A 57,671-nucleotide genomic window follows, 5' to 3' on the forward strand; every position below is an offset into this window, starting at 1 on the left:
GAGGAGGGGTGATCCGATGCACCGGGTCGAACACGTCATGAGCTTCCCCGTCTCGCTCCGGGTCGACGACGAGGACGTTCCGGAGTCGGCCGGCGACGCGGTTTTCGCGTGGCTGCGCGAGGTCGACGCCCGGTTCAGCCCGTTCAGGCCGGACAGCGAGGTGTCCCGCTACGACCGGGGCGAGCTGGAGTCCCACGAGCTCAGCGACGACCTCGTCGAGGTCCTCGACCTGTGCGAGCACTACCGGATCGCGACGGGCGGCGCCTTCGACGCATGGCTGCCCGGCCGCCGCCTCGACCCCTGCGCGGTGGTCAAGGGCTGGTCGGTGCAGCGGGCGGCAGAGCTGCTGAAGGCGGCCGGCGCGAGGCGGTTCGTCCTGAACGCCGGCGGTGACGTGGTCGCCGCCGGCGGGCCCTGGCGGGTCGGCATACGACATCCCGAACACGCCGACAAGCTGTGCACCGTCCTCGAACTCACCGACGGGGCGGTCGCGACCTCCGCGCGCTACGAACGCGGCGACCACATCATCGACGGCCGCACCGGCCTCCCGGCGACCGGGCTGCTCAGCCTGACCGTCGTGGCCGCCACCCTGACGGAGGCGGACTCGGTCGCGACGGCGGCCTTCGCCATGGGCGTGAAGGGCATCGAGTGGGCCGCCTCGCTGCCGGGCTGCGAGGTGTTCGCCGTGGACGCCGGTGGGCATGTGCTGCGGACGGAGGGGTTTGCGGTCGCCGGCAAGACGGCGGCGGTTGCGTGACCGACCGGTAGCCCGGGGGCGGAGCGGGCGGCGGCTGCCCGGCCGCCTCGGAGGCTTTCCGGGCGGCGGGCCTTCCCCGCGCCGCGGCGGCGGACTCGTCCCGCGGGCCCTGCCCGTCGCCCCCGTGAAGGGGCACGACCCGAAGCCCCCGGGTAGGGCGGCGATCGAGCCAGCAGCGTGCACAAGCCCCCTCTGGGGAAACCCGGGGATGGCCAAGCTGGCGGGCGGGCCCTGCTGGGACGGCGCCGTGATCGGCACGGCGACCGCACATCAGGAACTGCCCATGTCCCCCATCGTTCCCTCGCCGCCCGCACCTGGTCCAGCTCGGCTTCGACCGCATCCCGGCGGTGGAGGCCGCAGACGACGTCCAGGCCGCGCGGCTCGCGCCCGAGGTGCGGCGGCAGCCGGGGCATCGTCCGTCAGGCTGTGTCGTCCTGCCGGCGCCGACGGCCCGGAGTGGGGATCTCTGCGCTCACTGCGGCAGGTTGGCCTCGTCCGCCTTGCGGAAGATATCTCCACACGTGGGAGAGGGCACCGACTCGCGGGCAGCGAGGACGGTCAGCGTATGGCGCACTTCCGTGCTCAGCCGAGGGAGCTGGAGACTGGTCTGGCCGCCCTTATAGGCGTACAGGCGGAAGACTTTGACCGCGATTTCGTCGCGGTCGGCGGCGAAGGCGTCTGGGAGCCCGGCGAGTAGTTCGAAGTCTTGCCTGCCGGTCGCCGCGTCGGCCACGGCGCTGAGGGGCAGGGTCTCGAACTCTGATGCGGACAAGGAAGTGTCCACCGCGACAGCGTGGGCGGCCAAGGCCGCGAAGACCTCAATGAGTCGTTCCCCCACCGCCACGTCGATGCCCCAGGAGTGCAGCCGCTCTCGGCGGCGATCCTGACGCCATGGCTCCTGGTCCAGCAGTGGCAGCAGGACGCGCCCCAGGTACGCGCAGCGACGCCACGGCATGTCGTGGTCCGAGGCCATGTTTTCGATCCTCTCTGCAGCAGTTGGAGGGCCTGCACCGTCCGCTGCGAAACCCCCAGAACAGCACTTCGCCGAGGCGTTCGGGGTGCCGGTGGAGCGCACCCCGCTCGTGGTGTGGCGGTCCGAGCGCTTCCAAAAGTGGTACGCCACCCGCTGGGCAGCGCGTTGTCGGCTGCTTGACGTGCGCGTGGAGTGGTACGAGCGGGCCGCGGCCCCGGACGGAGGTCCGGCCTGGCTGCTGACCGTCATCATTCGCGCCGACGACGGGGCCGCCCCGTCCGTGTGCTGTCTGCTGTCTGCTGTCTGCTGTCTGCTGTCTGCTCAGGGGCAGGGCATGCTCATGTAGAGCGCTTGCTCTCCCTCGGATGGGGTGCCGTCGTAGAGGGCGGTGTCCAGCCCGCAGAAGGCGAAGCCCATCCGCCGGTACGCATGGATCGCCGGCACGTTGACGTTGGTGACCTCCAGCCAGAGGTGCCCGGCACCCCGCTCGCGGCCGAACTCCACCGCGAGCCCCATCAGCGCGCGGCCGACCCCCCTGCCCCGGTGCTCCGGAGCGATCTCGATGTCCTCGATGGTCAGCCGACGGTTCCAGCCGGAGTACGAAACGGCGACGAACCCGGCCAGGTCACCGGCGGCCCCGTGGGCGACGAAGGTGCGGCAATCCCCGTCCTCCTCGCACCTGTCCTCCCCGTCGTACTCGTCCTCCGGGAACACTTTGGTCAGGGGCGGGTCCACCACAGCCTCCCGCAGGGCGAACCCGTCGTCGGTCACGGTCACCTGGAAGACCGTGCCGGTGGTGAAGGAGCCGTCCAGGGCCTCGATGGGCTCGGCGTCCTCGGGGACGGCGGTGCGGTACCGGTAAGCGGTGCTGTCAACGGTGGTCACGGCACGACGCTAAGACCGCTCGGACCACGACAGGGCTGCTTTCGGCCGACCACGCCTGCTCGGCCGCCACCAGCAGACCACCGCCCGGCCCTCACTGATCGTCACCGGCCCCGCCGCGGCCGGGAAAACGACCGCCCTCCTCGAAGTCGGGCGCACCTGCCACCTCGCCCACACCCGCAAACACGCCGCCCCGCCCGGACGCACCCACCAACAGGTGCCGGTCGCGTACCTGCTGGTACCGCCCGGCGCCACCGCGAAAACCCTCGCCACCGAATTCGCCCGCTACCTCGGCATCCCCGTCACCACCCGCATGCCCCAGGCCCAGATCACCAGTGCCGTCTGCCACACCTGCACCGCCACCGGCGCCGAAGCCGTCGACCTCCTCAAAGACCTCACCAAACGCATCAAAGCGACCTTCGTCTACACCGGCATCGACGTAGCCGCCACGCCCCTGTTCGCCGGAGTCCGCGGCGCCCAACTCGCCGGCCGCGCCAGCCTCATCACCTACGGCCCCTCTTCGCCCGCCACGGCGCCCGCCGGCCCTTCACCGACCTCATCCGACATGGAAGCCGCCCTCGACCTGAGCCAGCGCACACCCGGCCCACTCCCCGCCACGCCTCCTACCTCCACCAGTGCACCGCCGGCCACATCGGCAGCCTCGCCCGCCTCATCCGCCAAGCCGCCATCACCGCCATCTGCGACGGCACCGCCCCCGCACCCGCCAACCGGCTGGAACCGCATGGGTGACAGCGATAACCCCGGAATCACCACCGCATCCTCCTCCGGTGACCACTACACAGCGCTACCGCCGATTACGGACCGGAGCTGTTGGTGCTGGACAGACCCGCCGCCGAACCGGGGCCGGGTTCGCAGGTGGGCAGGACCGGCGTCGGCACCGGGGCTGCGGGGGGAGAACAGTGGGCCGCGCGATGCGCTGCCGGGAAGCGCTGCCGGGAGGTCGGGACTGGTCAGGGGCGATAGCCTCACAGGGGGCAAATGTCCGGCGGGTTCTTGGCCGGGCCGCAGCAGAACGGATCGCGGATGGCCGACGCGACAGGAATCCCAGGGAGTCTGCCGACGCCCTTCACCAGCTTCGTGGGTCGGCGTACGGAGGTGGCCGGGGTCCGGAGTCTGCTGGGGGCGTCGCGGCTGGTGACGTTGACCGGTGCGGGCGGGGTGGGCAAGACCCGGCTGGCGCTGGAGGTGGCCGCCGGGTCGGGCAGGGCGTTTCCGGGCGGGGTGCGGCTGGTGGATCTGGCGCCGGTGCGCGAGTCGTCGGCGGTGCCGGGCGTGGTGGCGGATGCGCTGGGGGTGGCGGACGTAGGCACCCGGCCGGTTGTGGAGCTGCTGGTTGCGCACCTGTCCGGACGGCGGGTGCTGGTCGTTCTGGACAACTGCGAGCACCTGGTGGACGCGTGCGCGCTGCTGGTGCAGCGGCTGCTGTCCGTCGCGCCCGAGCTGCGGATCCTGGCCACCAGCTGGGAGACGCTCCGTGTGACGGGTGAGCACGTGTTCGCGGTTGCGCCCCTGCCGCAGGCGGACGCGCGTCCGCGATGCGCGGCCGTCGGCAGGTGCGGGCTACCCCGCCGCAGGCGCAGCCGGCCTCAGGCGCGACGACGCGGCGTACGGATCGCAGCATCGCCACCCGAGCCGGTGGAATACGGCGCCGCCGTCGACCGCTGTCTCGCTGCGGCCGATCTCGGCAGCGCCTCCCGCCGCGTCTACCGCAACTCGCTGCACGGGCGGCCTGGCCGCTGGTCGACCGCCGGGCTCCGACCGGTCATGAGCGCACGGGCTCACATCCGCCCGTCGTTCCTCTTGCCCTGCTCAAGGCCGGACCACTACACACCCGGCGACCGGCCTGACAGCGTCAACGCCGTGTCCTGGACCGGCACATAGCCCCTCTGGTGCTTCCACGGCTGCGAGGGTGACTGCCTCTGACCCGGATCGGGCGGATCAGGCCGGTCCCCTGATGTCGCAGCGGCAGGCGCCCTTCCCTGCCCTTCACCCCCAACCAGGGGTTCTCGCCCTGCCACCGGGCCACCGGATCAACGCGTGCGGATCCAGACGGTCTTCTCTCTGGTCCACTGCGCGAAGGCGTCGGTGGACTTCTCCGCGCCACCGAACCCCGACTGCTTCCAGCCGCCGAAGGGGGTGGTGAGGTCGCCCTCGCTGTACGCGTTGACGGAGACCACCCCGGCTTCGATACCCCGGGCGAGCCGGAGCGCGGCGTCGAGGCCGCGGGTCCACACCGAGGCGGCGAGCCCGTATTCGGTGGCGTTCGCCAACCGCACCGCCTCGTCCTCCGAGGTGAAGGTCTGGACGGTGACGACAGGACCGAACAGCTCCTTGGTCAGCACGTCGCTGCCCGCCGGGGCCCGGCTGATCACGGTGGGCGGATAGTAGGCACCGCGCGACGGCAGCCCGTGCGGCAGCCCGCCGGTGTGGAGGTGAGCTCCGGCGGAGCGGGCCGCGTCCACCGCCGCCGCGACCCGGTCGAAGGCAGCACGGCTGATGAGCGGCCCCACCTGGGTGCGTGCATCGGCGGGATCGCCGACGGTGAGGTTCTTCGCGGCGGCCGTGAACCGGTCGAGCACCTCCTCGGCGATGCTGTGGTGGACCAGGACGCGGGAGCCGGCGGTGCAGTTCTGCCCCATGGTCAGGAACGCGGCCTCGATCATGTTGTCGATGAGCTCGTCGCCGTACTCGAGCGCGTCCGCCATCAGGACCTGGGGGCTCTTGCCGCCCATCTCCAGCGAGACCCGCTTGAAGTTGGTCTCCGCCGCGGCGGCCAGGATGCGGCGTCCGGTGGCAGTGGATCCGGTGAACGACAGAGCGCGCACGAGCGGGTTGCGGGCAAGCGCCGTACCGGTGACCGTGCCGTGGCCGGGCAGCACGGTGAGCACGCCGTCCGGCAGGCCTGCCTCGGCCGCCAGTGCGGCCAGGTGCAGGGTGGAGCGCGGGGTGGCCTCGGCGGGCTTGAGCAGCAGGGAGTTGCCCGCGGCGAGCGCGGGCCCGACCTTCCAGGCGGCCATCGCCAGCGGGTAGTTCCAGGGCAGGATCGCGGCTGCCACCCCGACCGGTTCCCGGCTCACCAGGCCCAGGCTCTCGTGACCGGTGGGGGCGACGCGGCCGAAGACCTTGTCAGCCGCCTCCGCGAACCAGCGCATCGACTCGATCGCCCCGGGCACGTCGCCGGTACGGCACTCCGTGATCGGTTTGCCCGCGTCCTCGCAGTCCAGCCGGGCGAGGAATTCGGCGTCGCGCTCCATGAGGCCGGCCAGGCGCAGCAGGACAGCGGCCCGCTCCCGCGGGGACCGGCCGGCCCAGACGCCGCTTGCGAAGACCTTGTGCGCCCGCTCGGCGGCCAGCGCGACGTCCTGCTCGCTCGCGGCCGTTACGGTCGTGATCAGCTCACCCGTCGCGGGGTTGACGACGTCGAGCGTCCCCTCGGTGTCCGTGATGTCCGTCCCGCTCATGCTTCCTCCACCAGTTCCCACCGGTCGCCGCCGACCTTGCGGGCCAGTCCCCTGCGGCGCAGGTCCTCCAGATAGCGGGCCATGCCTCGCTCACCCCGCTTGCGGAACAGCGGGAAGAGCCGGGGCAGTAGATTCGGCGCCAGCATCGCGAACCGCACCAGCCGGGACTCGCCGGGTCTGACGTAGGCCTCCAGGCGGGGCCTGTCCAGCAGGCTCAGGACCGCCCTGACGACATCGGACGGCTGCTGTGGCGCGTCCTGGAACTGCATGGAGTTCCCGCCCTCGACGGCCTCCTGGCGGAGCATCCGCGTGTCGGTCGCCGACGGCAGTACCGAACCGGCCTGGATGCCTTTGCCCCGCAGATCCAGCCCGATGGCGAGCATCGCGCCCCGCAGCCCGAACTTCGAGGCGGTGTAGACGGGGGTCTCGCCCAGCGGGAAGATCCCGCCGAGGGACACGGTCGTGATCACCCTGGGGTCGCCGGAGGCCCGCAGCAGCGGGATGGCGAGCCGGGTGGTGACCAGTGGAGAGAGCAGGTTGAGATCGATCTCCCGCTCGATGCTCTCGACGCTGCGCACGTCGAACCGTTCGGAGCTGGTCATGCCCACGTTGTTCACCAGGACGTCGATACGGCCGTGGGTGGCCGCGACGCCGTCGAGCATCTGCTCCACCGCGAGGCGGTCCAGCAGGTCGCAGCCCAGGCCGGCATGCCCGCTCCCGGGGAGACCGGCAGCGGTCCGCCCCGCCCGCACCTCGTCGATGTCGACCACGACGAGGCGGGCACCGCCTGCGGCGAAGCGGTGGCACAGGGCGCTGCCGATGCCTCCGGCACCGCCGGTCACCAGGATGACCTTGTCACGGAAGTCGTACGTCATGACGCCACCGTCTCCTGTCGCACGGACGTCGCCCGAGGCGGCAGTCCCGCGGTACGCCAGCCCATCCCTCCGGCGACCTTGCCGAGGTACTTCACGAAGGCATCGCTGTGGACGTAGCCGGTGTGGCGTGGCGAGTCGACGAACGTCAGTCCGCCGGAGAGGTCCGGCCGGTCGCTGCGGATCATGCGGGCGAACCGCCCGGCGGTCGGCAGCCCGCCCCGTGTGTCCCGGATGAAGGAGGCGATCAACTGGGCCTGGCTGTCGAAGAGCTGGTAGGCACCGGAGTTGGTCTCCACGAAGCCGACGCCGAACAGGCCCTCGTGCTCGCGGGAGAAGGAGGACAGGTAGAGGTCGGGGTGCTGCTCGTCGCCGAAGTACTTCTGCGCGACGGGAACTTTGTGGACGTATCCCGTGGCAAGCAGGATCAGGTCGAAGTCGTCGCTGGCGCCGTCGGTGAAGTGCACCGTCCGGCCCGCGGTGCGCGCGATGCCGGGCCTGGCCGTGATGTCCCCGTGCTGGAGGTGGTGGATCAGCTGCGAGTTGAGGGCCGGGTGGGTCTCGAACAGCTTGTGGTCGGGCTTTTGCAGACCGAGCCTGCGAGGGTCGCCGTTGAGCACGCGCAGCAAGCCGCCGAACACCTTCTGCTGCAGCCACATCGGCAGGTGGGGTCCGCCCGCGGCGATGGTGTCCACGGGCCGGCCGAACAGGTGCTTGGGGATGAACCAGTAACCACGGCGCATGCTGATCGCCGCATGGTCGGCGGACCGCGCCGCATCGCAGGCGATGTCCAGCCCGGAGTTCCCCGCACCCACCACCAGCACCCGCTTGCCCCGCAGTTCAGCGCTGCTGCGGTAGGTGATCGTGTGGCGGATCTCGCCGGTGAAGTCGCCGGGCAGGTCGGGGACGTTGGGGTGCCACTGCGCGCCCGTACACACGACGACCTGCCGGTGTGTGCCGGCCCGGCCGTCTGCCCGGGTGACCGTCCAGGTGCCGTCCGGGTTCTTGTCCACGCTGCGGACCTCGGTGCCGAACTCGATCCGGTCCCGGAGCCCGTATGCCTCGGCGAACGACGTCAGGTAGGACAGGATCTGCCGGTGCGGCGGGTAGTCGGCGAAGTGCTCCGGCATCGGATAGCCGCCGAAGCCGGAGAGGGTCTTGCTGGAGATGAAGTGGGCCGACTCGTACATCGGGCTGCCCGGGTTGTCGATGTCCCACAGCCCGCCCGGTCCGGTGTGGCGCTCGATGTGCGTGTACGGCAGGTCCCGCTCGGCCAGCGCCCTCGCGACCGCCAGCCCTGCGGGTCCCGCACCGATCACACAGGTGTCGTACCGGTTCTCACTCACCAGTCCGCCTCCTTTCTCGGATGTCTCAGGTATTGCGGGGAACCTATGCACCGGGCGGCCGGCGGGAACTGACCCCTGCGGCCACAGAGGGGACCGCAGCGGCCAGAGACATGCCTCGACATCGAGACCGGGCAGGACGCGGTCCAGCCGGCCAGGAGCGAGCGCAGCCCCCTCGGTCGTGGTGACCGAAGGGCTGCGGGTGCCGTACGGGCCGTGTCGCGGACGGCGTCCAAGTAGGTGTCGAAGGGGAACTGGGCGGCCGTGTCGACGGCCGGCGGGGTGCGATCGCGGCGACCGCAGAGGAGGTGTACAGGCAGCTGACTGCGGATCAGGCGCGCACCACACGGCACCTGCCGGTCCGCATGGTCGAACCGGGGCACGGCACCACCTCCGACGGCGCCCGCTGACCGGGCCGAGCTCCAGAACTACCCGAATCCGGATGTGCGGTCGGTGGTGGATCGGCTCGCCCGGGCGGCCCGCCTGGTCACCACCGACGATGACGGCGTGCAGCTCGCCCACGAGGCACTGGTCACCTGCCGGCCGCGGCTCTCCGAGTGGATCGAGGAGGACCGCGAACGGCTGCGCCACCACCGCCGGCTGACCGAGGCGGCCCACGCCTGGCAGGAGGACGGCGGCGACCACGGCGCCCTGTGCCGGGGTACCGCGCTCACCCATGCCGAGAAACTCTTCCCGGACGGCGACCTGCTGACCGCGACGGAGCAGGCCTTCCTCGCTGCGGCGCTCGGCGCCCGCCCCAGTGACGCGGCGTCTCGCTCTCGGGTTTTGTCACGCCCTGGGGATGTCACCTGACAGACGCTCGACGCCGTGAAACGGCCACCGCCCCCTGACGCAGGACAGGGGTGGTGGCTGCTTTCACGAGCAGGGCGCGAGCCTCCTCTCGGCCGATGCCTGAGTGCCGGCCACCGTCATCCGGAGCAGGGGCAGCGAGGCGATGACGGTGCCGAGCGCCAGGACGAGGCCGAGCACGTCGGCTCCGGCGGCGTCGAGGACGGCTCCGACGGCCAGCGGTCCGATGCCGGTGCCCAGGGCGCCCGCGCCGCTGAGGGAGGCGACCAGACGCCCGGTCGGGTCGATGAGCGCCGCGGCGGCGAGCATCTGCACCAGGACGGCCAGTTGGCAGGCCTGCCAGAGGACGGCCGCGACGGTGAAGAGCACGGGGTCGTGGGTGAGGACCAGGACCGCCATCGCGAGGGCCTGTGCCGTGACGAAGACGGCCATCGACCGCATGCGCCCGAAGCGCCGCGCCGCCGCCGAGCTGGGTGTGGCCCAGGCGACCGTGCACTACACCTTCGGCACGAAGGAAGAGCTGTACCGGGCCGTCATGGAGCAGCTCACCCAGGACCTGGTCGCCCAGGTGGAGCGGGCCGCGCCCACGGACGCGAGCTTCGAGGACACGATCGCCACGCTCGCCGAGGCACTGTGGCACACCGTGCTCGAACAGCCCGCGTCCCATCAGCTCCTGACGGAGCTGTCCATGTTCGCGCTGCGCACGCCCCATCTCCAGGAGGCCCTGCACGCCCACCAGCGTGACATCTCGGCCGTGACGACGAAGCTGATCGGTGAGGCCGCCGAACGCACCGGCCACCGACTCGCCCAACCCGCCGAGACGATCGCGAGGTTCTTCCTCGCGGGCTTCGACGGACTGACGATGCAACACCTCTCACTGCCGGACGAGGAGGCGGAAGAGGCCTGCATGCGGGCTCTGATCGCCGCCGTCCTGGCCATGGCCTGAGGGCGCCCTCGACCGGCGGAAACGTGCAGACAGCAGGTCACCCCGCCGGGTGAGTCGCCCGGCGGGGTGCGTGGATGCTCGATGACGGTTCGGGCGCTCAGCAGGTGGAGTTGGTCTGCGTGAGCAGGCCCATCCGCCAGGGCAGCGAGTTGTAGTCACCACCCGCTTTGGGGTCCACGCCTTGGTAGACGTACTGCAGATGGCAGGGGTCGATGGGGAGGGTCTGGTCGTTGCCGGCGCGGACCATCTCGCCGTGGCTGATGTCCTCGGTCCAGGCGCCGCCGGGGAAGGTGACGTTGCTGCGGCCCGCGAAGGGTTCGTCCCACGTGTCGGCGAGGGGCGTCCAGCCGCCGGTGAGGCTGGTCGAGGTGAAGGAACGGAAGTAGCGCCGGCCCGTGGAGTTGCCGATGGCCTCCTGAAGGAGCAAGTACTGGTTGCTGCCGGCGACCTTGTACACGTTGCTGGCCTCGAACAGGTTGTTCTTGGCGTCCGACATCACCATCTGCGTGTTCCCGAAGCCGTTCGGGAAATTCGCCAGGCTGGTCTCGGCACGGTAGAGGTGGCCGTTGTCGTCGCTGAAGAACAGGTGGCAGTTTGCCGAGTCGCAGATGACCCAGAAGTCGATCCAGGTGCCGTTGCCCTTGTTCTGGGTGACGATCCGCGGCTCCTGGTCGATGAAGGTGCGCGGCGCGGACCACGACTTCGGGTCGGCGGGGTTGGTGCTGGTGGAGTAGGTGGGCGCAGGGGTCTGGTAGACCATGTACCACAGGTTCTGCGGCGCGAAGTAGAACACCTGGGGCGCGGCCCGGTAGCCCGGTCCCATCGGTGACTGGTCCAGGTACGAGTGTGGTGCCGACGCGGCCTGTGACCAGTCACTGAAGCTGAACTGCTCCAACCCGTAACCGTAGTTCGAGCCCACGGCCGAGGCGTAGACCACCCACTGGCCGTTGTTGCGGATCACCGAGAAGTCCTTGATGGCCACGGTGCTGTGCTGGGCGTCCGGCTTCGGACCGGCCAGGACGCCACTGGAGGACCACCGGAACGTCGACGGCAGCGCGCCGCCGCTGCCGCTGCCGACACGGACCAGTTGCCACTGCTGGTTGGCCCCGCCCCAGTCGGTGAACTGCACGACCTTGGCACCGTCCGCGGTCGAGGCGTTGTCCACCTCGACGGCCTTGCCGCTGTTGCGGTTGAGCAGACGGACGTAACCGTCCGACGAGTCCGCCAGCCGGAACTGCTGGTTGGCACCGTTCACGTCGCCCCACTGCGCGATGTCCGCATGATCGGCAGTCGAGTAGTTGAGCACGTCCAGCACCTTGCCGGAATGCTGCGCCTTCAACCGGTAGTAGCCACCACCCGAGTCGACGAACTGGAACCGCTGGTTGGCACCGCCGGTTTGGGGCCACTGCGTGAGACTCGCCCCATCGGCCGTGCTCGCGTTCGCCACGTCAAGTGCCTTGCCACTGCCCCGGTTGACCAGCACATACCACGCGCTCGTATCCACCGTGGCCGCCTGCGCCGTCCCGGCGGCGCCCAACCCGGTCAGGAGCGCTCGCGGACGCCCTGCGCGGCGCCGGGCTGCTGCTCGGCCCGATGACGGCGGAGGGCTCGGCGCAGCGGGCGTAGAAGTCGGCGCGTACGGCGACGAGCACGCGGAGCCGGCTGTCCGGGTCGCGGGCGGCGAGCAGCAGATCGACGAAGCGGGAACGTTCCTGCGGGTCGCGGCAGAGGGTGAAGACCTCCTCGAACTGGTCCACCACCACCCAGCTCCCCGGCTCGTCCGCGGCGGGGCTCAGCAAATGCCCGTATGTCGTCGCCGGGGTGGCTCCCGGGGTGAGGATCCGCAGCACCGCCGGGAGCCCGCGCACCACGATCTCCTCCTGCAGCCGCGGGATCAGCCCCGCCCGCAGCAAGGACGACTTCCCACTCCCCGAGGCGCCGAACAGCACCGCGAACCGGTGATCGCAGACCAGGTGCCCGACTTCGTCGATCATGCGGTCCCGGCCGAAGAACAGGTGCCGGTCGTCGGGCTCGAAACGGGCGAGGCCGCGATACGGCGCCGGCGCGTCCTCCATGTCCTCCACGGGAGCCTGGTTCGCCTCGGCCTCGGCGTCCTTCCAGCGCAGCTCCCACTCGGCCAGGTCGCCCCCGCAGGCGCGCACATAGCCTTGGACCACGGCGAGAGAGGGAAGCCGCTCGCCGGCGGCAGCCAGTGACAGAGCGGTCGCCGAGAAACCCGCCGCCTTCGCCATCGTCCGGTACGAGGGACTCCCGGCGGCCTTTCGCAGCTCACGCAGCTCGTGCGCGAGTCGCTGGACGGGACCGGCCTGTGGGTCCACCGGTCTCTCGGGACGCCCCATGACACGCACCTCCATAAACCTGACGCAGGTGTCATCGTTGACATTCAGGGCGACGATCATACGGATGCCCCGGCAACATCCAGGTTGCCTCCAGGTGGCAGACAGGTGTCCGCGGCCGGACGACCGGCGCCTCGGAGCCCCTGGCCGGAGACTGTGGAGGGCGACCGCGACACCGGCGCCTGGCAGCCCATCGGCGCACGCGGCCCGGCCCATCGGACCAAGACCGTCACCGACCGCGCCACCGGCGCCATGGTCATCCGCTCGGTGGTCGACAAACTCGAAGCCACAGCCGTGATCGCCCCGGCCGCCACCGTCCAGATCCGCCGCAAGGACCGGTCCAAGACCGGACCGACCCGGCGACGGACCACACGCCCCGCGCCCAGACGGCGCTGGGAATCCTCCCCCTCCGGGCCCTCGGGTCGGGCGGGCCGGCGTCCGAAGGGGCACGCTCACACGGACCGGAGACGGCTGCCCCGTGCAGCCCGCCGGCACCAGGGCGTGACGACGATCAGCACACCCTCCCCCAGACTTCGTACGGGGACCCCCGTCCAGCCGGCACCGGCCACGAGGAGCAGCACTCGGCGCAGGCTTCCACCTGCACGCCCACGCCACCCCACCACGGTGGGAAGATCCCACGCCGGACACTACGTCCCGCATCGGATCGCCCAGCTGAATCAGAGACGCTAGACGGGCGTCGACGCCGACGGCACGAACGGTGCCCCGTGTCCCGGCACGATCAGCGCCGGGCCGAGGGCCAGGACCTTCTCCCTGGCCGCCCGCAACTGCTCGCGGTCGGGCGCGAAGGGGTCGTCGGCCGGTCCCTCGGCGGTCCACCACAGATGGGTCAGGACCACCAGGCCCTCGTCGGCCGTGACCAGGGTGCTGACGTCCTCGGCGGTGTGGCCGGGGGTCGTCATGAGCGTGATCGACGGCGACAACCGGTATCCGTCGGCATCGCGGTCCTCCCAGCTGTCGTTCTGGTAGATCGCCATGTGGTCGTGGAAGCGGGGTCGGGGGAACAGGGCCGCGTTCAGCGTGTGGTCCGGGTGGTGATGGCTGAAGATCACGTCGGTGACGTCTTCCGGGTTCAGTCCGTGCTGCGCGAGCGGGTCCAGGATGAGCCGGCGGTCCGCGACCATGCCGGGATCGACGATTGCGACCGTCTCGCCGTCGAGGAGCAGGGTGACGGTGCCGGCCACCCGCTCGTCGGCGTAGCCGGTGGTCAGGACGTGAAAGGCAGCGGTCATGAGGGGCTCCTCGGGTGAGGTGACGGGTGTGGTGCGGGGCCGTACGAGCCGGTCGCCGTTATGCCCCGGCCGTCTCGATGAACTCGCGCACGGCGGTGCGCGGGTCCCCCGAGCGGACCAGTGCCTCGCCGACCAGTACCACGTCGGCTCCCCAACCGCGGTACTCCGCTACGTCCTTCGGGCCCGTCACTCCCGATTCCGCGACCCTGACCGTGCCTTCCGGGATGGCCGCCACGAGGTCGGCGAACACACTGCGATCCACATCCAGCGTGGTCAGGTCCCGCGCGTTGATGCCGAGGAGCTCGGCTCCCGCAGCGACAGCGCGCCGCACTTCGTCGGCCGTGTGCGCCTCCACCAGCGGCGTGAGACCCAGCTCCTTGCACAGCCCCATCAAGTCGGCGAGCTGACCGTCGTCCAGCGACACGACCATGAGAAGCGCAAGATCGGCGCCGTGCGCGCGGGCCTCCCACAGCTGATAGGGGTCGACGATGAAATCCTTGCGCAGGACGGGCACGTCGACCCGGGCACGTACGGCGTCCAGATCGGCGAGAGAGCCGCCGAAGCGCCGGCGCTCGGTGAGCACGCTGATCGCAGCGGCACCGCCGGCCGCGTACTGGGCCGCGAGGAATGCGGGGTCGGGGATGTCTGCCAGCGACCCCTTGCTGGGGCTCTTTCGCTTCACCTCGGCGATGATGGACACCCCGGGCGCCCGGAATCCGGGCAGCGGGTCGAGCGCGGGTGCCGCGTCAGCCGCCCGGGAGCGCAGCTCCGCCAACGGCGTTGCGTGCTTGCGCTCTTCCAAGTCCTCGCGAACTCCCTCAAGGATCCCGTCAAGAACGCTCATCGTCATCTCCCTGTCGAATCGTCTGCAGCTGCGAAGGTCCCCGGGCTTGAGTGAGGCCGTGCATCACCCACGTCCAAGTCGTGCTCAAAGAAGGTTATTCGGATCGATCATGGCGTGCGCACCGGCCCGCCACGGGGCGCGGAAGTTGAACTTCTCGCAGATGGTCCGGAGATATGTGCCGGATACCGCCGCAGGCGGGGCTCAGGCCAGGCCGAACCGCTCGGCGTGCACTTGCCGGTCGGGAACCTCCAGCCTGCACAGGGCGCTGAGCACGGCCGAGGTCATCGCGGGCGCGCCGCAGACGTACACGTCACGTTCGGTCATGTCGGGAACCAGGGCACGCAGACTGTCCGGCTCGAACGGCGGGTTCCCCTTCCCTGTGCGGCCGGTGAGCAGGTGCAGCTGCCCACCGCTTGATCTGTAAGGCGTCAACCGTTGTGGTGCCACGGTCGGCACCGTGGTCGAGCGGACCACTTCCAAACCGTCAGTCACCCGGACGGCGACCGACGCGACGGCGCTCGTTCGTTTCCCTGCCGACCGTCCCGGCCGCCGTCGCTGGGTAGGTTGAGTGATTAAGGCCTTAACCACAAGCCGTCCCAGGGCCGATGCATATCAACTCAGGTATCTGAGTCGAACACCAGCAACAGACATGGGATGTCAACGGGCCGATACCAAGGAGGGAGGGCAGCGAACAGACCCGGAGAGGGTGGCGAACAGACCGCAGGAGCAGTGTTGTTGGGACGAGGCAGCGCAAGGCCCGACCCGTACCACTGATCCTTGATTTGACTGCATTCATGGGATGTTCCAGCCGTGAATCGTGGTATCTATACGGGTGCGCTTGTGAGGTCTGCAGGCTCGGTGTGGTCAACGCTGACCCGAGCTGCTGACACGAACAGCGATCGGCCCCGCTGGCTCAGCAACCACCCGCAGAAGAGGACGCTGTATGAGAAGGTCCTGGGCTTTACCTCTGATCACGCTTGTCGCTGCCGCGCTCGGGGTGACAGCGGCAGGTGTGACCCCTGCCTCCGCCGCCTCGAACACACCCTTGCGGGTCATGCCGTTGGGCGACTCCATCACCTGGGGTGTGGGAAGCAGTACGGGCAACGGCTACCGGGGGCCGTTGTGGAACCAGCTTGCGGCGGACGGCCATCCGCTGGACTTCGTCGGCACGCTGCGGGGCGGTTCGATGTCCGACCCCGACAACGAAGGCCACTCCGGATACAAGATCCACCAGATCGCCGCACTCGCCGACGCCTCGCTGACCCGCTACCGGCCCAACGTCGTGACGCTGCACATCGGCACCAACGACCTCAACGAGAGCTACCAGGTCTCCACCGCCAGCGCCCGGCTGAGGTCGCTGGTCGACCAGGTCACCGCCGCCGCCCCCGACGCAACCGTCCTCGTGGCCTCCCTGGTCGTGTCCACCAGCGGCTCGGAGGAGCAGTACCGTGCCGCGTACAACCAGGCCATCCCCCAGATCGTCAGGGACGAACAGGCCGCGGGCAGGCATGTCGCATACGTCGACATGAGCAGCCTGACCACGGCCGACCTGGCCGACGCCCTGCATCCCAACGACTCGGGCTACCAGAAGATGGCCGACGCCTTCCATCGCGGCACCCAGGCCGCGGACAGCGCCGGGTGGCTGAGGAATCCAGCCCCCGCCCCCGCACGCGTGCAGTCCGGCATCGCCGGCAAGTGCATGGACGTCAACGGCGCGGGCACCGCTGACGGGACCGCCGTCCAGACGTGGAGCTGCCGCGACGGTGCCAACCAGCTCTGGTCCGCCTACACCGACGGCACGCTGCGCTCGATGGGCAAGTGCCTCGACGCCTCCGGCTGGGGCACCGCCAACGGCACCAAGGTGCAGCTCTGGGCCTGCCACGGCGGCGCCAACCAGGTCTGGCAGCCCTACAACGGCGGCTACCGCAACCCCGCCTCCGGCCGCTGCCTGGACGTTCCGGACTCCTCCACGGCCGACGGCACGCAGCTCCAGCTGTGGGACTGCAACGGCGGCTCCAACCAGAAGTGGACCACTCTGACCGCCGGATGACCCCCGCTCCCGGGACCTCAGCCCTTCCGAGCTCCGGTCCGGGAGAACGTCGGCGCCCGCCCGTCACCTCCCCGCTGTCGTCCCGAAGGGGAGCGGTTCGCCCGAGCGCAGGTGTTCCCTCAGCCACTGCTCGGTGTTGCTCACGTGCAGCAGTGCGGCGGCCTGGCTGAGGGTGGCGTCACGGGTGGACAGGGCTTTGAAGATCGCCTCGTGCTCGGCGAGGGTGCGGCCCGCGGCCTTGTCGTCGACCAGACCGCGCCAGATGCGGGCGCGCAGGGTGCGGCCGGAGATCCCTTCCAGGAGGGTGAGGAGGGTCTCGTTGCCCGTGGCCGAGACGACGGCGCGGTGGAAGGCGGCGTCGTGGGCGTTGAGCCGTTCGACATCGTCGCGGGCCTCACGCATGGCGTCCAGGTGCCGTTCCACCTCGGCCAGTTGCTCATCGGAAATCCGCGTGGCGGCAAGCGCCGTGGCCATCGGTTCGAGGAGCCGCCGTACCTCCATGAGGTCCTGCAGGGCGACCGAGTCGCCCTGCAGCAGCTCCACCGCACCGCCGAGCCCCTCCAGGAGCAGACTCGGCTGCAGGCTGGTCACATACGTGCCGTCGCCGCGCCTGACCTCCAGGACGCGCGCCACGGCCAGTGCCTTGACCGCTTCGCGGGCGAGGTTGCGGGACAGGCCCAGCTGCGCGGCCAGGTCCGGCTCCGGTGGGAGCTTCGAACCCGGAGGCAGCGCACCGGTCCGGATCAGCTCACGGATCTGCTCGATGGCCTTGTCCGTCAGAGACACCGCACATCCCTCCCCCACCGTGCCCCGCGAGGACGTCCGACCTGATCAGCCCCTGCGCGCGCAGATCGTCCCAGAGGCCGTCCGGGACGCGCTGATCATGGAGTTCCACGTTTCGTCCGACCTGTTCCGGAGTCCGCATGCCGAGGGTGACGTTGATGATACTGGGATGCGTGTGCGGGAAGGCGATCGCGGCGGCGGGCAGGCTGGTCCCGTGCGCCTCGCAGACCTCGGCGATCGCCCGGGCGCGGACGACCAGAGCCGGCGGGGCGTCCCGATAGTCGTACTTCATGCCCTCGGCGGGCCGGTCGCGGGAGAGCAGTCCCGAGTTGAACACCCCCACCGCCACCACGCTCTTGCCGAGTTCCCGCGCGGCGGGCAGGACGTCGTCCAGCGCCGACTGGTCCAGGAGCGTGTAGCGGCCGGCGAGCATCACCACGTCGGCGGCCGTCTCGCGCAGGAAGCGGGCGAGCATCGCCGACTGGTTCATGCCGACGCCGATCGCTCCGATCACACCCTGGTCCCGCAGTTCGGCGAGCGTGGGCATGGCCTCCTGGGCAGCCTGCCGCCAGTGGTCGTCCGGATCGTGCAGGTAGACGATGTCCAGCCGGTCCAGGCCGGTGCGCTCCAGTGTGTCCTCGATGGAGCGGAGTACGCCGTCGCGGCTGAAGTCCCACTGTCGGCGCAGGTCGTCCCGTACGACGAAGCCCTCGGTGTCGACGCCACGTGGCTCCTCGTTGGGCACCAGCAGCCTGCCCACCTTGGAGGAGATGACGTACTCGTCGCGCGGGCGACCTTGCAGGGCGGCGCCCAGGCGGCGCTCGGAGAGGCCGAGGCCGTAGTGTGGTGCGGTGTCGAAATACCGCAGGCCGGCCTCCCAGGCCGCATCGACGGCGGCGGTCGCGTCGTCGGCCGGGGTGACGCGGTAGAGGTTGCCGATCACAGATGCCCCGAAGCCGAGCTCGGTGAGTGAGACGGACGTGTTCTGGATCTTCCGCTGGTGCAAGACGTGCTCCTGGGATACGGGCGATGGGGCGCCGGTCAGCGTCTGACGTGGGGCGACCCGCCCGCGATGAGCGCCTCGACCTCGGCGAGCGAGGCCATGGAGACGTCTCCGGGCGTGGTCATGGTGAGCGCGCCGTGGGCGGTGCCGTAGGCCAGGGCGCGCTCCAGGCCGGCGTCGTCGAGCAGTCCGTGGATCAGGCCGGCGGCGAAGGCGTCGCCGGAGCCGATGCGGTCCAGGACCTGCAGGCCGGGCATCCGGGGGCCGGGGATGAAGCCGGTTTCGGCGGACCAGGCGGCCGAGGACCAGTCGTTGACGCCGGCCGACGGTACGCCGCGCAGGGTCGTCGCCAGTACTTTCGCCGCGGGCAGCAGACCGGCCACCTCGGCGAGGGCGTCCGCCACTTCGTCGTCCCCGATGCGCGCCTGTCCCGGGTACGTCCCGGCCAGGCCCAGGGCGCCCACCACGACGTCGGCGTGCCGGGCGAGCCGCAGGTCGGCCTCGCGGGCCCGTTCCGGTCCACCGCGGCCGGCCCAGAGGCTCGGGCGGTAATTGGGGTCGTAGGAGACGGTGACGCCGTGGCGGCGGGCCGCGGCCATGGCCTCGTCGGCGACGTCCACCGTGGTGTCGGACAAGCCCGCGAAGATGCCGCCGGTGTGGAACCAGCGCACGTCGGCCGAGAACACCGCGTCCCAGTCCACGTCACCCTTCCGCAGCTGGGAGACGGCGGTGTGCGCGCGGTCGCTGACGCCCAGCGCGCCGCGGATGCCGTAGCCGCGTTCGACGAAGTTGAGGCCGTTGCGGGCGGTGCGGCCGATGCCGTCGTCGGGCACCCAGCGGATCAGCGATGTGTCGACGCCGCCCTGGAGGATCAGGTCCTCGACGAGCCGGCCCACCGCGTTGTCGGCGAGAGCGGTCACGACGGCTGTGCGCAGCCCGAAGCAGCGGCGCAGTCCGCGTACCACGTTGTACTCGCCGCCGCCCTCCCAGACCTGGAAGGAGCGGGCGGTGCGGATCCGTCCCTCACCCGGGTCGAAGCGCAGCATCACCTCACCGAGGGCCACCACGTCGATCACGTCATGCTCCTCTCCACCGCCTCGGCGGTCAGTCGGCGGATCTCCTCGTAGTCGCCCCGCTCCAGGTGGGCGGCGGTGGCCATCCAGCTGCCGCCGACCGCGAGGACCGCCGGGTCGGCGAGGTAGGCGACCAGGCGGGAGGCGTCGATCCCGCCGGTCGGCACGAAGCGCGTCCCGGGGAAGGGCGCCGCGAGCGCCCGCAGCGTCCGCAGGCCGCCGAGCGGCTCGGCGGGGAAGAGCTTGACGGTGTCGAGGCCCGCCTTCAGGGCGCGCATCAGCTCGGTGGCGGTGGCGATACCGGGCACCACGGGCACCCCCAGCTCGCGGCACTTCGCGACGACCTCCTCGTCGAAGCCGGGGGACACCACGAAGCGGGCCCCGGCCGCCACCGCCCGCTCCGCCTGCTCGGGCGTGCGGACCGTGCCGGCGCCGACGGTGAGCCCGCCATGGGCGGCCATCGTCTTGAGCACCTGCTCGGCGTCCGGTGTGCGGAAGGTGACCTCGGCACACCGGGCACCGCCCGCGGTGAGTGCGTCGGCGAGTGGGCCGGCGGTGGCCGTGGACGGCACGGTCAGTACGGGCAGGAGACGGGCCCCGGCCAGTGCGGTGGCCGGGTCGGGGCCACTCATCGGCCGAGCCATCCGCCGTCGACGGGCAGGACGACGCCGTGGATGTAGGCGGCGGCGTTCGAGGCGAGGAACACCGTGGCGCCCGCCAGGTCGTCGGCGTCGCCCCAGCGGCCGGCCGGGATGCGGTCCAGGATCGCTTTGCTGCGCACCGGGTCGTCCTGCAGCGCCTGGGTGTTGTCGGTGGCGATGTAGCCGGGCGCGAGGGCGTTGACGTTCACCCCGCATGGGGCCCACTCGTTGGCCAGCGCCTTGGTCAGACCGGCGATGCCGTGCTTGGCGGCGGTGTAGCCGGGGACGGTGATGCCGCCCTGGAAGCTGAGCAGCGACGCCGTGAAGATGATCTTCCCCTGGCCGCGGGCCACCATCGACGCGCCGACCGCCCGGGTCAGCGCGAACTGTGCGTTGAGGTTGACCTGGAGCACCAACTCCCAGTCCGCATCGGCGTGTTCAGCGGCCGGAGCCCGGCGGATCGTGCCCGCATTGTTGACCAGGATGTCCACCGGGCGCTCGCGTCCGGCGAGGTCCGCGCCCAGGGCTCGTACGGCGGCGGGGTCGGCGAAGTCGGTGCGGATCGCCTCGAAGGAGCGGCCCGCGGCGAGGACGTCCTTCTCGACCGCGCTGCCGGACTCCTCCAGCGAGGCGCTGACCCCGATGACGTCCGCGCCGGCCCCGGCAAGCGCGCGGGCCATGGCCCGGCCGATACCGCGCCGGGCCCCGGTGACGACGGCGAGCTTCCCGGTGAGGTCGAAGACGGTCATGCGGCCACTCCCTCGGTGTTGTCGGTGCAGTCCACGAGGATCTTCATCACGTCACCGCCGCCCTCCAGGGCCTCGAAGGCGGCGGGCGCCTGCGTGAGCGGGACGACCTTGCTGATCAGCCGCTCGGCCGGGATCGTGCCGTCCGCGACCAGAGTCACCGCGCGCTCGAAGTCGCCACGGTCGTACAACCTGGCGCCCACCAGGGTGAGTTCGCGCCAGAAGAAACGGTGCAGGTTCACCTCACGGGGGCGGGGGTGGATGGCGACGAGGCAGAGACGGCCGCGTACGCCCAGCACGTCGACGGCCGTGTCCACGCCGCCCGCCGCGCCGGACACCTCGAAGGCGACATCCGCGCCCGCATCCTGCGTCCACTCGCCGACCAGGGCGCCGATGTCGTCCGCGGCCGGGTCCCAGACGGTCAGCCCCAACTCCTCGGCCAGCAGCCGACGGTGGGCGCTCGGCTCCACCACCCGCACCTCGGCACCCGTGGCCCGTGCGACCAGCGCGATCAGCACACCGACCGGCCCGCCACCGACCACCACGACCTTCTCGCCCTCGGCGACCTTCGCCCGGCCCACGTCGTGCACGGCCACCGCGGTCGGCTCGACGAGCGCGGCCCGGTCCAGGGCGAGGGAGTCCGGCAGCCGGATCAGGGTGGCGGCGGGCACCGTCCAGCGCTGCTGCATTGCGCCCGGGGAGTCGATGCCGATGAAGTCCAGGTGCTGGCAGATGTGCTGATGGCCGCTGAGACAAGCCGGACAGGTGTCGTCCCAGCGCAGCGGCATCACCGTGACCGCGTCACCGGGCCGCCAGCCCTCCACGCCCGGCCCGACCCGCACCACGCGGCCGGACATCTCATGCCCCAGGACGGCCGGCGTCTGGACCCGGGCGTCCATGTCGCCGTGGAAGATGTGCAGATCGGTACCGCAGATCCCCACGTAGGCGGGAGCCAGCTCCACCTCACCCGGACCGGGTGGCACACCGATCACGGCAGCCGTGTCCAGGGAGAGGGCGGAAACGTAACGGACAGCAAGAGTCATCGTGATCCCAGGGTCCCTTCAGCGCGGACGCCGATGGTCAGCAGCAGGTTGGCGTAGGTACGGGTGTCGGCGGTGACGATCGCCAGCGCCAGGTCGGGCGAGCGGGCGGCGTCGTAGAACTCGAAGCGGCCGAACGTGTCGACCGGGAGGGGCGCCAGCATCGAGCGGTACTCGGCGATGGCGGGCGGCTCCGGTTCGCCCTCGGGCGGCACCATGACGTGGGCCGCCTCGACGGGCAGGGCGCGCAGCAGGACGTCGAGCACGGTGGTGACGTCGAGCAGGCCTGGGGACAGGTTGAGGTGGACGGTTCGGGCGCGCTCGCCGGTGGCGGTGCTCGCGGGGTAGTGGCCGTCGGCGAGCAGGACACGGGATCCGTGGCCGGCTCCGGCCAGGGATTCGAGGATCCCGGGGTGGAGCAGTTCCGTCAGGAGCACGGTGTCCCCTCCTTCGTGGGGGCGGGGGTCAGGTGGTAGAAGTCGGTCGCGGTACCGGCGAGCACCGCGTGGATCTCGGTGTCGGAACAGCCGTCCAGGAGTTCCTCGACGGTGGCGGCCCAGCGGTTCCAGCCGCCGGCGAGGAGGCAGACCGGCCAGTCGGAGCCGAACATCAGCCGGTCGGGACCGAAGGCGGAGAGCAGGACGTCCCACACGGGGCGGATGTCGTCGACGGTCCACTTCTCGTGGTCCGCCTCGGTGATCAGCCCCGACACCTTGCAGCGGACCTGGGGATGCCTCGCCAGTTCACGCACCAGCCGAGTCCAGTCGGTGAGGTCCTGCCTGGCGAGCGGCGGCTTGCCGGCGTGGTCCAGGACGAACGGCAGCTCGGGGAGCCGATCCGCGAGACGGATCGCCTGCGGGAGCTGGTGGCTGCGGATCAGCACGTCGTATCCGAGCCCGCGCTCCCCGACCGCTGCCAACCCCCTTTCCACGTCCGGCTGTTGGAGCCAGTGTGGATCGGACTCGCCCTGCACGACGTGGCGCAGGGCCCGCAGGTAACGCCCGTCGGGTCCCGACCGCAGGTCGTCGAGTACGTCGCCGATCGCGGGGGACGTCAGGTCCGCCCAGCCGACCACGGCACCGATCAGCGGGTCGCTGTCGGCCCGGGCGAGGAGGTCGCGGGTCTCGGGCACGGACGCGACGCACTGGACGACCACCGTGCTCGTCAGTCGCCGTCCGGCGATCGGCCGGGTCGCGGCCGATCGCAAGGCGTGCGAACTGAAGTTGCGGCGGATCGGCTCGTGGCCGGGCTCGTCCAGCCAGGGCTGCGGCCGGACGTCCAGGTCCCACACGTGGTGGTGGGCGTCCACGAGGGTCTGGGCTTCAGACACGAGCGGTCCAGACGGGGCCGTCGGGGTAGGCGTACTCCTTGAGGGACTCGGGGTGCATCTGCGCGCTCAGCCCGGGCAGCGTCGGCGCAAGGTAGTGGCCGTCGACGATGCGCACCGGGTCGACGAAGTGCTCGTGCAGGTGGTCGACGTATTCGATGACGCGGTCCTCGGTCGTGCCGGAGACCGCGACGTAGTCGAACATCGACAGGTGCTGCACCATCTCGCACAGGCCCACGCCACCCGCGTGCGGGCAGACCGGCACGCCGAACTTCGCGGCGAGCAGCAGGATCGCGATGTTCTCGTTGACGCCGCCGACCCGTGCGGAGTCGATCTGCACGATGTCCACCGCGCCGGCCTGAAGGAGCTGCTTGAAGACGACGCGGTTGGCGATGTGCTCGCCGGTGGCGACCTTGATGGGGCTGACGGCCTTGCGCACGGCGGCGTGGCCGAGGATGTCGTCCGGTGAGGTGGGCTCCTCGATCCAGTACGGCTGGTAGGGGGCCAGGGAGCGCATCCAGTCGATCGCGGCCTGGACGTCCCATCTCTGGTTGGCGTCCACCGCGATGCGGATGCCGTCGCCGACCGTCTCGCGGGCGGTGCGCATGCGCCGTACGTCGTCCTCCAGGGACGCGCCGACCTTCAGCTTGATCTGGGTGAAGCCGTCGGCGACGGCCTCGCGGGCCAGGCGGGCCAGCTTCTCGTCGGAGTAGCCGAGCCAGCCGGGGGTGGTGGTGTAGGCGGGGAAGCCCTGGTCGAGCAGGCGGCCGATGCGCTGTTCGCGGCCGGGCTCGGCGCGGCGCAGGATCTGAAGTGCCTCCTCGGGGGTGAGGGCGTCGGACAGCCAGCGGAAGTCGACCTGCGCGACCAGGTCCTCGGGTGACATCTCGCCGAGGAAGCGCCACACGGGCTTGCCGGCCCGCTTGGCGGCCAGGTCCCAGGCGGCGTTGACGACCGCGCCGGTGGCCATGTGGATGGCACCCTTCTCCGGGCCCAGCCAGCGCAGTTGCGGGTCGTGAACGAGGGAGCGGGAGAACGTGCCGAGGTCGGCGCAGACTTCGTCGACCGACAGGCCCACCACGTGCGGGGCGAGGGCGGCGATGGCGGCGGCCTGGACGTCGTTGCCGCGGCCGGTGGTGAAGGCCAGGGCGTGGCCCTCCAGGCCGTCGCCGGCGTCGGTGCGCAGGACGACGTAGGCGGCGGAGTAGTCGGGTTCGGGGTTCATCGCGTCCGACCCGTCCAGGTGCTCGGACGTCGGGAACCGCACGTCCAGCACGTCCAGGGCGGTGATACGGGCAGAGGCCGGAGAAGCGGACAGGGCGGATGACATGGCGGCAACTCCTGTGAGGTGCGGGGCGATACGGCCCCTTGCGACGGGATGGGGGTGCGGCGGAGGGCGCCGGGCGGCCTGGACGGCCGCCGGGTTCACTCCTGGACCTTGCCGCCGGTGATGCGCGAGATGGTCAGGGCGACCAGGATGATCAGGCCGTTGAGGGCGCCGATCCACTGGGCGGGGACACCGGCCAGCGTGAGCACGTTCTGAATCATGAAGAGCAGCAGGATGCCGCTGAACGCCCCGAACATGGTGCCCTTGCCGCCGTTCAGGCTGATCCCGCCGATGACGGCAGCGGCGAAGACGGTGAAGATGTAGCCGTTGCCCTGCGCCGAGGCAACCGAAGCGAGGCGTCCGGAGAGCATCAGCCCGGCGAGGGCGGCGAGGACGCTGCCGGTGACGATGACGATCCACAGCACCCGGTCGGTGCAGATGCCGGCCGCCTTCGCTGCGTCGACGTTGCCGCCGATGGCGTACAGCGAGCGGCCGAAGCTGGTCCAGCCGAGCACCACGATCGCAACGGCGAACAGCACCAGGCAGACCCAGATGGACGCGGGCATCCCGAACCATTCGGCGGTGCCGAGGTAGAGCATCGACTCCGGCAGCTGGAAGAAGGTCTGGCCGCCGGAGACGCCGGTGAGGACGCCGCGCAGCACGATCAGCATGCCGAGGGTGACGATGAAGCCGTTGAGGCCGAAGCGGATGATCAGCAGGGCGTTGATCACGCCGACGAGCGCGCCCACGGCCAGGGTGACGGGAACGGACCACGCGCCGGGGAGCAGTCCGAGTCCGTGGCCCGCGCCGACCGGCACGACCAGCCAGGCCGCGACGCCGGGCGCGAGGCCCATGGTGGACTCGAGCGACAGGTCCATCTTCCTGACGATCAGGATCATCGTCTGGGCGAGGACCAGCAGGGCCATCTCGGACATGGTCTGCAGGACGTTGATGAGGTTGTCGGCCTGCAGGAAGACCGGGTTGACGATCTGTCCGACGATCGCGATGACCACGATGGCCGGGACGAGCGCGAGGTCGCGCAGCCGGGCCAGGGGTATCCGGCCGCCGAGCAGCACGGTCCGCTTGGGCGCCGGCTCCGAGCCCTCGGCGGCAGCGGTGTCCGCGCGGACGGTCTCAGGCATCGTTTCAGGCATTCAAGTCCACTCCTTCCATCGCGGCCACGAGGTCGTGGTCGTGCCAGCCGCGGGCGATCTCCGAGGTCACACGGCCCTGGAACATCACCAGGACCCGGTCGCACATGTGCAGGTCGTCGAGTTCGTCGGAGGCGATGAGCACTCCGGTGCCGGTGTCCGCGATCTCCTCGACCTTGTCGAGGAGGAACTCCTTGGAGCGCACGTCCACGCCCGCGGTCGGGTTGATCAGGACCAGCAGCCGGGGGTCGTCGGCGAGGGCGCGGGCCATGACGACCTTCTGCTGGTTGCCTCCGGACAGGGCGGAGACGGGCAGCTCGGGACCGGGAGTCTTGATCGCGAGGTTCTCGATCATGCCCTCGGCGAGCCGGTCCCGGCGGCTGCGGCTGAGGAACCCGCCCTGGCCGAGCCTGCGGGGAACGGACAGGGTGGCGTTGTCCGCGATCGACATCTCGGGAACGAAGCCCTGGTGGTGTCGGTCCTGGGGGACGAACCCGGCGCCTGCGGCGAGCGCGGCGGGCACGCTGCCCGGCCGGGGCCGCCTCCCGGCGATCTCCACCTCGCCCGCCGCTGCCGCCCGAAGCCCTACGACGGTCTCGGCGACCTCGGTACGACCGCTGCCGGCGCCCCCCGCGAGGCCGACGATCTCGCCGGCCGCGATCTCGAAGCTGACGTCGTCGTACGCGTCGCCCCGCAGAGCGCGAACGCTCAGTGCGGCCGTGGCACCGGGGGCGAGGACTCTCGTGCGTTCCTCGCGCCGGTCGGCCGCCGCCTCGCCGGTCATGGCGGCGACGAGGTCGGCGCGGGGAAGGTCCGCGACCGGTGCGGTCACGATGTGCCGGGCGTCGCGGAACACCGTCACCATGTCGCAGATCTCGTAGATCTCCTGGAGGTGGTGGCTGATGAACAGAAAGGTCACGCCCTGGCGTTGCAGGTCGCGGATGCGGTCGAAGAGGCGGTTGATGGCCGCCCCGTCGAGTTGGGCGGTCGGCTCGTCGAGGATGATGAACCGGGCCCCGAAGGACAGCGCGCGGGCGATCTCGACGAACTGCCGCTGCTCGACGCTCAGATCACCGGCCGGGGTCTGCGGGTCGACGTCCACCGACCAGGTCGACAGCAGGTCCTGTGCGCGGCGACGGGTGGCCTGCCAGCTGATGAGCCGGCTCTGTCCGCGGTCGTGCCGGTTCAGGAAGAGGTTCTCGGCGACGGTCAGTGTGGGGATGATCGTCGACTTCTGGTAGACGCAGGCCACGCGTTGCCGCCAGGCGTCACGGTCGCTGGGCCGGGGGGCCGGCTCACCGCCGAAGGTCACCGTTCCCTCGTCGGGGGCCTGAAGGCCGGTGAGGACCGACACCAGGGTCGACTTGCCGGCTCCGTTGCGGCCGACCAGCGCGTGGGTCTCGCCCGGCCGGATGGTGATCCGGGCGCCGTTCAGGGCCACCGTCGGACCGAATCGTTTGACTATGCCCGCCGCCTCGACGACGGGCGGGCCCGAGGGGGACCACCCACCGTCCGCCGGGGCGGGCGCGGGGGTGACTGCTCGCTCCCCGTCGCTCATCTCAACCTCCTTGTCCTCGTGAGCCGTTGCGTTCCTGATGAGGAATCACCGTTGCGTCCCGATGAGAAATCAGAGGAATCAGCCGAGGTTGTTGCCCCACAGCGCCTTGTCGTCGCTCTTGACGCTGGGCACGCCGCCGTAGGTGCCGCCGTCGGCGGTGACGAGCGGGGCGGAGAGCTGGTCCTCGAGCACACCGTCGCGGACCTGGATGATGGTGCTGTCGTGGTCGGTCTTGCCGGGCTTGAACGTCTTCCCGTCGATCGCGGCCTTGACGTAGTACAGGGCGTACTTGGCGTAGAGGTCGGCCGGCTGCGAGACCGTGGCGTCGATCTTGCCCTCGGCGATGGACTTGAGCTCCTCGGGGATGCCGTCGTTGGACACGACGAACACGTGCTTCTTGTCCTTCGGGCCCACCAACAGGCCCTTCTGCTTGAGGACTTGGAGCGTGCCGGACAGCGCGAAGCTGGCCTCCATGTAGACGCCCTTGATGTCCGGGTTGGCCGTCAGATCGGTCTGCAGTTTCTGGGCGGCGACCGCGCCGTCCCAGTTGGTGGCCTCGCCGAACACCTTGATGTCCGGGTAGTTCTTCTTCATGCAGTCGTTGAACGCCTCGGTGCGGTCGCGGCCGTTGATGGAGGAGAGGTCGCCCTCGAGCATGACGACCTTGCCCTTGCCGCCGAGCTTTGTGCCGAGGTACTGGCAGGCCTTCTCGCCGTAGGCGCGGTTGTCGGCGCGCACGACCATGTAGACCTTGCCGGTGTCGGGGCGGGTGTCGACGGTGACGACGGGGATCTTCTTCGCCTCCAGCTGCGCGAGGGTGGGCGCGATGGCGGCGGTGTCCTGCGGGGCCATCGCGAGACCCTTGACGCCCTGACTGATGAACGTCTGTGCGTTGGCGGTGAGTTTGGCGACGTCGTTCTGCGAGTTGGTCGTCTTCAGGTCCAGGCCCAGCTGCTTGCCGTACTGGGGCGTGTACTTGATGTAGGAGTTCCAGAAGTCGGTGTCGGAACGCGGGTAGTCGACGCCGACGAGCGGCGCGCCGCTGGCCCCGGTGCCGGAGCCGCTGCTGCAGGCGCTGAGCAGCGTCAGGGCGGACAGGACGGAGACGGCTGAACAGAGGGCGGTTCTGACTCTCATCGGTGCTTCCTCGCGCCGGTCCCGTAGCGGGAGATGTTTCGCCTCGACGACATCTGCGTATCGCCGTTGCGGAAGAGATGGGATGTTTATAGGCGCGCCCTCGGCGCCCTGTCTACCCCGCGGTCGGATGAGCTCCAAAATGCCAGCTCACGACCGATCGGGGATTCCGGATCGGCACCAAGAAGGCAAGATCCATCCCATCAATCCCCTCGCTCGGCTGATCCGAATCGGCCATGAAGCCCTGACAGACATTCCATGTCTGGTCAGTGGCAAATCGCCTCAGAATGGCATCAAGTAGAGCCAACTCCCTGACCGCCCAGCGCTTTTCATCCCTGCACACCGGTTGACATCCCAGGGAGACATGGCCGACCTTCATGCGTAACAAGCGGCGCCCTGCATTCCCCTGTCCCCTCCTGCACCAGGGATGTCTCCATGTCGAGTTCGATCAACAGACGCCACTTCCTGGCCGGTGCCACCTGCGTCGCCGCGGCGGCCGTTGCCGGAGGTGTGTTCGATGCCGGAACCGCCCGGGCCGCTCCCAGCACGTATACGCCCGACTGGAACTCGGTCGACCAGCACCCGCCGGCCCCGGAGTGGTTCCAGGACGCGAAGTTCGGGATCTACTTCCACTGGGGCGTCTTCAGCGTCCCCGCCTACGACAACGAGTGGTACCCGCGCAACATGTACCAGGCGGGCAGCAACGCCAACCAGCACCACATCGCGGCCTACGGCCAGCCGTCGGCATGGCCGTACCACAACTTCATCAACGGGGCACAGGACCTGGCGGGCAACTTCGTGAAGTTCGCGCCGAAACTGAAGTCGGCGGGCGGGAAGTTCGACCCCGACGAGTGGGTGCAGCTGTTCGTCGACGCCGGCGCCAGGTTCGCCGGCCCGGTCGCCGAGCACCATGACGGCTTCTCCATGTGGGACAGCCAGGTCAACGAGTGGAACTCGGTGAAGAAGGGCCCGGGGCTCGACCTGCTCCGGCTCTTCTCCACGGCCATCCGCGCCAAGGGCCTCAAGCTGCTGGTGGCCATGCACCACGCGTACCACTTCAACGGCTTCTACGAGTTCGTCCCCGCCCAGACGGACCCCAGCCTCAAGAAGCTCTACGGGCAGCTGGGCTCGGCCGCGGAGAACCAGCTCTGGTTCGACAAGCTCAAGGAGGTCATCGACCGTACCCAGCCCGACATCCTGTGGCAGGACTTCAAGCTGGACGCCGTGGACGAGACACAGCGCCTGAACTTCCTGGCGTACTACTACAACCAGGCGGGCAGCTGGGGCAAAGAGGTCGTCGCCACGTACAAGGACGGCATGAACGGCAAGGGCGAGGTCTTCGACTACGAGCGCGGCGGTCCGGGGGACCTGGCCTCCCCGTACTGGCTGACCGACGACAGCATCTCCAGCAGCAGCTGGTGCTACACCCAGGGCATCGGCTACTACACCATCCAGCAGATGCTTCACTCGTTCATCGACCGGGTCAGCAAGAACGGCAACATGCTGCTGAACATCGCGCCGATGGCCGACGGCACCATCCCCCAGGCGCAGAAGGACATCCTGCTCGGTATCGGAGACCACCTGAAGCGCTTCGGCGAGTCGGTGTACTCGACCCGCGCCTGGACGGCGTACGGCGAGGGCCCGACGAAGATGGGCGGCGGTGCGTTCACCACCCCGCACGCCGGCACGCCCCAGGACATCCGCTTCACCCGCAACAAGGCCGAAAACGTCCTGTACGCCACCGTCCTGGGCTGGCCCGGCAGTTCACTGACGATCAAGACCCTCAGCTCGGACCGGATCAACCTCTCGTCGCTGACCTCGGTGAAGCTCCTCGGCACCACCGCCGGCACCTACATCGACCTGCCCACGCCGGCCCAGAACTCCTCCGGCCTCACGGTCATCCTGCCCTCCTCGGCGCCGTACAGCGCGGGCGCCTACGTCCTGAAGCTCACTTTCTCCGGCACGATCCCGGGGCTGCGGCCGCTCACCGGCACCCTCGCCTCCACGGACGTCAACTACAGTGGCAACTCGGCCGTACTCACCGTCGGTGACTACACCACGGCCGACCTCACCTCGGCCGGGCTGGGCGCAGGCAGCATCTCCTCCCTCCGGCCGGCCCCGGGCTACCAGGTGATCGGCTACTCCGGGGACAACTTCAGCGGCACCTCCTGGACGTTCACCGCCGAGAACCCCGACCTGCGGGTCACCGGCAACAACGACCAGATCGCCTCGCTGAGGGTCCAGTTCAACCCGGCGGCATACTTCCGGCTCACCAACGCCACCAATGGACTCGCCCTGGACAGCGGCGGCGGCGTGGCCTCCGGGTCCGACCTCAAGCAGTGGACGTGGAACGGCAGCTCCAACCTGCAGTGGCAGGCTGAAGCGGTCGGCGGCGGCTACTACCGGCTGGTCAACCGGACGAACGGCATGGTCGCCGACGGCTGGGGCGCCACCGACAACGGCTCTGCGGCCCGACAGGCCCCCTGGAACGGCGGTACCAACCAGCAGTGGAAGATCACCCCCCGCGGCGGCGACCTCTATTCGATCGCCAACCGCACCACCGGCCTGGTCCTCGACGGCGGTGGCAACGTCGACTCGGGCTCCGTCACCAAGCAGTGGGCGTACGGCGGCAGCACCAACCTGCTGTGGTCCTTCACGGCCGTCTGATCCCTTTCCCCGCGGACCCCCGCCGCCGCCCGGATTCCGCTCCAAGTCGACCGGGCGGCGGTGGGGCACCACGACGACGGGTCACCACTCCACTCCTCCACACGACCACGCACCGCCGACCGGACACAGGAGTCCCCTTGACGGACAGTGCCATCGACCGCAGACGGTTCCTCACCGCAGCCGCACTGACCGCGGGAGCCGCGGCCCTGCCCGGCGGTCTGCTCTCGGGCAGGGCGGTGGCGGCCGTCCCCCCGCAGATCACACTCCCCGAGCGCGGCATCCACGACACGTCCCCGGCCTCCTCCTGGACCGACGGCTTCCTCACCGGCAACGGCGAATACGGGGCCGTACTGTACGGCGCTCCCGCCCTGGAGAAGGTGGTCTTCAACTATCAGCGACTGGTGCTGCCGAACGGCACCCGTGACGTGAACCCGCCGGTGATCTCCGCCCGTCTGGAAGGCGCACGCGACAAGGCACTCGCGGGTGACTACGCGAGCGCCAACCGGGACTTCGCCGCGGGCTGGTCGCTGCGCTGGACGCAGGCCTACCACCCCGCGTACGAACTGCACATCGACACGCCCGGCATGACCACGGTCAACAACTACGGACGGGTCACCGACTTCCGTACCGGCGAGGTGAGTTCGAGCTGGACGGACCAGTTCGGCACCTGGACCCGGCGGGCGTTCGTCTCCCGGGCCGACAAGGTGATCGTCCATGAGCTGACACCCGCTCCCGGCCGTACCGTCGACACCACGCTCAGCGCCTATACCGCGCTCGCCGGGCTGCCCGGCAGCCTGAGCTTCACCACGCGTGCCACCGTCACCGGCGGCTCCGGCTACCTGAATCTGCGCGGCACCTACCCCTCGGGGCAGGGCGCCTTCGGCTACGAGGGCGTCACCCGCGTCGTCGCCTCGGGCACCGGCGCCACGGTCACCGTCAACGGCTCCACGATCGTGGTGGCCAAGGCGGCCAAGGTGCTGCTGCTGACGAAGCTGGGCCGCTACGAGTCGTCCACGGGCTGGGACTCCGAGCCGCTGCACACGCAACTGGCCTCGCTCGGCACCGACTACGCCGCACTGCTCTCGCGGCACACCGCCCTGCACACCCCTGTCTACGACCGTTCCCGCCTCGACCTGAACGTACCGGCCGCCGACCGGCACCTCTCCGTCACTGAACTGATCGCCCGCCAGAACGCCGACCGCACGGTCATCGACACGGCGCTGCTGGAACGGCTCTACGACTCCGGCCGCTACCTCTTCCTCAGCTCCAGCGGCATCCTGCCACCCCGCCTGACCGGCATCTGGGCCGGATCGTGGGGCGCCGCCTGGGCCGACGACTTCACCACCGACGCCAACGTCAACCTCCAGGTCGCGGGCGGCAACATCCTCGACCTGACCGAGTCCATGCAGGGCTACTTCGACCTGGTCCTGGGCCAGCTGAACGACTGGCGCACCAACGCGAAGAACCTCTACGGAGCCCGCGGCTTCCTCGCCCCCACCCGCACCGACGGCGAGTACGGCCACATGCTCCACTTCAACGGAGGCGACTTCCCCGGCCACTGCTGGACCGGCGGCGCCGACTGGCTGCTCCACCCGCTCCTGGAGTACTACCAGGTCACCGGCGACCAGGCGTTCCTGCGCGACAAGCTCGGCCCCGCGCTGATGGAACTGGCCCTGTTCTACGAGGACTTCCTCACCCGCACCGACGCGGCCGGCAAGGCGGTCTTCGTACCGTCCTTCTCCATGGAGAACGCCCCCCGCAACACCGGCGTGTACCTCTCGATCAACGCCACCGGCGACATCATGGCCGGCAAGCACGCCCTCCAGGCCGCCATCGACGCGGCCAACACCCTCGGCGTCGAACAGGGCGGCGGCCAGGGCGTCGCCCGCTGGACGGCACTGCTGAAGAAGATCCCGGACTACCGCATCAACGGCGACAGCGCACTGGCCGAATGGTCCTGGCCGAGCCTCACCGACAACTACAACCACCGGCATGTGCAGCACCTGTACGGCGCCTGGCCGCTGCATGAGATCAACCCCGAGAACGCACCTTCCCTGGTCCGCCCGGCGCAGCGGGCCCTTGAGCTGCGCGGCGACCAGAACATCTCCGCACACGGCAGCCTGCACCGGGCCCTGGCCTGGGCCCGGCTGAAGGACGGCGGACAGGTCTACGGCAACCTGCGGAAGATCCTCGGCAACAACATGGTCTTCAAGTCGCTGATGACCTCCCACAACCCGAACCTCGACATCTACAACGCCGACGCCGCGAACGCCATCCCCGGCGTGCTGGCCGAGGCCCTGATCTACAGCCGGCCCGGAGTGCTGGAGATCCTCCCCGCGCTGCCCGACCAGCTGGCGAAGGGCACGATCACCGGGGTACGGGCCCGAGGCCGGATCCGGATCCACAGCTTCGCCTGGGACCTGAACGCCCGGGCCGCCACCCTGTCCGTCACCTCCGACGTCAACCAGGACGTCACGCTGATCAGCCGCCGCGGCATGACCTCCGTGGCCACGACCGCGACCGTCACGGCCTCCTCCCTCGGCACCCACGCCAGGAAGGTCTCCCTGACCGCCGGGCAGCGCACCGACATCACCGTCTCCCTGCTCAGCGGCCTCTTCCGGCTCGAAAACCGGCGCAGCGGCAAGGTGCTCGACGTCACCAGCGGCAGTACCGCCGACGGCGCCGGCCTCATCCAGTGGGGCTGGTCCGGCAGCGAGAACCAGCAGTCGCGGCTCCAGCCCGACGCCGACGGCTCCTTCCGCCTCGTCTCCCGCCACAGCGGCAAGGTCGTCGACAGCCCCGGGGGCTCCGGACAGGGTGCCCAGCTCATCCAGTGGCCGGACGGCAACAGCGACAACCAGCACTGGAAGGTGGTCGACGCGGGCGGTGGATACGTCCGGCTCGTCAACGTCCGCAACGGCTTGTGCGCGGACGTGGAGGGCGGATCGGCGGACAACGGCGCCAAGGTGATCCAGTGGCCTGTCGGTGACGGAACCAACCAGCAGTGGCGGCTGGTCGCCCTCTGACCGTCGCCGCTCCACGGTCGGCCCGGCACCGTGTCGGCGGTTCTGAGCACCAGGTCGTGATCACGTGTCAGCTCGGGCCGCAGTGACAGCCCGCCGCCGGGGCCCGCGCACCGGAGGGCCGGAAACACGCTGACGTCCCGGCGGTCGACGAGACCGCCGGCCGGCATCGCCAGGCGGACCTCCGGCCCGCCGTACGCGCTCAGGCGCAGATCCCACAGCGCCTCTCCCCCGGGATGGAGTTCCGCCACCACGACGACCGGCAGGGTGATGCGGAAGTCGCCCTGCTGATCCACGAAACAAGGGGCGTCGATGCGAGGCCCGCCGTTGTCCTGGAGCCGCGCCAGGAAGCGGTAGTGGTACGCCCGCGCGGTCCTTCCGTGGAGCGAGCCCTTCAAGCGGATCGCGTGGCCGTCCACTTCGACCGACACGACCTCGGCGTGCGCAGGCCGGAGCCAGGTGCGCACGGCGAGTCCTCCGCCTTCGGTCGCGTACGGGGTCCCAGTCGAAATTTCGAATGTCATTCGGAAAGTAGAAGCGTCACGAATCCTTGAGCGGTCCCGAACATGTCAACATCATCCGACGTCCGGAATCGACGCGCGGCTACATACGGCCGACCAGGGCTGCGCCGATCTGCGACGTCCGGACAACTGACCTGCGGCAGCCCGACTCCACCTAGACCAGAATGTTTCGATGCCGCTCACGAATCATGCGAGAGGTATTGACGGGATCCACCGACCTCCTATCATCCAGAATGCTCGACAAACCGATCTGCGTTCGACATTACGAACTTGATGGATCGATCCGGTCACTCCGCACCACACAAAGGAAGCAGGGCGCTCCCGCGCAAACGCCAAGCCCGCAACGGCCGGGCCACTCAAGGAGAACGACACTCATGGGTATGTCATGACCTCATCAATGCCTGCCACGTCGCCGGGCGCCGGCCGCCGCCGATCAGCACTCCCTCCTACGACGCGAGGCTGCTCGTCGACAGCGACGACACCCTGTACGTCGCGTACCGGAACACCACGATCAGCGTGGCCCAGCTCTCGCCCGATGGCCGCAACCAGGTGCGCACGCAGCAGGTGTTCACGACACCGTCCAGTGTCGGCACCCTCGCGGGCTCCCGCTTCCACAAGATCAACGGACGGCACCACCTTCACCCGCCTCGGACCCGCCTTCTCCATGGGCAACGACCGGCGGTTCTTCATGGGCTACCGGTTCGCCCTCTTCAACCACGCTACGCAGGCACTCGGCGGCGCGGTCCGCGTCACGCGGTTCGAGCTGTCCACGCCCCGAACGATCGGAGGATCGCACACCCACCCCCCACTCAACCGTACGAGGAGAACCATGAACCCGCTGAAACACCTCGGCCCGCGCCGAGCCTCGCTGTTGGCCCTCCTGGCCGCGGCCGCCCTGGTGACGCCCGGAACCGCGACCGGCGCACCCGAAGCCGTCAAGGCCTCCACTCTGGGCGCCCAAGCGGCCCAGTCCGGAAGGTACTTCGGAACCGCCGTGGCCGCCGGACGGCTCGGCGACGGAGCCTACACCGCCATCCTGGACCGCGAGTTCAACTCGGTCACGCCCGAGAACGAGATGAAGTGGGACACGACGGAGCCGTCCCGCGGGCAGTTCAACTTCGGCCCCGCCGATCAGATCGTCAACCGTGCGACGGCCCGCGGCCAGCGCGTACGCGGCCACACCCTGGTCTGGCACTCCCAACTGCCCGGCTGGGTCAGCTCCATCAGGGACGCGGACACGCTGCGCAGCGTGATGAACAACCACATCACCAGCGTGATGAACCGCTACAAGGGCCGGATCCACTCCTGGGACGTCGTCAACGAGGCCTTCGCCGACGGCGGCAGCGGCCAGCACCGTCCCTCGGTGTTCCAGAACCTGCTGGGCGACGGCTTCATCGAGCAGGCCTTCCGCGCCGCGCGGTCGGCCGACCCGGCGCCCAAGCTCTGCTACAACGACTACAACATCGAGAACTGGAGCGACGCGAAGACTCAGGGCGTCTACCGCATGGTGCGCGACTTCAAGGCGCGCGGCGTGCCCATCGACTGTGTCGGCTTCCAGTCCCACTTCGGCACCGGCGGCCCACCTGCCAGTTTCCAGACAACGCTGTCGAACTTCGCCGCGCTCGGCGTGGACGTCCAGATCACCGAGCTCGACATCGCCCAGGCGTCGCCGACGGCGTACGCGAACACGGTCCGGGCGTGCATGAACGTCGCACGCTGCAAGGGCATCACCGTGTGGGGCATCCGCGACAGCGACTCCTGGCGCAGTGGGGAGAACCCCCTGCTGTTCGACCGGGGCGGCAACAAGAAGCCGGCGTACAACGCGACGCTGTCGGCGCTGGGCGGCACGGCCGCGACACAGAAGGCCACCGCCCTGTCGACCCGGTCCGCCGCCGCTCTGCCCTCCCGCTTCTCCTGGAGTTCCAGCGGCCCGCTGATCGCACCGAAACCGGACGCCACCCACAACATCGCCGGGATCAAGGATCCGACGGTCGTCCACTACAACGGCAAGTACCATGTGTTCGCCAGCGTGGCCGGCTCCTCCGGCTACAACCTGGTGTACCTGAACTTCAGTGACTGGTCCCAGGCCGGCTCGGCCACGCACCACTATCTGGACCGCAGCGCCATCGGCGCCGGCTACCGGGCCGCGCCGCAGGTCTTCTACTACGCGCCGCAACGCCTGTGGTACCTCGTGTACCAGACCGGCAACGCCTCGTACTCCACCAACCCCGACATCAGCAACCCGAACGGGTGGAGCGCCCCGCGGAACTTCTACTCGTCGATGCCCGACATCATCAAGCAGAACCTCGGCAGCGGCTACTGGGTCGACATGTGGGTGATCTGCGACAGCGCCGACTGCTACCTGTTCTCCTCCGACGACAACGGACACCTGTACCGCTCGCAGACGACCGTCGGCCAGTTCCCGGGCGGCTTCACCAACACCGTCATCGCGGCCCAGGACTCCAACAGGTACGCCCTGTTCGAAGCGAGCAACGTGTACAAGGTGCAGGGCACCAACCAGTACCTGCTGCTCGTCGAGGCCATCGGGTCGAACGGCCGACGCTACTTCCGCTCCTGGACCTCAGGCAGCCTCGCCGGCTCCTGGACACCCCTGGCCGCGTCCGAGAGCAACCCGTTCGCACGGGCCGACAACGTCACCTTCCCCTCCGGGTCCTGGACCAGGGACATCAGCCACGGCGAGATGATCCGGGCCGGCTACGACCAGACACTCACCATCCCCTCCTGCCGGCTCCAGTACCTCTACCAGGGCATGAACCCCAACGCGGGCGGCGACTACAACCTCCTCCCGTGGCGGCTCGGCCTCCTCACCCAGACCACTTCGAGCTGCTGACCATGTGGGCTCCGCCGCGCTGTTGAAGCAGGTGGGGACAACGCGCTGCGGGCCGAGGTCGACTGCTTCTGAGGAAGGAGGCGGACCGACCTCGGCCCTGTTGTCTGGTCAGCCGCCGCTGACGGTCAGGTTGTTGGTGTTGAAGTTGAGTCCGCCGGACGACGAGGTGATCTCATAGCCGAACTGCACGTCGCCGATGACCTCGTTGCCGGGCATCCAGCCCTTGGTGTAGGCGATCCAGTTGAGGACCTGCTTGACGTCCACGGTGCCGGAGCTGGAGTTGGACGTCCGCAGGAACGAGAACACCTGGTTCGACCCGTTTGTACCCTTGTAGACGTCCCAGTTGTGGCCGCCGAGCGTGACGTTGGCCTGCCAACTGCCGATCGGGCCGACGGCTCCGGTGTGGTTGACCCAGAGCATGATCTCGTACTGGTGGGCGTTGTCCCAGATGTCGTACGACGTGTTGTACGCGCCGGACGACGGGACACTGACGTTATAGTTGCTGGTGAGCCAGCTGAGGGTGTCGATCGACTTGCTGATCGTCTTCGTCGAGTTGGCGTAGGACTTGATGCCGCCGGTGTTGGGGTGGTCGGCCCAGACGCCCCAGCTGGTCCCGGAGTTGGCCCAGATGCACTGGCCGCCCGCACCGGAGCCCCAGATGTTGTTGAAGAGCCTGTAGCCGTCCAGGCTGGTGTTGGCCCACTGGTCGCAGGAGTTCCAGACGGCGGCCGAAGCGGGGGCGGAGGCGAGGCCGACGGTGGCACCGAGAGCCATCGCCGGCGCGAGCACCGCCATGGTGATCTTGCGTATTCTGCTTTTAACCATGGTGTCCCTTCCATGGGTGGGGGGAAAGTGGGGGTTGCTACCACGCCCCATGCTGAGGACGTGGTCCTCTCCGGCGACGAGAACGACCGGCTCCGCGTCGCCGGAAGAAGTCCTGGTGGGTGCCGGGCACCTCGACGGTCACCGGCTCGCGGCCGTGGTTGAGCACGAACACGGCCTTCCGGGTTGCGCCCCGGTCGCTCTACTTGAGCAGCCCGTCGTGTGGGGTGCCGAGCCACAGGGTGTCGCAGTTCCGTGGGTCGACCAGCAGCCGTTCACCGCATCCACGACCGTCCTCGTTGGCGCTGAACTCCACCGTGTCGGTGCGCTTCCAGCTGGCTCCCCGGTCCTCGGGCGTGGGCGAGCCCTCGCACCGACGGATGGAACAGCAGCGGCGTCAGCGGAACCGGAAAGAACAGAGCGCCTGCTGAGGTGAAACGTGCTCATGTCTCAGCCCTTGATGGCTCCGGTGAGCATGCCCTTCTTGAAGTGCCGTTGGACGAAGGGGGAGGCAACCGCGACGGGGATCAGCGCGAGGACCATGACAGCCATCTGCAGCCCCAGCGAGGAGAGTTGTCCGGTGCGGACCTGCTGCTGGAGGCCGGTCGGCGCCTCGGTGTTCTTCTGGACCAGCTGGATGAGCACGTTCTGCAGCGGCATCATGTTCTGGTCGGAGAGGTAGATGGAGGCGTTGAACCAGGCACTCCAGTAGCCGACCGCGTAGAACAGCGAGATGACGGCCAGCACCGCGCGCGACAGCGGCATGATGATGGTCAGCAGGATGCGCAGGTCACTGGCCCCGTCGATGCGGGCGGACTCGGTGAGTTCGGGTGAGATCCCCATGAAGAAGGCCCGCAGGACGAGGATGTTGAAGACACTGACCGCGCTCGGCAGGACCAGCGACAGATAGGTGTCGGTGAGACCCAGCGTCTGCACCAGAAGGTACGTCGGAATGAGACCCGCCCCGAAGAACATGGTCGCCATCATGGTCATCAGGAAGAACCGATGGCCCAGACTCCCCGGCTGCGACAGGCCGTAGGCCGCCAGCACCGACACCGTCATCGAGAACAGCGTGCCGAAGAGCGTGACCCCGACCGAGACCATGATCGCCCGGCTGACCTGGCCACCGCTGAGCAGTTCGGTGTAGTTGACGAAGGTGACGCCCTGGGGGATCACGACGAGGCCGCCGGCCCGGTCGATCACGGGTTTGGGAGAGAGGCTGGTGACGATCACGATCCACAGCGGACCGAGCACCCCCAGGCAGCACAGCAGGAGGAAGCCGCTCTTGGCGGTGATTCCTGCCTTGCTCGGCGGCTCCTCCCACACGGGGCGGGCGGGAGCCTTCAGGCTGCGGATGAGCTGCGTGTTGAGGCTCACTTCTTGTACACCCCCTGCTCGCCCAGCAGGTGCGCGAACTTGTTCGCGCCCATGACGAGACAGATTCCGATGAGTCCCTTGGCCAGGCCGACCGCGGCCGCGTAGCTGAAGTCGCCGCTCTTGATACCCATGTTCCACACGTACGTGTCGAGGACCTCGCTGGCTCCCGCGCCGACCGCGTCCCGCTGGAGCAGGAACTGCTCGAATCCGACGCTGAGCGCGTCGCCCACCCGCAGGACCAGCAGCAGCGCGACCACCGGGCGCAGCGCGGGCAGCGTCACGTGCCACATGCGGCGCCAGCGCCCCGCGCCGTCCATGGCGGCGGCCTCGTACAGGTCGGTGCTGACGGAGGCCAGCGCAGCGAGGAAGACGATGATTCCCCAGCCGGCGTCCTTCCACACCGCCTCCGCGATGACCAGGTACTTGAAGAGGCTCGAGTTGGTCATCAGGTCGAAGCCGCTCCACCCGTGGTTCTCGAGGGTCTGGGCGATGATGCCGGCGCCGCCGAGGATCTGCTGGAAGACGGTGACCACGAGGACCCAGGAGAAGAAGTGCGGCAGATACATGATCGCCTGCGCCACGGCCCGCACCCGGGGCCGGATCACGCTGTTGATGAGCAGCGCGAGAGCGATCGGGATCGGGAAGAAGAACACCAGTTGGAGCACGAACAGGACGAGGGTGTTCTTCGCGGCGTCCCAGAACAGCGGGTCGTCGAGCATCCGCGAGAACTGCTCGACGCCGACCCACGGACTGTGGAAGACAGCCGTGACACCGTTGCTGGAGACGTACGGGTCGTAGTCCTGGAAGGCGACGACGTTGCCGAGCAGCGGGACGTAGTTGAAGAGCAGAAGCAGCACGATCACGGGCAGCGTCATCAGGATGAGCGCGCGGTCACGGCGCAGCCGGATCCGGAACGGAACCTTGCCGCCCTTGCTCGCCCTGCGTGGCGCCCGCACCTTGGTCCCCGCGGTGGCGACCGCGACCGTCGGTTCCTCGACGGCCGCGGGGGGACGAGTCCCGTCGGGCCTTCTCCCGGCCGTGAGAGACATCAGTTGCCGCTGCCGTTCTTGTCGAGGAGTTCCTTGTACCAGTCGCGCAGCTTGTCGCCGCCGGCGGACCGCCAGGTGGAGATGGCCGCCTGCACGTCGGACAGCTTCTTGTTGCCCCGCACGTAGTCGATCTGCAGTTGCTCGAACTGGCTGGAGAGGCTGGCATAGCGGGTCGGCTCGACGATGTACATGCCGTACGTGGACGTCTTCTTCATGAAGGCGCCCATCCGCTGCTGCCACTCGGCCTGCTTGCGGGCGATGTCGGGGAAGTCGGGGTGGGCGAAGTAGGGAGCCGGGGCCGCCAGCATCCCCCAGGCGTTGATCACCTCGGAGTTGCCCTGGTCGTTCTTGGCGGGGACGCCGTTCTTGACCGTGTAGTGGGTGCCCTCGACGCCGTAGTCGACGAGCATGCGCTCCTTGGTGCCGTACGGCGCGGCCGCGAAGTTGGCGGCGGCCAGCGCGTTCTCGATCGTCGCCTTCGAGGCGCCCTTGCGGATCATCGACCAGATGGTGGCGGGCGCGGAGGCCCACAGCGTCGGGTTGCCGCCGTCGGCGCCGAAGATGTCCATGGCCTCGATCCGGAAGTCCGGGTTGGCATGGGCCTGTTCGGCGGTCTTCATGTACCAGGCGGAGGTGTCGCTGTTGAAGACCAGGATCTGTCCGGCGGTGAAGCGCTGGCCCGCGTCGCCGGTGCGTGCCTTGTCGTCGGGATGGACCACGCCGGCGTCGAAGAGCTTGCGGGTCCACTCCAGGGCTTCGAGGTATTCGGGCCGCTCGATGTTGTACCTCAGCTTGCCGTCGGCATCGATGTTCCAGCCGGGGGCGTTGCCGAAGATGCTCCCCGAGACCCAGCTCATGTCACCGCAGGCGTACACCTTGGCCTTGGCGCTGGTGGCGTCCTTGGCCCAGCTGAGGAACTCGTCGGCCGACTTGGGTACGGAGTAGCCCCTCTTGTCGAAGATGTCCTTGCGGTAGTACGGCATGATGAAGGACGCGGGGGCGGACGGCATCGGAATGCCGCGCAGCGCGCCGCCGAAGATGCTCATGCGCCAGGAGTCGGAGGGGATCGCGGCCAGGTTCGGGTACTTCTTGACCTTGTCGCCCGCCAGGTAGGGGCCGAGGTCCATGAACTTCGCGATGACCGCGTTCGGGAGCTTGTTGCTGACCAGTATCCAGCTCGGCACGACCACCATGTCGGGTATGGAGCTGGAGGCGAGGACGGCGCCGAGCTTCTGGGCGTAGGTGTTTCCGTCCTGGTTCTGCCAGGTGACGTTGGTGCCCGCCGCCGCGTCGACCGCCTTGTAGTACGCGCACCCGCCCTTCGGCGGGGTGCCCCAGAGCGGGGACATGATCGTCAAGGGAGCGCCGGTACCGAGCTTGTTCGGGATCGAGGTTTCGAGAGCCGCGAGGTCGACCTTGCTGGTGTAGCCGACCGACGATCCGTTCTTCGACGGAAGATCCGGCTTGGCGACCGTGCTGGCGACGTATGTCGGGATCAGCTTGTCGGCGGCCTTGCCCGACGTGGCACCCTCTCGCGACCCGCTGTCCGAACCGCCGCAGGCGGTGAGCAGCGGCATCCCACCGGCCACTGCTGCGGTGGCGACCGCAGTGGAGGCGAGGAAGCTTCTCCGGCTGGGTCCTGAGGAGGTGGAGGCGGCGTTCGGCGTCATTGCGTCAACCCTTCATGGCGCACCTGGACACCCGGCGGTGGGCCGTCGGCTGCGGTGTCGTGACTGGAACTGGCTGAGCTGAAAGCAGACATCCCATTACTACGACGGGGTTTACAGTCGAAGCGCTTCGATGTTGCTGTGAGGTTAAGTGAACTCCGATGGACGCACAAGGGTCGGTTCCAAGATTCATCCGAGGTACTGGAGGGGACTCTCCGTATGCCCTGCTTGATGCATTGATGTTGATCTCTTGACACTCCCCCTGATGTCTGACGAGCATCGAAGCGCTTCGAATATCCTGCCGCTCCATCTCAAGGAAACCCCACGTGTCCGTACACACGCCGCACACACCACCACCTTTCCGCGATCCGCAGCTGCCCTTCGCGAAGCGCATCGACGACCTTCTGTCGCGGCTCACGCTCGACGAAAAGATCGGATTCCTGCACCAGTTCGCGCCTGCCGTGGAGCGCCTCGGCATCGCCGCGTTCCGCACCGGCCAGGAGGCTCTGCACGGCGTGGCCTGGATGGGCCCGGCCACCGTCTTCCCGCAGGCCGTCGGCCTCGGCGCAACCTGGAACACCGATCTCGTACGACGGGTCGGCGAGGCCGTCTCCAAGGAGACCCGCGCGATGCGCGCCCGCGACGACCGCGTGGGCCTGAACGTCTGGTCCCCCACGGTCAACCTCCTGCGCCACCCCCTGTGGGGCCGAAACGAGGAGGGCTACTCCGAGGACCCGAAGCTCACCTCGGCCATCGCCACCGCGTACACCCGTGGCCTGCGCGGCGACCATCCGACGTACTGGCGCACCGCGCCCGTCCTCAAGCACTGGCTGGCCCACAACAACGAGACGGGACGTGACGTCATGTCCTCCTCGGTCCGACCGCGTGTGCTGCACGAGTACGACCTGCGCGCCTTCCGAGAGACAGTCGAGGCGGGCGCGACGGCAGGCGTGATGCCGGCGTACAACCTGGTCAACGGCCGCCCCAACCACGTCTCCCCGTACCTGCGCGAGCACCTGCGCACCTGGACGGACGAGGACCTCCTCGTCTGCTCGGACGCGGGCGCGCCCTCCAACCTGGTCGACTCCGAGCACTACTTCGACACCCACGAGGAGGCGACGGCCGCCGCGCTGCTGGCCGGCGTCGACAGCTTCACCGACCACGGCACGGACAGCTCGAAGATCACCGCACGGGTCCGAGGAGCCCTGGAACAGGGCCTGCTGACCGAGTCGGACATCGACACGGCGGTCCGCCGCCAGCTCTCGGTCCGCTTCCGGCTCGGCGAGTTCGACCCGGAGTGCGACCCGCACGCGCTCACCAGGGACTTCGACACCCCCGCCCACCGCGCCCTCGCCCAGGAGGCCGCCGAGCAGGCGGTCGTCCTGCTCAAGAACAGCGCCGGCCTGCTGCCGCTCGCGCCCGGCACCCGGCTCGCCGTGGTCGGCCTGCTCGCGGACGAGTGCAAGCGCGACTGGTACAGCGGCACGCTCATCCACCGCTCGACCCCGCTGGAGGGCCTGAACGAGCGGTTCGGCGCGGAGCGTGTGGAGTTCGCGGAGGGCGTGGACCGGATCCTGCTGAAGACCTCGGCCGGAACCTTCCTGCACGTCCCCGAGGCGGACGCAGCCGACGAGGTGCGCGGCGCCGAGGGCGCCCTCGACCCCGCCCTGCTCGCGGGCCGTACGGACCTGCCCCCGCTCACCACCGACGCGACCGGCACGGAGTTCGCGCTCGTCGACTGGGGCGAGGGCATGCTGACCCTGCGCGCCCCCGACGGCCGCTATCTCTCGGTCGCCGAGGACGGCCGTGTCCGCGCCTCCGCCGACCAGCCCGGAGGCTGGGTCGTCCAGGAGACGTTCCGCCTGGAACCGCACGAGAACGGGCACCTTCTTCGGCACATCGGAACGGGTCACCACATCTCCGTCGCCGCCGACGGCCTCAAGGTTGCCGACGGGAACGGGGAGATCTTCGAGGTCGTCGTCGTCGAAAGCGGCGAGGACGCGGTGAGCAGGGTCGCCTCGCAGGCGGACGTGGTCGTGGTGGTCGCGGGCAACGATCCGCACATCAACGGCCGCGAGACCGAGGACCGTACGACCCTGGCCCTCCCCGCCCAGCAGGAGCGCCTCCTGCGCGCGGCCCGCACGGCCAACCCGAACACGGTGCTGGCGCTCGTGTCGGCGTATCCGTACGCCGTGGATCACACGTCCCTCCCGGCGATGCTCTGGACCTCCCACGGCGGCCAGGCGGCCGGCACCGCCCTGGCCCGCGTCCTCGCCGGCGACGTCTCCCCCGCCGGCCGCCTCCCGCAGACCTGGTACGCCGACGACGCCGACCTGCCCGACCTCCTCGACTACGACGTGATCGGCGGCCGCCAGACGTACCTCTACTTCGAGGGCACGCCTCTCTTCCCGTTCGGCCACGGCCTGTCGTACGCGTCCTTCTCCTACGAAGGCCTCACGACTCGCGTCGAGGACGGGACACTGCACCTGTCCTTCACGGTCGGCAACACCGGTGACGTCACCGCGGACGAGGTCGCCCAGCTCTACACCCGGGCCATGGAGCCGTCGGTGCCACGGCCCCGCAGGGAACTGGCCGCGCACCACCGTGTGACGCTCGCGCCCGGCGAGGTCACGGAGATCGCCTTCCGGGTGCCGATGTCGGCCTTCGCGTTCTGGGACGTGGCGCAGGGACGTCAGCGGGTGGCACCGGGCCGCTACGAGATCCTCGTCGGAGCGTCCAGCGAGGACATCCGCCTGACCCGGGCCGTCCACCTTGACGGCGAGCCGTCCGTCCCCCGGACGGTCATGGTGGACGGCCTGGACGCGGCGGACTTCGACGACCAGAGCGACACCGAGATCGTGGACCGCACGAAGACGTCGGGTGATTCCGTCGCCCCTGTGGCCGGCCGGAGGGGCGAGCTGCTGTTCCGCGACTGTGACTTCGGAAAGGGGGCTGCCGGGATCACGGTGGAGGCTGCGGGTGAGGGCATGGCCGAACTCTCGCTGGGTGACGGTCCGGTACTGGCAGTGCTCACGCTCTCCCCGGGTACGGCCGGGCCCCACGACTACGCCACGGTGAGCGCCCCCGTCGTCGTGGCGGCCGGTGTGCACGACGTCCGCCTCGGACTGCGTGGCCCGGTGCGGCTCGCGCGCATCGCCTTCTCCGACTGAGGTCCGCATCGACTCCATGTGCACGGGAGTCGCCGCACAGGAGTCCGGCGCCGGAAGGCTTCGGTGCCGGACTCGGCTTCTTCGGGCCTGCGTTCGACATGGTCCTCGTCGCCCAGACCGTTCGGGCGCAGGGACCACCGGCTCTCCAGCGCACACCATCGCGATGTCGGCATCGGGCTCCAGGCCGACGCGCGCATCCCGTGACGACGCCTGCCGGGGTGTGCCGGACACCGGCGCCGGGCTCGTGGTCGGCCTGCCGGCCTGTTTCCGGTGCCGCGCTGGCGTGATGCCGCCGCTCCTCCGCCGCGGACCCCGGTGCAGTGGCGAGGACGCGGACGTCCCAGGCGCCGAGCGCACGGGCGTGCCGGCCGGTGCCACGCTGCCGTTCAAGGCCCGTCGGTCAGGTCCACCGGCGCCTGGGCGGTGGCCGGATGCCGGCTCCAGTTGTGGACGACATGGAAGTGCCGGCCGTCGGGGGCGGTGCCGGTGACGGAGTCATGGACTTGCCGTTCTTGTGGACCGGGGGTCCACGTAGCCGACGGCGGCGGTCTCGCCCCCTGGCCGCGGTCCCGCCGTGGGGGCCAGGGCGGTTCTCTCGTTGCGCTGGATGGGAGACGGCACTGCGGCCCGGCCGCTGTCTTGACGGGCGGCCGGGCGGGCGGGACCTCGTCGAGCGGCGCGCCGCCCGCTCGCGGACGAGTTGGCCCCGTGCTTCGAGGCGCGCCGGCCCCGACCAGTGCCCCGTGAGGTACGGCACGGAGCCGGGCCCACTTCGGCGGAAGCGCTTCGGCTGCTGTCGAGCGGGGGCGCGAAGGTCCCAGTCCAACTCGCTCCGGTACCTGGCACCCCCGAACGCACCAGCCGGAGCGCCGTGGAGCGGAGGCCGATCTAGGCTGGGAGCAGCCGCTGGAAACCAGCCCTGACGGGCACGCCTGTCCGGACGGAGGCGTGGCGCGTGGAGATGGCCGGCAAGCAGGACGCGCCCACTGCCGCTGCCGTGGTGGACCCGGACGGCAAGGTGAGCGGCTGGAGCGACGGGGGCCGACTGCTGCTGGGCTGGACGGCGGAGGACACCGTCGGCCGCCCCGTGACCGACCTGCTGGTCGATCCCCCGCCACCCGGCTTCCCCGAGGGCTACGGCGCCGGCCCCGACCCCACGGGTTTCATCGCCCTGCGGCACCGGGACGGTTCCACGGTGGACGCCGTGGTGACGACTCACCCGCTGTTCGGCCCCGACGGGCGGGCACTGGGGCACGCGATGACCGTCCAGCGCTGGGGACGGCGCCCGGTGATCGCCGACCGGGCCTTTGAGCAGTGCCCCTTCGCTCTGGGCGTTTACGACCCTGATCTGCGGTTCCTGTGGATCAACGCCTCCTCGGGCCGGGTGATCGCACACTCCGAGGAGCAAGTGCTCGGTAAGAAGTACCGCGAGGTGCTTCCCGAATTCGACCGCTCGCTGTTTCCGGAAAGGGACGACAAGCCCTACACCGACCAGCTCTCCGAAGTGGCGAGGACGGGCAAGCCCGCGCGTCTCATCACCGTCTTCCGCCCGCACGGCAGTAACTACGCCAACGCCTGGGCCACCAGCATCTGGCCCGTCCGGGATGACGAGGGCAGGGTCCGCGCGGTCGCCAACTGGGGATTCGACATGAGCGCCGAGTACTGGGCCCGGCAGCGCCTGCTCATGCTCAACGAGGCCAGCGGTGGCATCGGCCGGACACTCGACGTGATCGGCACCGCCCAGGAACTGGCCGGCGCCGCCGTTCCGGGATTCGTCGACCTCGTCACCGTGGATCTCTTCGACGAGGTGCTGCGCGGAGAGGAACCACCCTCCGCGTCCGCGTTCACCCCCGGCGAGACGATCGCACTCAGCCGTGCCGCCCAGCACAGTGCGAAGGAGGACACCGATCGGGCTCCCGGGCCCACGACGCCGGTCAGCCACGCTCCCGGTTCCGTCGCCGCCCGCTGCATGGCCACAGGCAGGTCCACGGTTGAGCTCGCCGCTGAGCCCGGCGAGGGCGGCGAATGGGCCTTCGGGCCCGGGCTCGCCGCCGACCCTGCCCACTGGCCACCGGGCAACCCGTTGATCGACGGGTCCATCGCCGCGGACGGGCTGACCGGCCGGATCACCGTGCCGCTCCGGGCGCGCGGCGCGCTGCTCGGGGTCGTCACCTTCTCCCGCCTCGACCGGCCCGAGGCCTTCACCGCCGACGACCTGATCCTCGCCCAGGAGCTGACCGCCAAGGCAGCCGTCGCCATCGACAACGCCCGCCGGTACTCGCGCGAGCGCACGACCGCGCTGACCCTGCAACGCAGCCTGCTGCCGCAGGGGTTGCCGAACCAGGAGGCGGTCGAGGTGTCATTCCGCTACCTGCCCGGCGGGACCGGCGTGGAAGTGGGCGGTGACTGGTTCGACGTCATTCCGCTGTCCGGCGCCCGGGTCGCCCTGGTCGTCGGCGATGTCGTCGGTCACGGCCTGCACGCCTCGGCCAGCATGGGCCGGCTGCGGACGGCGGTCCGCACCCTCGCCGACGTGGACCTGCCGCCGGACGAGCTGCTGACCCACCTGGACGACCTGGTCCTCCACCTCGCCAGCGACCTCCAGTCCACCGGCCACGTCCAGCCGACCGGCGAGTCCGGGGCCACCTGCCTGTACACCGTCTACGACCCTGTCTCCCGACGCTTCACGCTGGCGAGCGCCGGCCATCCCCTGCCGCTGATCATCTCCCCGGACGGCGCAAGGACACCTGTACCCGCACAGCCGGGACCGCCGCTCGGCATCGGTGGGCTGCCGTTCGAGGCCACCGAGCTCGAGCTGCCCGAGGGCAGCCTGCTCGCCCTCTACACCGACGGACTGGTGCAAAGCCGTGAGCGCGACGTCGACCAGGGGATCGCCGAACTGCAGCGGATCCTGAACCACTCGGCCACCTCGCTGGAGGCCCTGTGCGACACGGTGATGGACGCCATGCTCCCCGAACGCCTCACCGACGACGCCGCCCTGTTGCTCGCTCGCACTCACGCGCTGGATCCCCACCACATCGCCGACTGGGACGTCGAACCCGACTTCGCGCAGGTGCCACGCGCCAGGCAGTTCGTCGTCGACCAGGTGGACGCCTGGGGCCTGGGGGAGGCGGCGTTCGTCACCGAGCTGGTCGTCAGCGAGCTGGTCACCAACGCCATCAGATACGGCGAGCCGCCGATCAAGCTGCGGCTGATTCGCGATACCTCCCTGATCTGCGAGGTCTCCGACGCCAGCAACACTGCTCCGCACCTGCGCCGGGCCCGCGCCTTCGACGAGGGCGGCCGGGGCCTGTTGCTCGTCGCCCAGCTCACTCAAGGGTGGGGCACCCGGCACACCACCAACGGCAAGACGATCTGGTGCGCGCAGACCCTCCCCCAGCCTGAGCCGCACTGAGATCCAGGCCCACGGACCGTCGCCGGCCGCGCGGCAGGGCACGGCAACGGCGCTGCATGTCGGTGCGGGAGCCCGCCGCCTCGCGAGGGACCTGTGGTGCTCTTGGGTGGCCGGTGCTGTCACCAGCCTGTCGGCAGACCGGCGATGAACGAGGTGAGCCGGTCGGCGATGAGTCGGTCGTCGTGGGCCGAGTAGTGCCAGTCGCAGCCGAGGAAGTCCAGGCCCGAGTCGTCGAGGAACCAGTAGCGGACCCGGCTGTCGCCCACGTCGTTGCGCGCCTTGACCACCTGCTGGACATGGCCGGCGTACTGGCCGGCGCCCACCGCCACGATGGTCGTGTCGGCCCCGTAGCGCGTGCGCAGCTTCTGGATGAAGTCGCCGTAGGCGCTGCGGTAGGCGGCCGCGAGGCTCTCGGGCGTCCATGGCTCGCCGGGGTTGATGGCGGTCGAGAAGTCGTTGGTGCCGAGGTTGACCACCACGACCTGGGGGCGCCAGGTACCGGGGTTCTGCCAGACGTCGCCGGACACGTTCAGCAAGGCACGGTCGTAGAAGGTCCGGTACGTGACGTCCGTCCGGCCTCCGTTGTAGTTGCGCACCATGCCGAGGCCCGAGTAGCCGTTGATCTGGTAGTCGGCGTTCAGTTGCCGGGCGGTGAGGGCGCCGTAGCTCACATCGGAGTTGGTGTTCCGCTTGAGCTGGTCCGAGGTGCAGGTGCGGGAGGTCGACAGGTTGCCGTAGCCGACCGTGAGGGAGTCGCCGACGAACTCGATCTGGCGGTTGCGGGGGGCCGGTTTGCTCAGTACGGCACCGCCGGGCGCGGCGACGAAGCCCCCGAAGGTGCTGGTGTCTCCTGGGGTGTCGTTGCGCTTGACGAGCCGGACGGTGTGCGTGCTGTTCGACAGGCCGTTGATCCAGTGCGTGGTGTTGCCGGGCGTGACGAGCGTGGCGACGGTGGCTCCGTCGATCTGGACGTCGTAGTCGGCGGCCGAGTCGTTGAGCACAATGCCGACGCCGGTGCCGCTGACGCGGCCCTCGAAGTACACGCCGGGCCAGCTGTACTGCACCGTGTTTCCGGAATCCTTGACCCGCCCCGCGGTGTGCACCTGCGCCAGCACTCCCGTCGCGCGGACCAGTTGCCACTGCTGGTTGGCCCCGCCCCAGTCGGCGTACTGCACGACCTTGGCGCCGTCCGCGGTGGAGGCGTTCTCGACCTCGACGGCCCTGCCGCTGTTGCGGTTGATCAGCCGGACGTAACCGTCCGGGGAATCGGCCAGCCGGAACTGCTGGTTGGTGCCGCCCGCGTCGCTCCACTGCGCGATGTCCGCGTGGTCGGCGGTGGAGTAGTTGAGGACGTCCAGCACCTTGCCGGAGTGCTGCGCCTTGAGCCGGTAGTAGCCGCCGCCCGAGTCGACGAACTGGAACCGCTGGTTGGCGCCATCGGTGCGGGGCCACTGCGTGAGGCTCGCCCCGTCGGCCGTGCTCGCGCCCGCCACGTCGAGCACCTTGCCGCTGCCACGGTTGACCAGCACGTACCACGCGCTCGTGTCCACGGCGGCCGCCTGCGCCGTCCCGGCGGCGCCCAACCCTGCCATCAGCGCCATCATCAGGGCGGTCACCACGGTGAGCGCCCCCGTACGCCTCCCGCATCTCCGCCACGGAACCCTGAATGTCATATACATGCCCTTCATAGGTGTCTCCTTCCCTGAGTCCGTCAGCCCGCTCCCCTCGGGGCGTCCCCGAGGCAGGGCCCGGCCGAGCCGAGATCCGATCCATTGACCGGCACTGGCGTTGCAGATCACCTGCGAGCGGCGGGCGTCATCGGCGGTCGCGGCCGATCACGCGTCCATCGAGAGGCATGGGGATGGCCACCAGGAGTCTCTGTCGCGTACACCCGAGGTGGCGATGGTGGCGTGCTTTCGGACCTGACGTCTCAGGTGCCGAGGCGAGCTGAGGAACGCGCCGGATCCGGCAGTGCGGGCCTTGCCCACGGCGGAGGCGGCGAGGACAGCAGCCAGCAGTATGTGACACACCGTCAGCAACTTGGCGTTGGGCTTCTCTGCGGGATGCGGTGCGGTCCCCCAAGGCAGCGCGACGAGACCGGGCTGGACATGGCCTCACTCCGCCGTCAACTGTCGGTGAGGCCGCCCCAGGCAGGGATCGGGCTCGGCGCCCAGCTCGCGCCGGAAGACGGATCGCGTCTGCTCGAAGGCGTCCGTCACCCGGAAGCGAGCGGAGCGGGCCGTCGGCCCTGCCGTACCGCTCCACCCCCATAGCGGCGCGGTCCGCACTCCACAGGGTCCATGCGGCGGCGGTGAGTTCGCCAGGGCGGGACGGGCCGATGGCGACCGCAGCCCACCCGCGGCCGGCGAGGCGTGCGAACCCGAAACGAATGGTCACGTCCGAGCTTGCCAGAAGCGCGTATCCGCCCTGATGACTGGTCAAGGGAGTGGACACCGGGAGGTTGCGGCGCAGGAGGCGGGCGTACGAGCGCCGGTCGCCGACGGCGTAGCGGGGCGGTTCACCCACCCACAGGCCGTCCGTAAGCGCGTCGAGAGGCACCGCACGCCCGGGCCGGAGCAGGAGCGCGGCGAGGAGCGCGCTCGGCTCGGTACTGCGGAGCAGCCCCGAGTTGGCGTCGCCGCGGATCTCGATCGCTCCCAACCTGCGTATCAGCGTTGCTGCCTGCACGTGCCCTCCCGTCGGTGACGCGCCGCCGGCTCGGAGAAGGCGTCTGGTCACTCTGGGCGCTCCGGACGCGATACTCCCGGCGCACACCATATTGTCGAAGCGCTTCGAATGTAACCGTGCTGCGACACTTCGCATCTCAGGTCCGTCAGCATGAGGGGGGCGGACGATCGGCGAACACGGCCCGCCGCCTCGACCTGCCGACCGACCCGATGATGTTGGTGTCCAGCAAACGCGCGGAGACCTACGACTCCATCCGCACCGGCCTGTTCCTCAGTGCCGCCGCCGTGCAGACGGCGATCCCGATCGGTCTCGGCCTGGCGCTGGCCACGGCGGTCGGGCTGACACTGGGCGCGGTACTGCTGAAGATGACGGACAAGCCGGTGGGCGTCGTCTGGGCGAGCGTGCTGTCGATGACCGGCGTCGGCGCTGCCGTCGTCCTGCTGGTGACCTTGCTCAGCCTGCCGCCGCTGCTGTGGCTGCTGCGGCCGGACGGTCTACGCACGGAGTAGGCCAGAGCCGCACCCGGCCCGCATGGCGAAGGCGGTACGGCGACTGGGTGCGGGGTCCGCGGAGGAGCCGGTGAGGACCTGGCTGCTACGGGCCATCCCCAGCTTGAGCGCGGTACGCTGCTTCAGTAGTTGAATACGGCGTCGCGGTGCAGGAAGACGAGCTCGTCGTCGACCGTACGCATGACCGTGAAGAGGCTCTCGGTGCCTTGCACCGGGCCCCGTTCACCCGACGGTACCTGGTCGAGCAAACTCCCCCCCGCCCCGCCGGAGCAGCTGCTGCTTGACGGGCGTGTCACGGAACAGTTCGAGGCCGGCGTCACCGATCACCGCGCACGGGGCGAGGACGAAGACCTGGCGGCCGTGTCTACCTCGGGCCCGAGGACGTAGGCCGCTTTCCGGTAGACCGAGAAGCTGGGCCAGGCGGCCAGGGTGGGCTTGAGCTTGTGGCGGGCGAACAGCAGCCGGCCTTCGGCGGAGATCAACGCCTGGCCCATGTAGAGGCTGCCGCCGCTGCGCTCGCGGTAGCCGCCGGCGACCGGGCGGCGGTGCAGCCCCATGCGGCCGACAGGTGTCCGTCGGTGCGCGCAGGACCGGATAGGTCAACTCATCGACATCGTACACATGCGTGCCATGCGGACGACGCCCACATACCCGGTGAGTCACCTTGTGAGTCAGCGTGCCTCGGTGACTTACCTCTCGAAGCCGCGATGGTGCCGATGGCCTGTCACTCGTCCTGGCGGCTGCGGTCGTAGGCCGCCCGTGCCTCGCCGATGGCGGGGGCCGTGTGTTCCGCCCAGCGCCGTATCTCCTCCACGACGGGGCACATGGTCCCGCCCAGCGCGCTGAGTTCGTACTCCACGCGGATCGGCACCTCGGGGTAGGCCCGGCGGGTGACGAGCCCGTCCCGCTCCAGATCGCGCAGGGCCCGGGCCAGGACGTGCGGGCTCACTCCGAGGCGGGTCTTCAGGGCGTTGAACCGGGTGGGGCCGTCTTCGAGGGCGTGCACGATGAGCACGGTCCACCGGCTGGCCAGGCGTTCGAGCGCCTCCCGCACGGGGGCGCCCCTGCTATAGGCGTGCGTGTCACTCGGCTCTTCCTGGGTCACCTGAAAGTGACTTGATGACATGAAACTCACTCTCCAACTCAACTTAATAAAACAGTCCGTGTTCGTGGTGACTCGGTACGGTGTCGCGGTCGTGGACGCGCCGCCCGCCTCCCGCGGCACGTTCAAGGAGGGCCATAGCTTCATGACTGACAAGCCGGTGAGTCACTCCCTCTTCAGTCACTCTCCTCTGGATCACGTGGGCGGGGTGACGGACTTCTACGACGCCGTCCGTATCGCCCACGACGCCATCCTGGAAAGAACATGCAGGTGATCGCCTTCAGTGACGCGGCCTCCGATGTCCGAGGTGCCCCTCCTTGCCTGTCGCCGATGCCGGGTACGCACCGGCGCACCCGGCATCGGCGGTCGCGGCTCAGATCGGGAAGTGGGCGCGACCGCGGGTCTGGGCCGTGACCCAGCGGGTGTCGGTGAACGCCTCGACGCCGGCCTGGCCGCCGAAGCGGCCGTAGCCGGAGTCCTTCACCCCGCCGAACGGGGCCTGGGGTTCGTCGGCGATCGACTGGTCGTTGACGTGGACGATTCCGGTACGCAGGCGTGAGGCCACTTCGAGACCTGCGCGCAGGTCCTCGGTGATGACACCGGCGGTCAGCCCGTAGGGGGTGTCGTTGGCCAGGGCGACCGCTTCGTCGGCGCTGTCGACCACGTGCACCACGGTGACCGGGCCGAAGGTCTCGTCGTAGTAGATCTTCATGTCCTTGGTGACACCGGTGAGCACCACCGGGCGGATCAGGGTGTCCGGTCCCTCGGGCCGGCCGGTGCCCGCGGCGAGGGTCGCTCCCCGGGCGAGGGCGTCCTCGACAAGCGCGGTGATGCGCTGTGCCGCACGGGAGTTGACGACGGGCCCGACGGCGGTGGCGGAGTCGGAAGGGTCGCCGCAGTTCAGCTGCGACACCCGGGCGGCGAGCTTCGCGGCGAACTCCTCGGCAAGCGAGCGGTGGACTATGAGCCGGTCCAGACACATGCAGATCTGGCCGGAGTTCATGAAGGAGCCGAAGACGGCCGCGTCGACGGCATACTCGACGTCCGCATCCTCCAGGACCACCAGGGCGTTCTTACCACCGAGTTCGAGGACTGCGGGCTTGAGGTGCTGGGCGGCCTGGACTCCGATGGCCCGGCCCACCTCGGTCGAGCCGGTGAAGTTGACCATGCGCACCCGCGGGTCCGCGATGAGCGCGCCGACCACGTCGGCGGCGTCCGCACGGTCGTTGGTGACGACGTTGAGCACGCCCGCGGGCAGTCCGGCCTCGTGCAGGACGTCGGCGATGAGCAGGCCACAGGCGATCGGGGCGTCCTCGCTGGGCTTCATCACGACGGTGTTGCCGACGGCGAGCGGCAGCGCGACCGCGCGCACTCCGAGGATCACGGGTGCGTTCCAGGGTGAGATGGCGGCGACGACGCCCTTGGGGACACGTGTCTGGGCGGAGATGACTCCGTCGGCGTCGGTCGCGAGCAACTGGCCGGTGGGCCGGCTGACGGCGGCGGCCGCTTCCAGCAGGATGTCGGTGGCGAGCCGGGCGTTGAAGGCCGCCCATGGGGCGGTGCCGCCGACTTCACCAGCCATGATCCGCACGATGTCGTCGCTTCGGTCGGCCATCAGCCGGGCCGCCTCGAGGAAGATCTGCCGACGGGTGGCGGGCTTGGTGGCCGCCCACTGCGCGAAGGCGGCGTCGGCGGCGTCCACCGCCCGGGTCACGTCCTGGACGGTTGCGGCGGCGACCTCGGTGTAGACGCCCCCGGTCCAGGGATCGGTGTCGGGGGTGGTTCGGCCGGAAGAGGCGGGAACCTCGCGGCCGTTGATGATCAGGCCTCGGGTGGCGGACACGGGCTGCTCCGGTTCAGTAGGTCGGACGTCGTGCGGTCAGGCAGTTGGTCGGTTGGCTGGTCGGGCGGGTCGGCTGGGCGAGAGCCGGGCCGCCGGACGCGAAAGAAGTCGGTCGGGTCGTGGCCGGTCGAGCGGAGGGCGTCAGGTCGTGGCCGGCTGGGCGGTGGCCGGGCCGCTGGTACGCAGGGCGCGGTGGGCCAGGCCCGCGAGGAGACCGGCGACGAGGGGCGAGAGCAGGTAGATCCACAGGTGCGCGTACTGGCCGGAGAGCAGTGCGGGGCCGAAGGCGCGGGCCGGGTTGATGTTCGCGCCGGTGACCGTGCCGAGCGAGGCGATGACGAGGCCCACTCCCACCGCGATGACGGCGGGGATCAGTGCGTGCAGCCGGGGGTGGCTCATCACCACGGCGACGGCCGCGAGGATGGCCACGAGTGCGGCGGTCTCGATGAGGAACAGCGCCGTCGTACCGAGTCCGGGGGCCGGGGCGACCACGGCGTAGTGCATCCGGCCGACGGGGGCGCCCCACACCAGACGGGCGAGGGCGGGACCGCTGACGGAGCCGGCCAGCTGGGCGGCGATGTAGGGCAGGACGGCGCGGGCCGGAAAGAGGCCGTCCGCCCAGAGGAAGACGGTGACGGCGGGGTTGAAGTGACCGCCGGAGGCGCGGCCGGTCGGGGCGTACATGAGTGCGGCGAGCAGCAGGGCCACCACGGCTCCGGCCGTGCCGAGCATGAGGTGGGGGTCTTTGATCGCCAGGGGCGAGTCAGGCAGGGCGAGCACACGGACCAGGCTGACCACGCCGAAGAAGAGCACGGTGGTCGACAGGAACTCGTAGCCGGTGTGGCGGGCGAGGTCCACCCGGCTACGGGAGGAAGAACTCATGGCTGTCCTCGGGAGTTGGGGCCGAGCCGGCGGATGCACTCGCGACCAGGCGTCCGTTTTTTCTCTGAGTGAACTTTCGTTCGTTCAGCGTGAGGCTTGAGTGTGCGACGTCTGTGCGGCCCTGTCAACGCTCGGTAGCGTTCTCCTGCGAGAACGATCAGTACGGAGCAGAACGGGAGCGGCGCCGGCGATGGCAGGACGGGCAAGGGCCACCAGCAGCGACACCGAGGAGGCCGCGGCGGGCAGGGAGGCGGAGGGCCCGCTGGCGCGCGGTCTGGCCGTGTTGGAGGCGGTCGCCCGCTCCGCCGAGGCGGTGCGGGCGGCCGACCTGGCCAGGACGACGGGCCTGGCGCGCTCCGCGGTGGACCGGCTGGCCGCGACGGCGGTTCACCTCGGTTACCTGCGCGCCGCGGGCCGTGAGCTGGAAGCGGCCCCGCGGCTGATGGAGTTCGGCAACGCCTATCTGCGCGCCGCGGGCCTGCCCGACGCCGCCCAGCCCCACCTGGACGCCCTGGCCCGCACGCTGGACGAATCCGTGTCACTGATCGCGACGGACGACTGCGACATGCGCATCGTGGCCCGCGCGATCCCCCCGGAGCGGGTGATTCCGCTGGGGTTCCGGGTCGGAGACCTGCTGCCCGCGGACCGCTGCGCCGCCGGCGCCGTCCTCGCCGGCGTCTGGGCACCCGAGCAGCACGCGGCCTGGCGGGCGCACCGCGCCGCCGACCCGCTGGATGACGGCTACCCGGCCCTTCCCCCACGCGCCGCACGCCCCGGCCAGGCGGATGAGGCAGAGTTCGCCGCCTGGATCAGCGAGGCGCACGGGCAGGGCTGGGCCCTCGACGACCAGATCGCCGCCCCGGGTCTGGTCGCCCTGTCCGTTCCCGTCCCCGGACCCGACGGCAGCCCCCGGTACGCGCTGAGCGTGCTCGCCCACACGAGCCGGTGGAGTGCGCAGGCACTACGTGACCACGGTCTGGCTCATCTGACCCGCACGGCACGGGAGATGGGCGACGCTCTCGCTGCCGAGCGGCCCGCGGCGCAGGGGCCCGCGGCGGCGGCGTACACCGACGCCAAGACGGAACTCGGTCCCCTGTTCCTGCAGGCTCTGGCCCGCGGGCTCGCCGTGCTCACCGCGCTCGGCGGCGCACGCGGCGGCCTCACCCTCAACGATGCGGCGCAGGCCGCCGGGCTGTCGTACCAGAGCACCCGCCGCAACCTGCTCACCCTGCTGCGTGTGGGCTACGTCGAACAGTGCGGGCGGCATTACCTCCCCGCCCCGCGCACGCTCGGTCTCGGCTACGCCCCGCTGTCCGGTCTGTGCCTGGCGGACATCGCGCGTCCGCATCTGGCCGCGCTCGCCGGCCGGGTCCAGGAGTCCGCGTCCGTCGCCGTACTCGACGAGGCGGAGGTGCGCTATCTGGCCCGCTCCGCCACCCAGCAGGTCACGAGCGTCGCCATCCACCCGGGTGTCCGGCTGCCTGCCTACGCCACCTCCATGGGGCGTGTCCTGCTGGCGGACCTGCCCCGCGCGGAGCAGGAGCGGCTGCTCGCCCTGCTGCCTCCGCGCCCGCTGACCCCCTTCACCCGGACCTCGCACCGCGAACTCCTCGGCGTCTTCGAGCAGGTGCGGCAGGACGGCTGCGCGCTGGTCGAGCAGGAACTGGAGACGGGTCTTCGCTCCATGGCGGTCCCGCTGCACGATGTGCGAGGCAGGGCCGTCGCCGCCGTCAACC

At 69.9% G+C, this 57,671-nt stretch carries 46 protein-coding genes and 3 pseudogenes (1 of these 49 running past the window's edge); 15 read left to right on the top strand and 34 right to left on the bottom strand.

What is annotated here, in order from left to right:
* Positions 1–16 precede the first annotated feature (16 nt).
* Positions 17–757 carry an FAD:protein FMN transferase gene (locus tag AQI88_RS00005; RefSeq protein ID WP_066989678.1) on the top strand — a complete coding sequence of 247 codons (741 nt, stop codon included), beginning with the start codon at positions 17–19 and terminating at the stop codon, positions 755–757.
* A 472-nt stretch (positions 758–1,229) separates the two neighbouring features.
* Here the strand turns inward: AQI88_RS00005 and AQI88_RS00010 are convergent, their stop codons facing one another.
* The gene (locus AQI88_RS00010) at positions 1,230–1,730 is read right to left on the bottom strand and encodes a hypothetical protein (RefSeq protein WP_066989682.1); all 501 of its coding nucleotides are present in this window, start codon (positions 1,728–1,730) and stop codon (positions 1,230–1,232) included.
* 181 nt (positions 1,731–1,911) lie between these two features.
* Between AQI88_RS00010 and AQI88_RS45695 the strand changes: the two genes are divergently transcribed.
* Complete coding sequence (locus tag AQI88_RS45695; protein WP_159050271.1) at positions 1,912–2,076, top strand: hypothetical protein; 165 nt, start codon at positions 1,912–1,914, stop codon at positions 2,074–2,076.
* Here the strand turns inward: AQI88_RS45695 and AQI88_RS00020 are convergent.
* A complete protein-coding gene (locus AQI88_RS00020; RefSeq protein WP_066989688.1) occupies positions 2,052–2,615 on the bottom strand; it encodes a GNAT family N-acetyltransferase in 564 nt (187 codons plus the stop codon). The two genes, AQI88_RS45695 and AQI88_RS00020, sit on opposite strands and share 25 nt — an antisense overlap.
* Positions 2,616–2,706: 91 nt before the next feature.
* Complete coding sequence (locus AQI88_RS48940) at positions 2,707–3,093, bottom strand: hypothetical protein (protein WP_398697309.1); 387 nt, start codon at positions 3,091–3,093, stop codon at positions 2,707–2,709.
* Between the two features lie 563 nt (positions 3,094–3,656).
* Here AQI88_RS48940 and AQI88_RS00025 point away from each other — a divergent pair.
* Positions 3,657–4,514, top strand: coding sequence for an ATP-binding protein (locus AQI88_RS00025; protein ID WP_159050272.1), 858 nt, complete (start codon positions 3,657–3,659; stop codon positions 4,512–4,514).
* A gap of 149 nt (positions 4,515–4,663) precedes the next feature.
* Here AQI88_RS00025 and AQI88_RS00030 read toward each other — a convergent pair whose 3' ends face one another.
* Genes AQI88_RS00030 through AQI88_RS00040 form a run of 3 tightly spaced genes read right to left on the bottom strand, consistent with a single transcriptional unit; the run spans position 4,664 to position 8,312 of the window.
* The gene (locus AQI88_RS00030) at positions 4,664–6,094 is read right to left on the bottom strand and encodes an aldehyde dehydrogenase family protein (protein WP_066989692.1); all 1,431 of its coding nucleotides are present in this window, start codon (positions 6,092–6,094) and stop codon (positions 4,664–4,666) included.
* Positions 6,091–6,969: an SDR family NAD(P)-dependent oxidoreductase gene (locus AQI88_RS00035; protein WP_066989694.1), complete on the bottom strand. Its 879-nt coding sequence runs from the start codon at positions 6,967–6,969 to the stop codon at positions 6,091–6,093. Before AQI88_RS00035 ends, AQI88_RS00030 begins: the two co-directional genes overlap by 4 nt.
* A complete protein-coding gene (locus AQI88_RS00040; protein WP_208615684.1) occupies positions 6,966–8,312 on the bottom strand; it encodes a flavin-containing monooxygenase in 1,347 nt (448 codons plus the stop codon). Before AQI88_RS00040 ends, AQI88_RS00035 begins: the two co-directional genes overlap by 4 nt.
* A gap of 450 nt (positions 8,313–8,762) precedes the next feature.
* Here AQI88_RS00040 and AQI88_RS44675 point away from each other — a divergent pair, with 450 nt between their 5' ends.
* Positions 8,763–9,122 carry an nSTAND1 domain-containing NTPase gene (locus AQI88_RS44675; protein WP_159050273.1) on the top strand — a complete coding sequence of 120 codons (360 nt, stop codon included), beginning with the start codon at positions 8,763–8,765 and terminating at the stop codon, positions 9,120–9,122.
* Positions 9,123–9,185: 63 nt separating this feature from the next.
* Here the strand turns inward: AQI88_RS44675 and AQI88_RS00050 are convergent, their stop codons facing one another.
* Positions 9,186–9,551 carry a hypothetical protein gene (locus AQI88_RS00050; protein ID WP_244183993.1) on the bottom strand — a complete coding sequence of 122 codons (366 nt, stop codon included), beginning with the start codon at positions 9,549–9,551 and terminating at the stop codon, positions 9,186–9,188.
* A 7-nt stretch (positions 9,552–9,558) separates the two neighbouring features.
* Here AQI88_RS00050 and AQI88_RS00055 point away from each other — a divergent pair, with 7 nt between their 5' ends.
* The gene (locus AQI88_RS00055; RefSeq protein ID WP_244184023.1) at positions 9,559–10,065 is read left to right on the top strand and encodes a TetR/AcrR family transcriptional regulator; all 507 of its coding nucleotides are present in this window, start codon (positions 9,559–9,561) and stop codon (positions 10,063–10,065) included.
* Between the two features lie 97 nt (positions 10,066–10,162).
* Here the strand turns inward: AQI88_RS00055 and AQI88_RS00060 are convergent, their stop codons facing one another.
* From AQI88_RS00060 to AQI88_RS48945, 5 genes and pseudogenes are all read right to left on the bottom strand, one after another.
* Entirely contained in the window at positions 10,163–11,569 is a 1,407-nt protein-coding gene (locus AQI88_RS00060) for a non-reducing end alpha-L-arabinofuranosidase family hydrolase (protein WP_244183994.1), read from the bottom strand.
* 103 nt (positions 11,570–11,672) lie between these two features.
* Positions 11,673–12,425 (bottom strand): annotated as a pseudogene (locus AQI88_RS00065) (nSTAND1 domain-containing NTPase); the annotation flags it as partial.
* Positions 12,426–13,108: 683 nt separating this feature from the next.
* Positions 13,109–13,672 (bottom strand): MBL fold metallo-hydrolase, encoded by a 564-nt coding sequence (locus AQI88_RS00070; protein ID WP_066989710.1) that lies wholly within the window; start codon positions 13,670–13,672, stop codon positions 13,109–13,111.
* 58 nt (positions 13,673–13,730) lie between these two features.
* Positions 13,731–14,516 carry an indole-3-glycerol phosphate synthase TrpC gene (gene trpC / locus AQI88_RS00075; protein ID WP_066989712.1) on the bottom strand — a complete coding sequence of 262 codons (786 nt, stop codon included), beginning with the start codon at positions 14,514–14,516 and terminating at the stop codon, positions 13,731–13,733.
* A gap of 201 nt (positions 14,517–14,717) precedes the next feature.
* The gene (locus AQI88_RS48945) at positions 14,718–14,840 is read right to left on the bottom strand and encodes a hypothetical protein (protein ID WP_398697304.1); all 123 of its coding nucleotides are present in this window, start codon (positions 14,838–14,840) and stop codon (positions 14,718–14,720) included.
* A 619-nt stretch (positions 14,841–15,459) separates the two neighbouring features.
* Here AQI88_RS48945 and AQI88_RS00080 point away from each other — a divergent pair.
* Complete coding sequence (locus AQI88_RS00080; RefSeq protein WP_066989714.1) at positions 15,460–16,566, top strand: ricin-type beta-trefoil lectin domain protein; 1,107 nt, start codon at positions 15,460–15,462, stop codon at positions 16,564–16,566.
* Between the two features lie 63 nt (positions 16,567–16,629).
* Here the strand turns inward: AQI88_RS00080 and AQI88_RS00085 are convergent, their stop codons facing one another.
* The 12 genes from AQI88_RS00085 to AQI88_RS00140 all read right to left on the bottom strand — a co-directional run bounded on the left by AQI88_RS00085 (position 16,630) and on the right by AQI88_RS00140 (position 28,352).
* Positions 16,630–17,352 (bottom strand): FadR/GntR family transcriptional regulator, encoded by a 723-nt coding sequence (locus AQI88_RS00085; protein WP_066989717.1) that lies wholly within the window; start codon positions 17,350–17,352, stop codon positions 16,630–16,632.
* Positions 17,315–18,355, bottom strand: coding sequence for an aldo/keto reductase (locus tag AQI88_RS00090; protein WP_066989719.1), 1,041 nt, complete (start codon positions 18,353–18,355; stop codon positions 17,315–17,317). Before AQI88_RS00090 ends, AQI88_RS00085 begins: the two co-directional genes overlap by 38 nt.
* 35 nt (positions 18,356–18,390) lie before the next feature.
* Positions 18,391–19,428, bottom strand: coding sequence for a sugar kinase (locus AQI88_RS00095; protein WP_066989722.1), 1,038 nt, complete (start codon positions 19,426–19,428; stop codon positions 18,391–18,393).
* A complete protein-coding gene (locus AQI88_RS00100; protein ID WP_066989725.1) occupies positions 19,425–20,057 on the bottom strand; it encodes a bifunctional 4-hydroxy-2-oxoglutarate aldolase/2-dehydro-3-deoxy-phosphogluconate aldolase in 633 nt (210 codons plus the stop codon). The genes AQI88_RS00095 and AQI88_RS00100 overlap by 4 nt, the downstream gene beginning before the upstream one ends.
* On the bottom strand, positions 20,054–20,815 hold the full coding sequence (locus AQI88_RS00105; protein WP_066989728.1) for an SDR family NAD(P)-dependent oxidoreductase: 762 nt from the start codon (positions 20,813–20,815) through the stop codon (positions 20,054–20,056). The genes AQI88_RS00100 and AQI88_RS00105 overlap by 4 nt, the downstream gene beginning before the upstream one ends.
* Positions 20,812–21,855, bottom strand: coding sequence for a zinc-dependent alcohol dehydrogenase (locus tag AQI88_RS00110; RefSeq protein ID WP_066989731.1), 1,044 nt, complete (start codon positions 21,853–21,855; stop codon positions 20,812–20,814). The genes AQI88_RS00105 and AQI88_RS00110 overlap by 4 nt, the downstream gene beginning before the upstream one ends.
* Positions 21,852–22,289, bottom strand: a complete 438-nt coding sequence (locus tag AQI88_RS00115) for an RbsD/FucU domain-containing protein (protein ID WP_066989734.1) — start codon at positions 22,287–22,289, stop codon at positions 21,852–21,854. The genes AQI88_RS00110 and AQI88_RS00115 overlap by 4 nt, the downstream gene beginning before the upstream one ends.
* On the bottom strand, positions 22,280–23,182 hold the full coding sequence (locus tag AQI88_RS00120) for an amidohydrolase family protein (RefSeq protein ID WP_066989737.1): 903 nt from the start codon (positions 23,180–23,182) through the stop codon (positions 22,280–22,282). Before AQI88_RS00120 ends, AQI88_RS00115 begins: the two co-directional genes overlap by 10 nt.
* Entirely contained in the window at positions 23,175–24,509 is a 1,335-nt protein-coding gene (locus AQI88_RS00125) for an L-fuconate dehydratase (RefSeq protein WP_079057315.1), read from the bottom strand. The genes AQI88_RS00120 and AQI88_RS00125 overlap by 8 nt, the downstream gene beginning before the upstream one ends.
* A gap of 95 nt (positions 24,510–24,604) precedes the next feature.
* Positions 24,605–25,648 (bottom strand): ABC transporter permease, encoded by a 1,044-nt coding sequence (locus tag AQI88_RS00130; protein ID WP_066989740.1) that lies wholly within the window; start codon positions 25,646–25,648, stop codon positions 24,605–24,607.
* 4 nt (positions 25,649–25,652) lie between these two features.
* Positions 25,653–27,215: a sugar ABC transporter ATP-binding protein gene (locus AQI88_RS00135; RefSeq protein ID WP_066989743.1), complete on the bottom strand. Its 1,563-nt coding sequence runs from the start codon at positions 27,213–27,215 to the stop codon at positions 25,653–25,655.
* Between the two features lie 78 nt (positions 27,216–27,293).
* The gene (locus tag AQI88_RS00140; protein WP_066989745.1) at positions 27,294–28,352 is read right to left on the bottom strand and encodes a sugar ABC transporter substrate-binding protein; all 1,059 of its coding nucleotides are present in this window, start codon (positions 28,350–28,352) and stop codon (positions 27,294–27,296) included.
* A 432-nt stretch (positions 28,353–28,784) separates the two neighbouring features.
* Between AQI88_RS00140 and AQI88_RS00145 the strand changes: the two genes are divergently transcribed.
* From AQI88_RS00145 to AQI88_RS00155, 4 genes and pseudogenes are all read left to right on the top strand, one after another.
* Positions 28,785–31,016 (top strand): alpha-L-fucosidase, encoded by a 2,232-nt coding sequence (locus tag AQI88_RS00145; protein WP_066989747.1) that lies wholly within the window; start codon positions 28,785–28,787, stop codon positions 31,014–31,016.
* Between the two features lie 137 nt (positions 31,017–31,153).
* Positions 31,154–34,042: a glycosyl hydrolase family 95 catalytic domain-containing protein gene (locus AQI88_RS00150; RefSeq protein ID WP_066989750.1), complete on the top strand. Its 2,889-nt coding sequence runs from the start codon at positions 31,154–31,156 to the stop codon at positions 34,040–34,042.
* A 950-nt stretch (positions 34,043–34,992) separates the two neighbouring features.
* Positions 34,993–35,191: pseudogene (locus AQI88_RS47330) on the top strand (xylosidase); the annotation flags it as partial.
* Positions 35,192–35,389: 198 nt separating this feature from the next.
* Complete coding sequence (locus AQI88_RS00155) at positions 35,390–37,411, top strand: glycoside hydrolase (protein WP_066991477.1); 2,022 nt, start codon at positions 35,390–35,392, stop codon at positions 37,409–37,411.
* 108 nt (positions 37,412–37,519) lie between these two features.
* On the opposite strand, the gene AQI88_RS00160 is transcribed toward AQI88_RS00155, so the two are convergent.
* The 5 genes from AQI88_RS00160 to AQI88_RS00175 all read right to left on the bottom strand — a co-directional run bounded on the left by AQI88_RS00160 (position 37,520) and on the right by AQI88_RS00175 (position 42,329).
* The gene (locus AQI88_RS00160; protein WP_066989753.1) at positions 37,520–38,236 is read right to left on the bottom strand and encodes a glycoside hydrolase family 12 protein; all 717 of its coding nucleotides are present in this window, start codon (positions 38,234–38,236) and stop codon (positions 37,520–37,522) included.
* Positions 38,237–38,273: 37 nt separating this feature from the next.
* Positions 38,274–38,408, bottom strand: coding sequence for a hypothetical protein (locus AQI88_RS48950; protein WP_398697297.1), 135 nt, complete (start codon positions 38,406–38,408; stop codon positions 38,274–38,276).
* Between the two features lie 275 nt (positions 38,409–38,683).
* Positions 38,684–39,610 (bottom strand): carbohydrate ABC transporter permease, encoded by a 927-nt coding sequence (locus AQI88_RS00165; protein ID WP_066989756.1) that lies wholly within the window; start codon positions 39,608–39,610, stop codon positions 38,684–38,686.
* Positions 39,607–40,659 carry an ABC transporter permease gene (locus tag AQI88_RS00170; protein WP_066989759.1) on the bottom strand — a complete coding sequence of 351 codons (1,053 nt, stop codon included), beginning with the start codon at positions 40,657–40,659 and terminating at the stop codon, positions 39,607–39,609. Before AQI88_RS00170 ends, AQI88_RS00165 begins: the two co-directional genes overlap by 4 nt.
* Positions 40,659–42,329 carry an extracellular solute-binding protein gene (locus AQI88_RS00175; RefSeq protein WP_066989762.1) on the bottom strand — a complete coding sequence of 557 codons (1,671 nt, stop codon included), beginning with the start codon at positions 42,327–42,329 and terminating at the stop codon, positions 40,659–40,661. The genes AQI88_RS00170 and AQI88_RS00175 overlap by 1 nt, the downstream gene beginning before the upstream one ends.
* A gap of 323 nt (positions 42,330–42,652) precedes the next feature.
* Here AQI88_RS00175 and AQI88_RS00180 point away from each other — a divergent pair, with 323 nt between their 5' ends.
* Positions 42,653–45,496 (top strand): glycoside hydrolase family 3 C-terminal domain-containing protein, encoded by a 2,844-nt coding sequence (locus AQI88_RS00180; RefSeq protein WP_066989764.1) that lies wholly within the window; start codon positions 42,653–42,655, stop codon positions 45,494–45,496.
* A 961-nt stretch (positions 45,497–46,457) separates the two neighbouring features.
* Entirely contained in the window at positions 46,458–48,911 is a 2,454-nt protein-coding gene (locus tag AQI88_RS00185; RefSeq protein WP_066991481.1) for a SpoIIE family protein phosphatase, read from the top strand.
* A gap of 119 nt (positions 48,912–49,030) precedes the next feature.
* Here the strand turns inward: AQI88_RS00185 and AQI88_RS42485 are convergent, their stop codons facing one another.
* Positions 49,031–50,512 carry an RICIN domain-containing protein gene (locus AQI88_RS42485; protein ID WP_398697585.1) on the bottom strand — a complete coding sequence of 494 codons (1,482 nt, stop codon included), beginning with the start codon at positions 50,510–50,512 and terminating at the stop codon, positions 49,031–49,033.
* 1,260 nt (positions 50,513–51,772) lie between these two features.
* Between AQI88_RS42485 and AQI88_RS00195 the strand changes: the two are divergent.
* Positions 51,773–52,108, top strand: a pseudogene (locus AQI88_RS00195) (ABC transporter permease); the annotation flags it as partial.
* 323 nt (positions 52,109–52,431) lie between these two features.
* Here AQI88_RS00195 and AQI88_RS00200 read toward each other — a convergent pair.
* Positions 52,432–52,665, bottom strand: coding sequence for a hypothetical protein (locus tag AQI88_RS00200; RefSeq protein WP_066989768.1), 234 nt, complete (start codon positions 52,663–52,665; stop codon positions 52,432–52,434).
* 167 nt (positions 52,666–52,832) lie between these two features.
* On the bottom strand, positions 52,833–53,234 hold the full coding sequence (locus tag AQI88_RS00205; RefSeq protein WP_079057373.1) for a winged helix-turn-helix transcriptional regulator: 402 nt from the start codon (positions 53,232–53,234) through the stop codon (positions 52,833–52,835).
* Here AQI88_RS00205 and AQI88_RS45700 point away from each other — a divergent pair.
* Entirely contained in the window at positions 53,233–53,484 is a 252-nt protein-coding gene (locus tag AQI88_RS45700; RefSeq protein WP_066989772.1) for an MBL fold metallo-hydrolase, read from the top strand. The two genes, AQI88_RS00205 and AQI88_RS45700, sit on opposite strands and share 2 nt — an antisense overlap.
* Positions 53,485–53,583: 99 nt before the next feature.
* Here AQI88_RS45700 and AQI88_RS00215 read toward each other — a convergent pair whose 3' ends face one another.
* Positions 53,584–55,053 (bottom strand): aldehyde dehydrogenase family protein, encoded by a 1,470-nt coding sequence (locus AQI88_RS00215; RefSeq protein ID WP_066989775.1) that lies wholly within the window; start codon positions 55,051–55,053, stop codon positions 53,584–53,586.
* 141 nt (positions 55,054–55,194) lie between these two features.
* Positions 55,195–55,935: an MIP/aquaporin family protein gene (locus tag AQI88_RS00220; protein WP_066989778.1), complete on the bottom strand. Its 741-nt coding sequence runs from the start codon at positions 55,933–55,935 to the stop codon at positions 55,195–55,197.
* A gap of 190 nt (positions 55,936–56,125) precedes the next feature.
* On the opposite strand from AQI88_RS00220, the gene AQI88_RS00225 reads away from it, so the two are divergent.
* Positions 56,126–57,671, top strand: partial view of an IclR family transcriptional regulator domain-containing protein gene (locus AQI88_RS00225; RefSeq protein ID WP_066989781.1) — the 5' portion only. 134 nt of this gene lie beyond the right edge of the window; only the first 1,546 of its 1,680 coding nucleotides appear in the window; the start codon lies at positions 56,126–56,128; its stop codon lies off the right edge, out of view.

The sequence above is a fragment of the Streptomyces cellostaticus genome (genome assembly GCF_001513965.1).
Lineage (GTDB): Bacteria > Actinomycetota > Actinomycetes > Streptomycetales > Streptomycetaceae > Streptomyces > Streptomyces cellostaticus.

Bases quoted from the DNA above. Each gene is read 5' to 3' on its own strand.
- AQI88_RS00005 (WP_066989678.1), top strand. From the start codon at position 17: ATGCACCGGGTCGAACACGTCATGAGCTTCCCCGTCTCGCTCCGGGTC.
- AQI88_RS00010 (WP_066989682.1), bottom strand. From the start codon at position 1,730: ATGGCCTCGGACCACGACATGCCGTGGCGTCGCTGCGCGTACCTGGGG.
- AQI88_RS00025 (WP_159050272.1), top strand. From the start codon at position 3,657: ATGGCCGACGCGACAGGAATCCCAGGGAGTCTGCCGACGCCCTTCACC.
- AQI88_RS00030 (WP_066989692.1), bottom strand. From the start codon at position 6,094: ATGAGCGGGACGGACATCACGGACACCGAGGGGACGCTCGACGTCGTC.
- AQI88_RS00035 (WP_066989694.1), bottom strand. From the start codon at position 6,969: ATGACGTACGACTTCCGTGACAAGGTCATCCTGGTGACCGGCGGTGCC.
- AQI88_RS00050 (WP_244183993.1), bottom strand. From the start codon at position 9,551: ATGGCCGTCTTCGTCACGGCACAGGCCCTCGCGATGGCGGTCCTGGTC.
- AQI88_RS00055 (WP_244184023.1), top strand. From the start codon at position 9,559: ATGCGCCCGAAGCGCCGCGCCGCCGCCGAGCTGGGTGTGGCCCAGGCG.
- AQI88_RS00070 (WP_066989710.1), bottom strand. From the start codon at position 13,672: ATGACCGCTGCCTTTCACGTCCTGACCACCGGCTACGCCGACGAGCGG.
- trpC (WP_066989712.1), bottom strand. From the start codon at position 14,516: ATGAGCGTTCTTGACGGGATCCTTGAGGGAGTTCGCGAGGACTTGGAA.
- AQI88_RS48945 (WP_398697304.1), bottom strand. From the start codon at position 14,840: ATGACCGAACGTGACGTGTACGTCTGCGGCGCGCCCGCGATGACCTCG.
- AQI88_RS00080 (WP_066989714.1), top strand. From the start codon at position 15,460: ATGAGAAGGTCCTGGGCTTTACCTCTGATCACGCTTGTCGCTGCCGCG.
- AQI88_RS00100 (WP_066989725.1), bottom strand. From the start codon at position 20,057: ATGAGTGGCCCCGACCCGGCCACCGCACTGGCCGGGGCCCGTCTCCTG.
- AQI88_RS00105 (WP_066989728.1), bottom strand. From the start codon at position 20,815: ATGACCGTCTTCGACCTCACCGGGAAGCTCGCCGTCGTCACCGGGGCC.
- AQI88_RS00110 (WP_066989731.1), bottom strand. From the start codon at position 21,855: ATGACTCTTGCTGTCCGTTACGTTTCCGCCCTCTCCCTGGACACGGCT.
- AQI88_RS00125 (WP_079057315.1), bottom strand. From the start codon at position 24,509: ATGTCATCCGCCCTGTCCGCTTCTCCGGCCTCTGCCCGTATCACCGCC.
- AQI88_RS00130 (WP_066989740.1), bottom strand. From the start codon at position 25,648: ATGCCTGAGACCGTCCGCGCGGACACCGCTGCCGCCGAGGGCTCGGAG.
- AQI88_RS00135 (WP_066989743.1), bottom strand. From the start codon at position 27,215: ATGAGCGACGGGGAGCGAGCAGTCACCCCCGCGCCCGCCCCGGCGGAC.
- AQI88_RS00140 (WP_066989745.1), bottom strand. From the start codon at position 28,352: ATGAGAGTCAGAACCGCCCTCTGTTCAGCCGTCTCCGTCCTGTCCGCC.
- AQI88_RS00145 (WP_066989747.1), top strand. From the start codon at position 28,785: ATGTCGAGTTCGATCAACAGACGCCACTTCCTGGCCGGTGCCACCTGC.
- AQI88_RS00155 (WP_066991477.1), top strand. From the start codon at position 35,390: ATGAACCCGCTGAAACACCTCGGCCCGCGCCGAGCCTCGCTGTTGGCC.
- AQI88_RS00160 (WP_066989753.1), bottom strand. From the start codon at position 38,236: ATGGTTAAAAGCAGAATACGCAAGATCACCATGGCGGTGCTCGCGCCG.
- AQI88_RS00170 (WP_066989759.1), bottom strand. From the start codon at position 40,659: ATGTCTCTCACGGCCGGGAGAAGGCCCGACGGGACTCGTCCCCCCGCG.
- AQI88_RS00175 (WP_066989762.1), bottom strand. From the start codon at position 42,329: ATGACGCCGAACGCCGCCTCCACCTCCTCAGGACCCAGCCGGAGAAGC.
- AQI88_RS00185 (WP_066991481.1), top strand. From the start codon at position 46,458: ATGGCCGGCAAGCAGGACGCGCCCACTGCCGCTGCCGTGGTGGACCCG.
- AQI88_RS42485 (WP_398697585.1), bottom strand. From the start codon at position 50,512: ATGGCGCTGATGGCAGGGTTGGGCGCCGCCGGGACGGCGCAGGCGGCC.
- AQI88_RS00200 (WP_066989768.1), bottom strand. From the start codon at position 52,665: ATGGGGCTGCACCGCCGCCCGGTCGCCGGCGGCTACCGCGAGCGCAGC.
- AQI88_RS45700 (WP_066989772.1), top strand. From the start codon at position 53,233: ATGAAACTCACTCTCCAACTCAACTTAATAAAACAGTCCGTGTTCGTG.
- AQI88_RS00205 (WP_079057373.1), bottom strand. From the start codon at position 53,234: ATGTCATCAAGTCACTTTCAGGTGACCCAGGAAGAGCCGAGTGACACG.
- AQI88_RS00220 (WP_066989778.1), bottom strand. From the start codon at position 55,935: ATGAGTTCTTCCTCCCGTAGCCGGGTGGACCTCGCCCGCCACACCGGC.